Source organism: Streptomyces sp. BPTC-684, assembly GCF_030028635.1.
Taxonomy (GTDB): domain Bacteria; phylum Actinomycetota; class Actinomycetes; order Streptomycetales; family Streptomycetaceae; genus Streptomyces; species Streptomyces noboritoensis.
This window is the reverse complement of sequence record NZ_CP124863.1, coordinates 4,136,274-4,193,944: the sequence shown is the minus strand read 5'-3', so window position 1 is coordinate 4,193,944 and position 57,671 is coordinate 4,136,274. Positions and strand designations below refer to the sequence as shown.

At 73.2% G+C, this 57,671-nt stretch carries 42 protein-coding genes and 1 tRNA gene (2 of these 43 cut by a window edge); 25 read left to right on the top strand and 18 right to left on the bottom strand.

The features are described 5' to 3' along the window. Positions 1-866: the final stretch of a beta-N-acetylglucosaminidase domain-containing protein gene (locus QIY60_RS18480; protein WP_283143449.1), read on the top strand. The gene continues 2,206 nt to the left of window position 1, outside the view; the window shows 866 of its 3,072 coding nt (coding positions 2,207-3,072); the start codon falls outside the window, past its left edge; its stop codon occupies positions 864-866. A 67-nt stretch (positions 867-933) separates the two neighbouring features. On the opposite strand, the gene QIY60_RS18475 is transcribed toward QIY60_RS18480, so the two are convergent. Next, positions 934-1,470, bottom strand: coding sequence for an HNH endonuclease (locus tag QIY60_RS18475; protein WP_283143448.1), 537 nt, complete (start codon positions 1,468-1,470; stop codon positions 934-936). 272 nt (positions 1,471-1,742) lie between these two features. Here QIY60_RS18475 and QIY60_RS18470 point away from each other — a divergent pair, with 272 nt between their 5' ends. The 14 genes from QIY60_RS18470 (at position 1,743) to QIY60_RS18405 (ending at position 20,601) form a co-directional block, all read left to right on the top strand. Next, entirely contained in the window at positions 1,743-2,804 is a 1,062-nt protein-coding gene (locus tag QIY60_RS18470; protein WP_283145997.1) for a mechanosensitive ion channel family protein, read from the top strand. 221 nt (positions 2,805-3,025) lie between these two features. After that, positions 3,026-4,369 carry an ROK family transcriptional regulator gene (locus tag QIY60_RS18465; protein ID WP_283143447.1) on the top strand — a complete coding sequence of 448 codons (1,344 nt, stop codon included), beginning with the start codon at positions 3,026-3,028 and terminating at the stop codon, positions 4,367-4,369. 62 nt (positions 4,370-4,431) lie between these two features. Continuing rightward, the gene (locus tag QIY60_RS18460) at positions 4,432-5,778 is read left to right on the top strand and encodes an ABC transporter substrate-binding protein (RefSeq protein WP_283143446.1); all 1,347 of its coding nucleotides are present in this window, start codon (positions 4,432-4,434) and stop codon (positions 5,776-5,778) included. Positions 5,779-5,785: 7 nt separating this feature from the next. Continuing rightward, positions 5,786-6,727, top strand: a complete 942-nt coding sequence (locus QIY60_RS18455) for a sugar ABC transporter permease (protein WP_283143445.1) — start codon at positions 5,786-5,788, stop codon at positions 6,725-6,727. A gap of 13 nt (positions 6,728-6,740) precedes the next feature. Next, positions 6,741-7,619 carry a carbohydrate ABC transporter permease gene (locus tag QIY60_RS18450; protein WP_283145996.1) on the top strand — a complete coding sequence of 293 codons (879 nt, stop codon included), beginning with the start codon at positions 6,741-6,743 and terminating at the stop codon, positions 7,617-7,619. A 3-nt stretch (positions 7,620-7,622) separates the two neighbouring features. Next, the gene (locus tag QIY60_RS18445; RefSeq protein ID WP_283143444.1) at positions 7,623-8,888 is read left to right on the top strand and encodes a 6-phospho-beta-glucosidase; all 1,266 of its coding nucleotides are present in this window, start codon (positions 7,623-7,625) and stop codon (positions 8,886-8,888) included. Next, complete coding sequence (locus QIY60_RS18440; protein ID WP_283143443.1) at positions 8,885-9,859, top strand: BadF/BadG/BcrA/BcrD ATPase family protein; 975 nt, start codon at positions 8,885-8,887, stop codon at positions 9,857-9,859. Before QIY60_RS18445 ends, QIY60_RS18440 begins: the two co-directional genes overlap by 4 nt. A gap of 277 nt (positions 9,860-10,136) precedes the next feature. Further along, on the top strand, positions 10,137-11,498 hold the full coding sequence (locus tag QIY60_RS18435) for a hypothetical protein (RefSeq protein ID WP_283143442.1): 1,362 nt from the start codon (positions 10,137-10,139) through the stop codon (positions 11,496-11,498). A 61-nt stretch (positions 11,499-11,559) separates the two neighbouring features. After that, positions 11,560-12,537 carry a glutamate ABC transporter substrate-binding protein gene (locus tag QIY60_RS18430; protein WP_283143441.1) on the top strand — a complete coding sequence of 326 codons (978 nt, stop codon included), beginning with the start codon at positions 11,560-11,562 and terminating at the stop codon, positions 12,535-12,537. A 59-nt stretch (positions 12,538-12,596) separates the two neighbouring features. Continuing rightward, entirely contained in the window at positions 12,597-13,925 is a 1,329-nt protein-coding gene (locus QIY60_RS18425) for a hypothetical protein (RefSeq protein WP_283143440.1), read from the top strand. 50 nt (positions 13,926-13,975) lie between these two features. After that, positions 13,976-16,621: a serine/threonine-protein kinase gene (locus QIY60_RS18420; protein WP_283145995.1), complete on the top strand. Its 2,646-nt coding sequence runs from the start codon at positions 13,976-13,978 to the stop codon at positions 16,619-16,621. 3 nt (positions 16,622-16,624) lie between these two features. Next, positions 16,625-17,932, top strand: a complete 1,308-nt coding sequence (locus QIY60_RS18415; protein ID WP_283143439.1) for a PP2C family serine/threonine-protein phosphatase — start codon at positions 16,625-16,627, stop codon at positions 17,930-17,932. 67 nt (positions 17,933-17,999) lie between these two features. After that, the gene (locus tag QIY60_RS18410) at positions 18,000-19,358 is read left to right on the top strand and encodes a VWA domain-containing protein (RefSeq protein ID WP_283143438.1); all 1,359 of its coding nucleotides are present in this window, start codon (positions 18,000-18,002) and stop codon (positions 19,356-19,358) included. A gap of 106 nt (positions 19,359-19,464) precedes the next feature. Then, positions 19,465-20,601, top strand: a complete 1,137-nt coding sequence (locus QIY60_RS18405; protein WP_283143437.1) for an FHA domain-containing protein — start codon at positions 19,465-19,467, stop codon at positions 20,599-20,601. Between the two features lie 54 nt (positions 20,602-20,655). On the opposite strand, the gene QIY60_RS18400 is transcribed toward QIY60_RS18405, so the two are convergent. Then, positions 20,656-21,627, bottom strand: coding sequence for a methyltransferase domain-containing protein (locus QIY60_RS18400; protein WP_283143436.1), 972 nt, complete (start codon positions 21,625-21,627; stop codon positions 20,656-20,658). 85 nt (positions 21,628-21,712) lie between these two features. On the opposite strand from QIY60_RS18400, the gene QIY60_RS18395 reads away from it, so the two are divergent. From QIY60_RS18395 to QIY60_RS18380, 4 genes are all read left to right on the top strand, one after another. Continuing rightward, positions 21,713-22,117 carry a globin gene (locus QIY60_RS18395; RefSeq protein WP_266979656.1) on the top strand — a complete coding sequence of 135 codons (405 nt, stop codon included), beginning with the start codon at positions 21,713-21,715 and terminating at the stop codon, positions 22,115-22,117. Positions 22,118-22,277: 160 nt separating this feature from the next. Then, on the top strand, positions 22,278-25,589 hold the full coding sequence (locus tag QIY60_RS18390; RefSeq protein WP_283143435.1) for an FtsX-like permease family protein: 3,312 nt from the start codon (positions 22,278-22,280) through the stop codon (positions 25,587-25,589). A 1-nt stretch (position 25,590) separates the two neighbouring features. After that, the gene (locus QIY60_RS18385) at positions 25,591-28,314 is read left to right on the top strand and encodes an FtsX-like permease family protein (RefSeq protein WP_283143434.1); all 2,724 of its coding nucleotides are present in this window, start codon (positions 25,591-25,593) and stop codon (positions 28,312-28,314) included. Continuing rightward, the gene (locus QIY60_RS18380) at positions 28,311-29,300 is read left to right on the top strand and encodes an ATP-binding cassette domain-containing protein (protein ID WP_283143433.1); all 990 of its coding nucleotides are present in this window, start codon (positions 28,311-28,313) and stop codon (positions 29,298-29,300) included. The genes QIY60_RS18385 and QIY60_RS18380 overlap by 4 nt, the downstream gene beginning before the upstream one ends. A gap of 281 nt (positions 29,301-29,581) precedes the next feature. Here QIY60_RS18380 and QIY60_RS18375 read toward each other — a convergent pair whose 3' ends face one another. The 7 genes from QIY60_RS18375 to QIY60_RS18345 form a co-directional block, all read right to left on the bottom strand. After that, positions 29,582-30,247 (bottom strand): hypothetical protein, encoded by a 666-nt coding sequence (locus tag QIY60_RS18375; RefSeq protein WP_283143432.1) that lies wholly within the window; start codon positions 30,245-30,247, stop codon positions 29,582-29,584. Then, on the bottom strand, positions 30,244-30,720 hold the full coding sequence (locus QIY60_RS18370; protein WP_283143431.1) for a thioesterase family protein: 477 nt from the start codon (positions 30,718-30,720) through the stop codon (positions 30,244-30,246). The genes QIY60_RS18375 and QIY60_RS18370 overlap by 4 nt, the downstream gene beginning before the upstream one ends. A 5-nt stretch (positions 30,721-30,725) precedes the next feature. Continuing rightward, positions 30,726-32,390, bottom strand: a complete 1,665-nt coding sequence (gene ettA / locus QIY60_RS18365) for an energy-dependent translational throttle protein EttA (RefSeq protein ID WP_283143430.1) — start codon at positions 32,388-32,390, stop codon at positions 30,726-30,728. Positions 32,391-32,601: 211 nt separating this feature from the next. Continuing rightward, positions 32,602-34,038, bottom strand: coding sequence for an LAETG motif-containing sortase-dependent surface protein (locus QIY60_RS18360; protein ID WP_283143429.1), 1,437 nt, complete (start codon positions 34,036-34,038; stop codon positions 32,602-32,604). Between the two features lie 219 nt (positions 34,039-34,257). After that, positions 34,258-34,869 carry a single-stranded DNA-binding protein gene (locus tag QIY60_RS18355; RefSeq protein WP_283143428.1) on the bottom strand — a complete coding sequence of 204 codons (612 nt, stop codon included), beginning with the start codon at positions 34,867-34,869 and terminating at the stop codon, positions 34,258-34,260. A gap of 283 nt (positions 34,870-35,152) precedes the next feature. Continuing rightward, the gene (locus tag QIY60_RS18350) at positions 35,153-36,844 is read right to left on the bottom strand and encodes a GTPase (protein ID WP_283145994.1); all 1,692 of its coding nucleotides are present in this window, start codon (positions 36,842-36,844) and stop codon (positions 35,153-35,155) included. Between the two features lie 764 nt (positions 36,845-37,608). Further along, positions 37,609-39,207, bottom strand: a complete 1,599-nt coding sequence (locus QIY60_RS18345; RefSeq protein ID WP_283145993.1) for a dynamin family protein — start codon at positions 39,205-39,207, stop codon at positions 37,609-37,611. A gap of 342 nt (positions 39,208-39,549) precedes the next feature. Between QIY60_RS18345 and QIY60_RS18340 the strand changes: the two genes are divergently transcribed. Next, a tRNA-Arg gene (locus QIY60_RS18340) sits at positions 39,550-39,625 on the top strand. Between the two features lie 454 nt (positions 39,626-40,079). On the opposite strand, the gene QIY60_RS18335 is transcribed toward QIY60_RS18340, so the two are convergent. The 9 genes from QIY60_RS18335 to iolC all read right to left on the bottom strand — a co-directional run bounded on the left by QIY60_RS18335 (position 40,080) and on the right by iolC (position 52,481). Next, positions 40,080-40,967, bottom strand: coding sequence for an ABC transporter permease (locus QIY60_RS18335; protein WP_283143427.1), 888 nt, complete (start codon positions 40,965-40,967; stop codon positions 40,080-40,082). Then, positions 40,964-43,585 (bottom strand): alpha/beta fold hydrolase, encoded by a 2,622-nt coding sequence (locus QIY60_RS18330; protein WP_283143426.1) that lies wholly within the window; start codon positions 43,583-43,585, stop codon positions 40,964-40,966. Before QIY60_RS18330 ends, QIY60_RS18335 begins: the two co-directional genes overlap by 4 nt. Positions 43,586-43,697: 112 nt before the next feature. After that, positions 43,698-44,492: a maleylpyruvate isomerase family mycothiol-dependent enzyme gene (locus tag QIY60_RS18325; protein WP_283143425.1), complete on the bottom strand. Its 795-nt coding sequence runs from the start codon at positions 44,490-44,492 to the stop codon at positions 43,698-43,700. A gap of 84 nt (positions 44,493-44,576) precedes the next feature. After that, complete coding sequence (locus QIY60_RS18320) at positions 44,577-45,974, bottom strand: APC family permease (RefSeq protein ID WP_283143424.1); 1,398 nt, start codon at positions 45,972-45,974, stop codon at positions 44,577-44,579. 415 nt (positions 45,975-46,389) lie between these two features. Further along, complete coding sequence (gene mmsA / locus QIY60_RS18315; protein WP_283143423.1) at positions 46,390-47,892, bottom strand: CoA-acylating methylmalonate-semialdehyde dehydrogenase; 1,503 nt, start codon at positions 47,890-47,892, stop codon at positions 46,390-46,392. 13 nt (positions 47,893-47,905) lie between these two features. Continuing rightward, complete coding sequence (gene iolD, locus QIY60_RS18310) at positions 47,906-49,786, bottom strand: 3D-(3,5/4)-trihydroxycyclohexane-1,2-dione acylhydrolase (decyclizing) (RefSeq protein ID WP_283143422.1); 1,881 nt, start codon at positions 49,784-49,786, stop codon at positions 47,906-47,908. Further along, positions 49,783-50,604 carry a 5-deoxy-glucuronate isomerase gene (iolB, locus tag QIY60_RS18305; protein ID WP_283143421.1) on the bottom strand — a complete coding sequence of 274 codons (822 nt, stop codon included), beginning with the start codon at positions 50,602-50,604 and terminating at the stop codon, positions 49,783-49,785. Before iolB ends, iolD begins: the two co-directional genes overlap by 4 nt. Positions 50,605-50,613: 9 nt before the next feature. After that, positions 50,614-51,507 carry a deoxyribose-phosphate aldolase gene (locus tag QIY60_RS18300; protein ID WP_283145992.1) on the bottom strand — a complete coding sequence of 298 codons (894 nt, stop codon included), beginning with the start codon at positions 51,505-51,507 and terminating at the stop codon, positions 50,614-50,616. Between the two features lie 2 nt (positions 51,508-51,509). Next, complete coding sequence (gene iolC, locus QIY60_RS18295; RefSeq protein ID WP_283143420.1) at positions 51,510-52,481, bottom strand: 5-dehydro-2-deoxygluconokinase; 972 nt, start codon at positions 52,479-52,481, stop codon at positions 51,510-51,512. A 137-nt stretch (positions 52,482-52,618) separates the two neighbouring features. Here iolC and QIY60_RS18290 point away from each other — a divergent pair, with 137 nt between their 5' ends. From QIY60_RS18290 to QIY60_RS18270, 5 genes are all read left to right on the top strand, one after another. Next, positions 52,619-53,521, top strand: a complete 903-nt coding sequence (locus QIY60_RS18290; protein ID WP_283143419.1) for a sugar phosphate isomerase/epimerase — start codon at positions 52,619-52,621, stop codon at positions 53,519-53,521. Positions 53,522-53,525: 4 nt separating this feature from the next. After that, positions 53,526-54,545, top strand: a complete 1,020-nt coding sequence (locus tag QIY60_RS18285; RefSeq protein ID WP_283143418.1) for a Gfo/Idh/MocA family oxidoreductase — start codon at positions 53,526-53,528, stop codon at positions 54,543-54,545. A gap of 288 nt (positions 54,546-54,833) precedes the next feature. Next, positions 54,834-55,037, top strand: a complete 204-nt coding sequence (locus tag QIY60_RS18280) for a MerR family transcriptional regulator (protein WP_283143417.1) — start codon at positions 54,834-54,836, stop codon at positions 55,035-55,037. A 130-nt stretch (positions 55,038-55,167) separates the two neighbouring features. Then, positions 55,168-55,479 carry a heavy-metal-associated domain-containing protein gene (locus tag QIY60_RS18275; RefSeq protein WP_283143416.1) on the top strand — a complete coding sequence of 104 codons (312 nt, stop codon included), beginning with the start codon at positions 55,168-55,170 and terminating at the stop codon, positions 55,477-55,479. A gap of 77 nt (positions 55,480-55,556) precedes the next feature. Next, positions 55,557-57,671, top strand: partial view of a heavy metal translocating P-type ATPase gene (locus QIY60_RS18270; RefSeq protein ID WP_283143415.1) — the 5' portion only. It continues 186 nt past the right edge of the window; the window shows 2,115 of its 2,301 coding nt (coding positions 1-2,115); it begins with the start codon at positions 55,557-55,559; its stop codon lies off the right edge, out of view.

Sequence of the window (57,671 nt, the reverse complement as noted above, 5' to 3'; positions counted from 1 at the left end):
AGGTGCATCTGCCCGGGGTGGGCTGGCGCAGCCTCGGGCCGCTCTCGCCCAGCGGCTGGACGCAGAGCGCCGCCCGCGGTGTGCGCGCCGACGCCGTCCGGGTGACCGGCCCGGCCGCCTCCGTACGGTCCGTACGGCATCTGGTCCCGTGGTTCGCGGACGAGCCGCGGGCCCGTCTGGAGCTGGCCCGGGACGAGGCGGACGCGGAGATCGGCGGGAAGCCGCAGCGGGTGGCGGCCCTGCTAACGTCCACCCGGCCGGCGGACGTGAAGGGCACGCTCAGCGCCAAGGCGCCCCGGGGCATCACCGTGAAGGCGCCCGGCGCGCTCACGGTCCCGCGCGGCGCGGCGGCGAGCGTCCCGGTGGAGGTGGCGGTGGCGGCGGGCACCCCGGCGGGCGAGTACCGGGTGCCGGTCGTCTTCAACGGGCAGGAGCGCGTCCTGACCGTACGGGCGTATCCGCGCACCGCCGGTCCCGACCTGATCGCGGGGGCCGCGGCCTCCTCGTCGGGCGACGAGACCCCCGCGTTCCCGGCGCGCGCGGCGTCCGACGGCGACCCGTCGACCCGCTGGTCCTCCCCGGCGCAGGACAACGCCTGGTGGCAGGCCGAGCTGCCCGCCCCGAGCCGGGTCGGCCTGGTGGTGCTGACCTGGCAGGACGCGTACGCCAGCGCCTACACCGTGCAGGTCTCCGCGGACGGTCGCACCTGGCGCACGGCGGCGACCGTGCGCGACGGAAAGGGCGGCCGGGAAGCGGTCCGCATGGACGCGCGCGACATCCGCTTCATCCGGGTGCAGGGCGTGACGCGGGCGACCCCGTACGGGTACTCGCTGTGGTCGGTGGAGGCGTACGGCGTGGCCCCGTGACCGGGCACGCACGAGCTGGGGACCGGCGGACCGGTCCCCAGGGCTCGGGGACGACGAAGGCCCGGTCTCAGGCGGAAATGCCGTCGATCCGGGCCAGGGCGTCGTCGGCGCCGAACGGTTGGAGGTACGGGAGCCAGCGTGGGTCCCGGTGCCCCGTGCCGATGATGCGCCAGGCCAGACCGCTGGGCGGGGCGGGCTGGTGGCGCAGGCGCCAGCCGAGCTCCAGCAGGTGCCGGTCGGCCTTGACGTGGTTGCAGCGGCGGCAGGCCGCCACCACGTTGTCCCAGACGTGCTGACCGCCGCGGCTGCGCGGAATCACGTGGTCGACGCTGGTTGCGACGCCACCGCAGTACATACAGCGCCCGCCGTCGCGCGCGAAGAGCGCACGACGGGTCAGTGGAACGGGCCCCCGATAGGGGACCCGTACGAATCTTTTGAGCCGGACCACGCTGGGAGCGGGCACGACCCGGGTCGCGCTATGCATGAAGGCGCCGGATTCCTCTAGGCAGACTGCCTTGTTTTCGAGCACGAGGACGAGCGCGCGGCGGAGCGGTACGACGCCGAGCGGCTCGTACGACGCGTTGAGGACCAGGACGTGCGGCACGGTGGATGCCTCCTTGTACGCCGGCGGCGCGTGGCTCGCGCCGGGACGATCTGCCTTCAGTCTCTCCTCATGGCTGGTCGAAACGCCACCACGTCCGGGTAACGGCCTTGAAGTGTTTTCGACCACACCCCACTACATCCCCAGCTCGGGGCACCCTCTCCCCCGAACACGGCAACGAAGCACACACGTTGCCCCGTTAGTGTGGTGGGACTGCCGTCGCACTGTCGGCAGCGCAATGCCTGGAGGTTCCCCCCGTGCACTGGCCCGCCGTACTGGCCGCCGGATCCCCGTCCGATCCCACCGCCCCGCCGACCACGCCGGTCACCCTCGACGACGCCCAGAAGTCGGCCACGGAGGCCGCGGGCTGGGTCGAGGAGAACTGGTCGACGTGGCTCGCCATCGGCCTGCGCATCCTCCTGATCGTGATCATCGCGTCGGTGCTGCGGGTGCTGGTGCGCCGGGCGCTGACCAAGCTCATAGACCGGATGAACCGCAGCGCCCAGGCGGTGGAGGGCACCGCGCTCGGCGGCCTCCTGGTCAACGCGGAGCGCCGCCGCCAGCGCTCGGAGGCCATCGGCTCGGTCCTGCGCTCGGTGGCATCCTTCCTGATCATGGGCACCGCGGCCCTGATGGTCCTGGGCGTCCTCAACATCGACCTGGCGCCGCTGCTCGCCTCGGCGGGTGTCGCCGGTGTGGCGATCGGCTTCGGCGCGCGCAACCTCGTCACGGACTTCCTCTCCGGCGTCTTCATGATTCTGGAGGACCAGTACGGGGTCGGCGACTCGATCGACGCGGGCGTGGCCTCCGGCGAGGTGGTCGAGGTCGGTCTGCGCGTGACGAAGCTGCGCGGCGACAACGGCGAGATCTGGTACGTGCGCAACGGCGAGATCAAGCGCATCGGCAACCTCAGCCAGGGCTGGGCCACGGCGGCCGTCGACGTCCAGGTCCGCCCGACGGAGGACCTGGACCGCGTCCGCGCGGCGATCACGGAGGCCGCGGAGTCCATGGCCAAGGACGAGCCGTGGAACGAGCGCCTGTGGGGCCCGGTCGAGGTCCTCGGCCTCAACGAGGTGCTGCTCGACTCGATGGTGATCCGCGTCTCGGCGAAGACGATGCCGGGCAAGGCGCTGGGCGTGGAGCGCGAGCTGCGCTGGCGCATCAAGCGGTCGCTGGATGCGGCGGGGATACGGATCGTGGGCGGCGCGCCGCTCCCGGCCGAGGACCCGGCCCCGGACCCGTCGGCCGCTGTGGCCGCCCCTTCGGCCCTGAACAACCCGACTTCTCCGCAGTCGCTGGCTACGGCGCCCATACCGCCGGGGAGCCTGGCGAAGTAGTAGCTGCGAACGCGCGTGAAGGGCGCCCCCGCCGGATGGTCGGCGGGGGCGCCCTTCGTCGTACACCGGATCCCCGCCCTCACGAGGTAACGCTTTGATAGCCCCCCGAGCTCCCCATTGACGCCACCTGAACCGCGGCCTACCTTCCTCGCAACCGGATAGGAAACTTTCCTAACAGTGGGGTTGGGGAAGTCGAGACGTGAAGGGCAGGTGCTGCCGTCGTGGCCGGTACTACCCCGGGAACGCCGCGCGTACTCCGCGCCATGAACGACCGCGCCGCCCTCGATCTGCTCCTGGAGCACGGGCCCCTGTCCCGTACCCGGATCGGGAAGCTCACCGGGCTGTCCAAGCCGACCGCGTCGCAGCTGCTCGCGCGGCTGGAGGCGGCGGGGCTGGTCGTGGCGACCGGGACCACCGAGGGGCGGCCCGGGCCCAACGCCCAGCTGTACGCGGTCAACGCGCGCGCCGCGCACGTCGCCGGGCTCGATGTGACGCCCGAGCGGATCCGGGCCGCCGTCGCGGACGTCGCCGGGGACGTGGTCGGGGAGTTCGAGGTGCGCACCCCGGGCCGCCGGGCCGGCGAGTCCGTGGTGCGGCAGGTCACCGACGCGCTCGACGGGGCCGTGAAGGCCGCCGACCTCGTCCGGGGCGATCTGCACCGCGTCGTCATCGGCACGCCCGGCGCCTTCGACCCCGGCACCGGGCGGCTGCGGTACGCCTCCCACCTCCCCGGCTGGCACTCCCCCGCTCTCCTCGACGAACTCGCGGCCGCGCTGCCGATGCCGGTCGAGTACGAGAACGACGTCAACCTCGCGGCCATCGCCGAGCAGCGGCTCGGCGCCGCGCGCGGCCACGACGACTTCGTGCTGCTGTGGAACGAGGGCGGGCTCGGTGCCGCGCTCGTCATCGGCGGACGGCTGCACCGCGGGTTCACCGGCGGCGCCGGCGAGGTCGGCTTCCTGCCGGTGCCGGGCGCCCCGCTCGTCCGGCACGTCACCAAGGCGAACTCCGGCGGCTTCCAGGAGCTGGCGGGCGGGCAGGTACTGCCCCGGCTCGCAAGGGAGTTCGGCGTCGCGGACATCCCCGGCGGCACGCCCATCGAGGTCGCCACCGCGCTCGTCGCGCGGGCGGCGGAGGCCGTACGGCGGCGGGACGAGGGGGACGACATCCCCGGCGCCCGGAACGAGCAGGACGGCCCCGGCTCTCCCGACTCCCTCACCGGCCCCGACGCCCCGAGCGAGCAGAACGGCCCCGGCCCCCAGAGCGAGCACGCCGACCCCGACGCCCCCTCCCGCCGCCTCCTCGAAACCTTCGCCACCGGCCTCGCCACCGGCCTCGCCTCCATGGTCGCCGTGCTCGACCCCGAGCTCGTCGTGCTGTCCGGCGCGCTGATCTCCGCCGGTGGCGAGCCGCTGCGCGCGCTCGTGCAGCACGAGCTGGGCGAGCTCGCCGCCTCCCGGCCGCGGCTCGTCATCGGCGAGGTGCGCCACCACCCTGTGCTGCGCGGCGCGTTGGAGAGCGCCCTCGCCGCCACCCGCGACGAGGTCTTCGACACCTCCCGCTGAACCCCCGCCACCCGTAAGAACCCCATCCCCGTTCCTCCGCCCCCGCCCCGGGAGACTTCGCCATGTCCGGAAACAGCCGAAACCACCGGAAGTCGGCCGCCGCGCTCGCCGTGACCGCCTCCATCGCCCTGTTCGCCTCCGCCTGTACGGGCCAGAGCGACTCCGCCGCGAAGGACGACGCCTCCAAGGAGACGACGATCACCTTCTGGCACGGGTGGAGCGCCCCGGAGGAGGTCAAGGCGATCCAGGCCAACGTGGACGCCTTCCAGAAGGCGCACCCCACCATCCACGTGAAGGTCGTCGGCAACATCAACGACGACAAGATCAACCAGGCGCTGCGCGCGGGCGGTTCGAACGCGCCGGACGTGGTCTCCTCCTTCACCACCAACAACGTCGGCAAGTTCTGCTCGTCCAAGGCCTTCGTCGACCTCGCCCCCTTCCTGAAGAAGGACGGGATCGACCCCGCGAAGACCTTCCCGAAGGCGATGAACGAGTACACGCAGTTCGACGGCAGGCGCTGCACGCTCCCGCTGCTCGGCGACGCCTACGCGCTCTACTACAACAAGGAAGCCTTCAAGGCCGCCGGGATCGCGAACCCGCCCAGGACGTGGAGCGAGTTCGCCGCCGACGCCAAGAAGCTGACCAAGGCGAAGGGCGACTCGTACGAGCAGCTCGGGTTCATGCCGACCTACCACGGCTACGAGTCGACGACCGAGCACTACATCGCGCAGTGGTCGCCCACGTACTTCGACTCCAGCGGCAAGTCGAACATCGCCAAGGACCCGGCCTTCGCCAAGGGGCTCGGCTTCCAGAAGCAGCTGGTGGACGACCTGGGCGGGTTCCAGAAGCTGGAGAAGTTCCGGTCCGGCTTCGGTGACGAGTTCGGCGCCAAGCATCCCTTCCACCTGGGCCAGGTCGCCATGCAGCTGGACGGCGAGTGGCGCCTCGGCATGGCCGAGGACACCAAGCCGAAGTTCGAGATCGGGGTTGCCCCGCTGCCCGTGCCGGACGACCAGGCCGCGACCTACGGCAAGGGGTACATCACCGGGACCATCGCGGGCATCGCCGCCACCTCGACCAAGCAGAACGCCGCCTGGGAGCTGGTGAAGTACATGACGACCAACACGGAAGCGGTCGTGAACTTCGCCAACGCCATCCACAACGTGCCCTCCACCCTCGATGCGCTGAAGTCCCCGAACCTCAAGTACGACCCGCGCTTCAAGACGTTCCTGGACATCGCGCAGAACCCGGGCTCGACCACCAGCCCGGCCTCCGTCAACGGCGGCCAGTACCTGGTGTCGATCCAGAACCTCGGCTACGACGTCGAGAAGGGCAAGCAGGGCGACGTCAAGGCCGGTCTGGAGAAGACCGCCAAGGAGATCGACACCGCGATCGACCAGGCCAAGTAGCCCCGGAATGACCACGTACACACTGCGCGCCAAGCGCCGCCGGGCGGCGCTGCGGACCGCCGCCTTCATGTCCCCCTGGCTGATCGGCTTCGGCGTCTTCTTCGCCTACCCGCTGATCTCCACGGTCTACTTCTCCTTCACGCACTACGACGGGTTCGCCGACCCCGCCTTCAACGGGCTCAAGAACTGGTCGTACGTCTTCAACGACTACCCGCTGTTCTGGCCCGCGCTGCGCAACACGCTGTGGCTGGTGGTGGTCATGGTGGTCTGCCGGGTCGCCTTCGGGCTCGGCATCGGGCTGCTCATCACCAAGATCAAGACGGGTGCCGGGGTCTTCCGGACCCTGTTCTACCTGCCCTACCTCGCGCCGCCGGTCGCCGCCACGCTCGCCTTCGTCTTCCTGCTCAACCCCGGTACGGGGCCGGTCAACTCGGTCCTGTCCGACCTCGGGATACCGGCGCCGGACTGGTTCACCGACCCCACCTGGTCCAAGCCCGCGCTGACCATGCTCGCGGTGTGGGGCGTCGGGGACCTGATGGTGATCTTCATGGCCGCGCTGCTCGACGTGCCGAAGGAGCAGTACGAGGCGGCCGAGCTGGACGGGGCCTCGTCCTGGCAGCGGTTCCGGTTCGTGACGCTGCCGAACATCTCGCCCATCGTGATGTTCGCGGTGGTCACCGGGATCATCCAGACCATGCAGTACTACACCCAGCCGCTGGTGGCCGGAAAGGTCGCCTCGGGGATCATCGGCAGCTCCGGGCAGCCGTTCGAGCCCGGCTACCCGGACAAGTCGACGCTGACCCTGCCGCAGCTGGTGTACAACCTCGGCTTCCAGCGCTTCGACTACGGCTCCGCCTGTGTGGTCGCCCTGGTCCTCTTCGCCCTCTCCATGGCCTTCACCGCACTCCTGATGCGGCGCCGTGGCGGACTGATCCAAGCAGGTGACTAGGCAGATGGCCGACATGACGTACGCACTGGACGCCCCGGTGGCGACCCCGGCGGCCCGCGTCGCCCGCCGCAAGGCGCTCCTCCACTGGATCGGCGTGCACGCCCTGGGCGTCGCGGCGGCGCTCTTCTTCGTGCTGCCGTTCGTGTTCATCGTGCTCACCTCGCTGATGGACAACCAGCAGACGCTGACCCGCGACCTGATCCCGGACCACTGGCAGTGGTCCAACTACAAGAAGGTGCTCGACACCCCCGGCTTCCTCACCTGGTGGAAGAACACCCTGCTGTACGCCGGGCTCGGCACCGTCCTGACCGTGGTGTCCTCCGTCCCGGTGGCCTACGCGCTCGCCAAGTTCCGCTTCCGCGGCCGCAATCTGTCGATGATGCTGGTCATCTCGATGATGATGCTGCCGCCGCAGGTGATCATCATCCCGATGTACCTGTTCTGGGCGAAGCAGCTGGACCTGTCCGGCACGCTCTGGCCGCTGATCGTCCCGATGGCGTTCGGCGACGCGTTCTCCATCTTCCTGCTGCGGCAGTTCCTGATGACCATCCCCAACGAGTACCTGGACGCGGCCAAGGTCGACGGCTGCGGGGAGCTGCGCACCCTGCTGCGGGTCGTGCTGCCGATGGCCAAGCCGGGGATCGCCGCGGTCGCGCTCTTCCAGTTCTTCTACGCCTGGAACGACTACTTCGGGCCGCAGATCTACGCCTCGGAGAACCCGGGAGCCTGGACGCTGTCGTACGGCCTGGAGTCCTTCAAGGGCGCGCACCACACCGACTGGAACCTGACCATGGCCGCGACCGTCCTGGTCATGGCCCCCGTGATCCTCGTGTTCTTCTTCGCGCAGAAGGCGTTCGTCGAGGGCGTCACGCTCACCGGAGTGAAGGGTTAGACATTGAAGCTCACCGTGGTCGGCGGAGGGTCGACCTACACCCCCGAACTCATCGACGGATTCGCCCGGTTGCGGGACACGCTGCCCATCGAGGAGCTGGTCCTGGTCGACCCGGCGGCCGACCGCCTCGACCTCGTCGGCGGGCTCGCCCGGCGCATCTTCGCCAAGCAGGGCCACCCGGGCAGGATCACCACCACCTCCGACCTGGACGCGGGCGTCGAGGGCGCCGACGCCGTGCTGCTCCAGCTGCGCGTCGGCGGCCAGGCCGCCCGCGAGCGCGACGAGACGTGGCCGCTGGAGTGCGGCTGCGTCGGCCAGGAGACGACCGGCGCCGGCGGCCTGGCCAAGGCGCTGCGGACCGTCCCGGTGGTCCTGGACATCGCGGAGCGGGTGCGGCGCACCAACCCGGACGCCTGGATCATCGACTTCACCAACCCGGTGGGCATCGTCACGCGCGCGCTGCTCCAGGCCGGCCACAAGGCGGTCGGGCTCTGCAACGTCGCCATCGGCTTCCAGCGCAAGTTCGCGAAGCTGCTCGGCGTCGCACCCGGCGAGGTGCACCTGGACCACGTGGGCCTCAACCACCTCACCTGGGAGCTCGGGGTGCGCCTGGGCAGCCCCGCCGGGGAGAACGTGCTGCCGAAGCTGCTCGCCGAGCACGGCGACACGGTCGCGGACGACCTGCACCTGCCCCGGCAGGTCCTCGACCGGCTCGGCGTCGTCCCTTCGTACTATCTGCGCTACTACTACGCGCACGACGAGGTCGTACGGGAACTGGGCACCAAGCCGTCCCGCGCGGCGGAAGTCGCGGAGATGGAGCGGCAGTTGCTGAGGATGTACGGGGACCCGGCGCTGGACGAGAAGCCGGAGCTGCTCGCCAAGCGGGGCGGCGCCTTCTACTCGGAGGCGGCCGTGGACCTGGCCGCCTCGCTGCTCGGCAACGGCGGCAGCCCGGTGCAGGTCGTCAACACGTACAACAACGGTACCCTGCCGTTCCTCGCCGACGACGCGGTGATCGAGGTGCAGGCGCGGGTGGACGCGAGCGGCCCGGTGCCGCTGGCCGTGCCCGACCTGGATCCGCTGTACGCGGGGCTGATCGCGCACGTCACCGCCTACGAGGACCTGGCCCTGGAGGCCGCGCTGCGCGGCGGCCGCGACCGGGTGTTCCGGGCACTCCTTGCGCATCCGCTGGTCGGCCAGTACGAGTACGCCGAGGGCCTCACCGACCGGCTGATCGCGCACAACCGGGAGCACCTCGCGTGGGCATGAGCGTGCTGGCGATCGACGCGGGCAACAGCAAGACCGACGCCGCCCTGATCGGCCCGGACGGGACGGTCCTGGGCACGGCCAGGGGCGGCGGCTTCCGGCCGCCCGCCGTGGGCGTCGAGACGGCGGTGGACGCGCTGGCGGACGCGGTCGTACGGGCGTGGGCGGCGGCCGGGAACACCGGCCCTGTGGCGGTCGACCACGTCTCGGCATGTCTGGCCAACGCCGATCTGCCCGTCGAGGAGCGCCAGTTGGCCGAGGCGCTGACGGCCCGCGGCTGGGGCGGCACGGTCAAGGTGTACAACGACACCTTCGCGATCCTGCGGGCCGGGCTGCCGAGCGGCGCCGAGCCGCGCGGGGTCGCGGTGGTGTGCGGGGCGGGGATCAACTGCGTCGGCATGACGCCGGACGGCCGCACCGCCCGCTTCCCGGCGCTCGGCAAGATCTCCGGGGACTGGGGCGGGGGCGGCGGACTCGCCGAGGAGGCCCTGTGGTTCGCCGCGCGGGCCGAGGACGGGCGGGGCGGGCCGACGGCTCTCGCCCGGGCGCTGCCGGAGCACTTCGGACTGCCGTCCGTGTACGCGCTGATCGAGGCGCTCCACCTGGAGCACGTGGCGCCCGCCCGCCGCCACGAACTGGCGCCGGTGCTCTTCGCGGTCGCGGCGGCCGGGGACCCGGTGGCCCGGGCCCTGGTGGACCGCCAGGCCGAGGAGATCGTGGCACTGGCCGTGGTCGCCCTGGAGCGCCTGGACCTGCTGGACGAGGAGACGCCGGTCCTGCTGGGCGGCAGCGTCCTCGCCGCCCGCCATCCCCAACTGGACGACGGGGTCCGTACGTTGCTGGCCGCGAGGGCACCCAAGGCGGTGCCGCTGGTGGTGGCGGCCTCGCCGGTGCTGGGGGCGGGACTGCTCGGGCTGGACGCGGTGGGGGCGTCGCCGGAGGTGTTCGCGCGGCTGCGCGGGCAGTACGTGTAGACGTCCGGGGGCGGTGCGCGCGTAGGAGCGGGGGGTGGTGCGCGTAGACACACGGGCGCCCGGGGCATCCGTTCGCGCCGAGTGGAACCGATCCGATCCCAGCGGCGTATACATGGTGGGGAGGCAGCGGGGGCAGGGGTGGAGCAAGCGGGTAACAAGATCAGGTCAACCCTTGTGTGGTGGCTGGTCCCTGCGTCCATACTGCTGGCCAGGCACTCGTGACCCAGGGGGAGGTCAAGTGGCACACCCGCCGAGCACACGCGCACCGCGGGCGCCGGTGACGGCACCGGCTCCGGCACCACCGGCCCCGGGGCACCCGCCCGCCCCCGCTCCGCGCCGGGGCGGCTGGGCCGAGTCCCGGGACCGGCTGCGCGCCGCCGCGACGACCGAGCCGGGACGGCTGTGGATCATCGGCACGGTGGTCGCGCTGCTCGTCGTGGCGTTCGGCGCGGTGACCGCCTGGGAGGTCTCCGACCGGGCGGCCGCCGCCGACGACGTGGTGAGCCGCAGCCAGCCGCTGAGCGCCGACGCGGCCTCCATCTACCGCTCGCTGGCGGACGCGGACACCGCCGCCGCCAGCGGCTTCCTCGCGGGCGCCCAGGAGCCCCACGACGTCCGACTGCGGTACGAGTCGGACATCGCGACCGCCTCCCGCCTGCTGGTGAAGGCCGCGGCCAACACGACGGGCGCCTCCGACTCCGGCCGCTCGATAGCCGCGCTCAACGAGCAACTGCCGGTCTACAACGGCCTGATAGAGCAGGCCCGCGCCAACAACCGCCAGGGCTTCCCGGTCGGCGGCGCCTATCTGCGGTACGCGAACGAGCGCATGACCGAGCAGCTGCTGCCCGCCGCCCAGAAGCTCTACGAGGCGGAGACCGGCAGGCTCTACGACGACTACGACCAGGCGGAGACCTGGCCGTACGCGGCGCTCGCGGTCGGCGCCGTGGCGCTCGGCGCGCTCTTCTGGGCCCAGCGGCGCACCTACCTGCGCACCAACCGGGTCCTCAACCACGGGCTGCTCGCCGCCAGCGCCGCCTCGGTGGTCGTGCTGCTGTGGCTGGTCGCGGGGCACGCGGTGGCCGCCGCCGACCTGTCGACCTCGCGCTCGCACGGCCAGGAGTCGCTGAAGGTGCTCAACGACGCCCGCATCAACTCGCTGAAGGCCCGCGCCAACGAGAACCTGACACTGGTGGCGCGCGGGGCGGTCCTGGACAAGGACAACCACGACCAGTACGACACGGACTACACGGCGGAGATGAAGGACCTCGTGGGCAAGCTCGGTTCGGCCGCGGAACTCGCCGACGACAGCTCCGGGCGTACGCCGGTCAAGGACGCGCAGGACAGCGTCAGCCAGTGGCAGAAGCAGCACGCGAGCGCCCGGGACACGGACAACGCCGGCGACTACGAAGGCGCCCTGAAGCAGGTCATCGGCGCGTCCGGCTCCACCGGCCAGTCCTTCGACCGGGTCGACGCGGCCCTGGAGAAGGCGATCGGCCACGAGCAGCGGGAGTTCACCCGGGCCGCCTCCGACGGCAAGGGCGCGCTGACCGGGCTCCCGCTGGGCGCCGCGGTGCTCGCGGTGCTGGGCGCGGCGGCCGCGGGCGTCGGCGTCAGCCGCAGGCTCGCGGAGTACAGGTGAGCACCGTGGGGTACAGGGGAACACCGGCCCGAGGGGCACAGCGGTCCTGGGAGGAGGCGCGATGAACGGGAAGGGCAGGCTCCGCGGGTGGGGCGGCGTCGGCGGGATGGCGCTCGCCCTGGCCGCCGCCGCGTCGCTGCTCGTTCCGCTGTCGCGGCACGAGGCGGGCGAAGACGGTCGGGTCGGTGGGTCCGGGGTCGGGCAGGGCGTCCAGGCGAAGGCCGACACCTGCAAGGACCCGGAGGCCAGCCTGACGCCCTCGGCCGATGCCGAGGGGCCGGCGATCGACAGGATCAAGCAGCGCGGCAAGCTCGTCGCGGGCGTCGACCAGAACAGCTACCGCTGGGGGTACCGCAACCCGGCGACCGGGAAGCTCGAAGGGTTCGACATCGAGCTGGTGCGGGCGATCGCCAAGAACATCCTGGGCGACCCGGACGCGGTCATCTACCGCGCCATCCCCACCAGCCAGCGCATCCCGGCACTCCAGAAGGACCAGGTCGACATCGTCGTGCGGACGATGACCATCAACTGCAAGCGGATCGGCCAGGTCGCCTTCTCCTCCGCGTACTTCGAGGCCGGGCAGCAGGTGCTCGCGCCCAAGGAGTCGGAGATCACGGGGTACAACGACACGCTCAAGGGCAAGAAGGTCTGCACGGCGGCCGGCTCGACCGCGTTCGACGAGCTGGAGAAGAAGTCGTACGGCGCCGTCTACAAGAACCTGACCGTGCCCAGCCAGCTGGACTGCCTGGTGCGCCTCCAGCTCGGCCAGGTCGACGCGGTGGTCACGGACAACGCGCTGGCGGCGGGCCAGGCCGCGCAGGACCCGGCCGCCCAGCTCAAGGGCACGCGGTTCACCACGGAGTACTACGGAGTCGCCACCAAGCTCGGCAACGACGACCTGGTGCGGCGGATCAACCAGGTCCTGGTGGACTACCGCAGCGGCGGCGCGGACAGCCCGTGGATGAAGGCCTACCGCGACTGGCTCGCCGCCGACCTGCCCGGGATATCCGGCCCGCCCGAGCCCAAGTACCGTTCATAGCACCCGGCTTGACCCCGGTTCGCACGACCGCAGAGAAACGCAGAGCAGAGAGGTGATCGATGGGCGCGGGATCCTTCCCCGGCTCCTCCTCGGGGAGGCCCGTCCGGCCGGTGCTCGACCGGGACGAGGTGGACCGTGCGCTGACCCGGCTCGACGCCGAGCACGAGGCGATCGAGACCTCGCTGCTCGCGCTCCAGGACCACGCGGGCCGGCGCCTCCTGGAGGGCGCGGAGCTGACCGGGGTCACCCGGGACCGCTGGGCCGCCACCGAGCAGTCGATCACCTTGCTGTGGGCGTACTTCGACGCGTACAAGGCGGCCCTGGACGGCGCCCGGGAGCTGCGCGAGCGGCGCCGCTGGCCCTCCCGCGAGGACCTGGTGGAGCTGACCGAGCGGCTGCGCGGCGAGTCGGTGACGGTCGCCGGTTCGGCCTCCCAGGCCGCCACGCTGACGGGACCCGCCCGGCTGACCGAGCGGTTCACCCTGGAGCAGCTGGTGAGCCGGATGAACGAGCTGTACGCGCGCTCGCTCGACCTGGTCGTCGCCGCCGACGCGGTGTGGTCGGCGCTGCCCGCCCGGATAGACCTGCTGGCGGCCGAGCTGCACCGCACCCGTGGCCTGGCGCACTCGGTGGGCGTGCGCCCCGGGGAGCACCCGGCGGGCGACGACCTGGAGTCGATCACCGAGGAGCTGACGTCGCTGCGGGCCCAGGTGGTGTCGGACCCGCTGGCGTTCTGGGTGCCCGCACCGGGCAGCTCCGCGCCGGGCGGCGGCCGCCCGGACACCGAGCGCTACGACCGGGCGGCCCGCGCCCTGGAGGACGTACGGCGGGAGATCGACGCGGTGCTGACAGTCCGCCAGGATGCTGAGCAGCGGCTCGTGCGGCTGCGGGACGTGCTCGTACGCGCGGACCGCACCCTGACCGAGGCGCGGGCGGCGCGCGGCGAGGTGCTGGCGAAGATCGCCGCGTCCGAGGTGCCCGCGGTGAGCGGCCCGCCGACCGCGCTCCAGGAGCGCCTGGTGGCCGCCGCCGAGTACCGCAGGCACGCCCAGTGGCACCGGCTCTCGCCGCTGCTGGAATCCCTGGAGCGGGAGGCCGAGGACGAACTGCTGCGCGCCCGCGAGTCGCTGACGGCCGTCACCGCGCCGCTGGCGGTCCGCGCGGAGCTGCGCGGCAGGCTGGACGCGTACAAGGCGAAGGTCGCCCGGCACGGCATGGCCGAGGACCCGCTGCTCATCGAACGGTACGACGCGGCGCGCCGGATGCTGTGGTCCGCGCCCTGCGATCTGCGCGTCGCCGAGGAGGCGGTGCTGCGGTACCAGCGGGCGGCGGCGGAGGTGCTGGTTCCCAGGCAGCCCGGGCCCGTTGACCAGAGGGGGGAATCGTGAGCGACCAGAAGAAGTGCCAGCGCCCCGGTTGCGAGGGCTCCTACGAGGACATGGGCGGCGGCGAGCTGTACTGCGACACCTGCGGCCTGGCGCCGGTGGTGTCGGTCAACGGCTCACTCTCCTCGCCCGCCACGGGGATCACCGGGGGCGGTCACAAGGGCAGCGGCTCGTCGTCCGCGCGGTCCGCGCGCTCCTCGACCTCGTCCCGCTCCTCACGCTCCTCGACTTCCCGGCGCTCGGTGTCGGGACGGCTCTCGCGCTCCCTGACGGGGACAGGCAGCGCGCGGTCGGTGTCGGTGCGCAGCTCGGGCTCCGCGACCGGCAGTTCAGGGCGCAGCAGACTCGGGGCCGGGCTCGTCACCGTGCCGGGAGTGCCCCGCCCCAACCCGGCCACGGCCGTGATGGAGCACCCGGAGGTCCCCGAGCGGAAGCGTTTCTGCTCGCGCTCCGACTGCGGGGCGCCGGTGGGCCGCTCGCGCGGGGAGCGGGCCGGGCGCACCGAGGGGTTCTGCACCAAGTGCGGCCACCCGTACTCGTTCGTGCCCAAGCTGCACCAGGGCGACATCGTGCACGGCCAGTACGAGGTGGTGGGCTGTCTGGCGCACGGCGGCCTCGGCTGGGTCTACCTCGCCGTGGACCGCGCGGTCTCGGACCGCTGGGTGGTCCTCAAGGGCCTGCTCGACACCGGCGACCAGGACGCGATGGCGGCGGCGATCTCCGAACGCCGCTTCCTGGCCGAGATCGAGCACTCCAACATCGTGCGCATCTACAACTTCGTGGAGCACCTCGACCAGCGCACCGGCTCCATGGACGGCTACATCGTCATGGAGTACGTGGGCGGCAAGTCGCTCAAGGAGATCGCCAACGAGCGGCGCGGCCCGGACGGCAAGCGCGACCCGCTCCCGGTCGAGCAGGCCTGCGCGTACGGCATCGAGGCCCTGGAGGCCCTCGGCCATCTGCACAGCCGCAACCTGCTCTACTGCGACTTCAAGGTCGACAACGCGATCCAGACCGAGGACCAGCTGAAGCTGATCGACATGGGCGCGGTGCGCCGGATGGACGACGACGAGTCGGCCATCTACGGCACGGTGGGCTACCAGGCCCCCGAGGTCGCCGAGGCGGGCCCCTCGGTCGCCTCCGACCTGTACACGGTCGCGCGCACGCTTGCCGTGCTCACCTTCGACTTCCAGGGCTACACGAACGTCTTCGCGGACAGCCTGCCGGACCCGGACAACATCGAGGTCTTCCGGACGTACGAGTCGTTCTACCGGCTGCTCGTGCGCGCCACCGACCCCGACCCGGCGCGCCGGTTCGCCTCCGCGCAGGAGATGGCCGAGCAGCTGACCGGGGTGCTGCGGGAGGTCGTGGCACTCCAGACCGGCCGCCCGCGCCCGGCCCTGTCGACCCTGTTCGGGGCCGAACTGCGCGTCACGGACACATCGTTGTTCGCGGAGCTCACCGGGGACGTGTCGGCGCTCGGGGCGCGGGCGGTGCCCGAGAGCCGGTGGGCGCGCAGGCGCGCAGGCGCGAACGGCTCCCCGGTGCCGACGGTCGGCGCCTTGGTGTACTCGGGCGCGGGCGCCGTGCCCGCCGCCGTGGCGGGGCCGACCGTCACCGCCGCGCCGCATCCCGGCACCGGCCTCGCGGTCCCGGGCACCCCGACGCCGACCGCCGTCGTCCCCGCGCCCCGCGTCGGCGGCGCCCCGGGCGCGTACGGCCGGGAAGGGGACGGCGACGGCTATCTGCGGCCCCTCGACGCGCCCGCCACCGCGCTGGCGCTGCCGGTGCCGCACGTGGACCCGGGCGACCCCAACGCCGGTTTCCTGGCGGGCCTGATGGCCGCCGCGCCCAGCGAGCTCATCGCCGCGCTGCGCACCGCGCCCGCCGACTCCGTGGAGAAGCGGCTGCGCGAGCTGCGGGCCCGCCTCGACCTGGGCGAACTGGGCTCGGCGGCCCGGGGCCTGGAGTCCCTGGAGGCCGACCACCCCGACGACTGGCGGGTCGTCTGGTACCGCGGCGTGGCCTCGCTCGTCTCCGGCGACCACGAGAACGCCGCGCTGTCCTTCGACGCCGTCTACGACGCGTTCCCGGGCGAGCCGACGCCCAAGCTGGCGCTCGGGGTGTGCGCGGAGGTCCTGGGGCAGCTGGACAACGCCGCCGAGTACTACCGCCTGGTGTGGACGACCGACCCGAGTTACGTCAGCGCCGCGTTCGGCCTGGCCCGGGTGCAGCTGGCCGCGGGCGACCGCACGGCGGCCGTGACGACCCTGGAGTCGGTCCCGGAGGCCTCGATCCACTACACGGCGGCCCGGGTCGCCGCCGTGCGGGCCAGGCTGCGCAGGCGCGCCCCGGGCGACGCGCTCCTGGGCGACCTGCGGGCCGCCGCGGGCCAGGTGGACGCGCTCCAGCAGCTGGGCCTGGACGCGGTGCGCCGGGAGCGGCTGGCCACCGAGGTCCTCGGCACCGCGCTCGACTGGGTACTCTCCGGTAGCCAGGGCGGGCCCGGCAACGGCGAGCAGAGCCGGGGCGGCCCGTCCGGCGAGGCCATACTGCTGGGCAGCGAGCTGGACGAGCGGGGCCTGCGGTTCGGCCTGGAGCGTTCGTACCGGGTGCTCGCCCGGCTCGCCGGCAGCGGCGAGGAGCGGATCGAACTGGTGGAGCGGGCAAACCGTTTCCGCCCCCGGACGTGGGTGTGATTGATGGCGCAGATGCACCAGCCGGCAACGGGGTCGACGTGCCCCGGCTGCGCGGAGCCGCTGGAGTCGGGCGACCTGTACTGCGGGGCCTGCGGGTACGACCTGTCAGCCGTGCCCGCGGCTCCGGTGGACACTCCGACGGTGGTCATGGGCAGTCCCGTGGCGGGCGAGGCGTGGCCCGCCGCGCACGCCGCCGACGGCTCCGGCGCACCGGTGCACCTGCCCACCGATCTGCCCGGCACCGACTCGGGCGGCTCCCCGCTGCCCTCGCACGCACGGTTCGACGGGCCGGAAGCCCGGTCCGAGCCCGATGAGTACCCCCTGCCCGCGCCCGACCCGCGCGCGGCCGACCTCGGGGAGCAGGCCACCCACGTCAGCGCGCCCGTGAAGGTCTGTGTGGCCTGCCGGGCCGGGCGGGTCGACGAGGACGGGTACTGCGAGAACTGCGGGCACGCCCAGCCGCGCGAGCGCGACCACATGGAGCAGGAGCTCGGCCCGGTGGCGGCGGTCAGCGACCGGGGCCTGCGCCACCACCGCAACGAGGACGCGTTCGCCGTGTCCACCACCGCGCTGCCCGACGGCTCGCCCGCCGTGGTGGCGATCGTCTGCGACGGCGTCTCCTCCGCGACCCGCCCCGACGACGCGTCGGCGGCGGCCGCGGCCCGCGCCAACGAGTCGCTGCTCCAGGCGCTGCCCCAGGGCACGCACCCGCAGCAGGCGATGCACGAGGCGATCGTGGCCGCCGCCGAGGCGGTCAACTCCCTCGCCGCCGAGCCCGCCCTCGCCATGGAGCACGACCCGCACCGCCACCAGAACGCCCCGGCCTGCACCCTGGTCGGCGCGATCGCGGCGGGCGGGCTGCTCGTGGTCGGCTGGGTCGGCGACAGCCGGGCGTACTGGGTGCCCGACGACCGTACGACCCCGCCCGCCCGGCTCACCGAGGACGACTCGTGGGCGGCGCAGATGGTGGCGGCGGGCCTGATGAGCGAGGCCGACGCGTACGCGGACGAGCGGGCGCACGCGATCACGGGGTGGCTGGGCGCCGACGCGTACGAACTCGACCCGCACACCGCCTCGTTCAAGCCGGACCGCTCCGGTGTGGTCGTGGTCTGCACGGACGGGCTGTGGAACTACGCGGAGGGCGCCGCGGAGATGGCCGGGGCCGTGCCGGCGGACGCCGCCGAACGGCCGCTGCACAGCGCCCAGGTGCTGGTCGGGCACGCCCTGGACGGCGGCGGGCACGACAACGTAACAGTGGCCGTGGTGCCGTTCGCGGTGCCCGTGCCGGGGGCAGGATCCGCCTACAACTAGGCCCTTGGCACCGGTTTCCCCCACATTCTTGTCTCTTCAGGCCCAGAAGCCTCAAGGAGCCCTTCAGATGGCCAACTTCTCCAAGTCCAACGCGCCGCAGTTCTCCGTCGAGGTCTACCAGAACGAGTACCTGCCGGAGGGCGGCCGCGAGGTCAACGCGATCGTCACCGTGACGTCGACGGGCGGGGGCACGGTCGGCGGGGCGGCGCTGACGGGAGCCGCGCCGACGCCCTCGGCCATACCGGGGCAGGCGCCCGGCGCCGCCGTGGTGATCATGGTCGACTGCTCGGGGTCGATGGACTACCCGCCGACGAAGATGCGCAACGCGCGCGACGCCACGGCGGCCGCGATCGACACCCTGCGCGACGGCGTCACGTTCGCCGTGGTCGCGGGCACCCACCAGGCCAAGGAGGTCTACCCGGGCAACGGGCGCCTGGCCACCGCCGACGCGCAGACCCGGGCCCAGGCCAAGGAGGCGCTGCGCAAGCTGAGCGCGGGCGGCGGCACCGCCATCGGCACCTGGCTGCGGCTCACCGACCGGCTGCTGAGCTCGGCCGACGTACCGATCCGGCACGGCATCCTGCTCACCGACGGCCGCAACGAGCACGAGTCGGCGGCGGACCTGAAGGCCGCGCTCGACGCCTGCGCGGGCCGGTTCACCTGCGACGCGCGCGGCGTCGGCACCGACTGGGAGGTCAAGGAGGTCACCCAGATCGCGTCCGCGCTGCTCGGCACCGCCGACATCGTGGCCGACCCCTCGGGCCTGGCCGCGGACTTCACGCGGATGATGGAGGACGCGATGGGCAAGGAGGTCGCGGACGTCGCGCTGCGGCTGTGGACCCCGGTCGGCGTGGAGATCAAGTTCGTGAAGCAGGTCGCGCCCACCGTCGAGGAGCTGACGGGCCGCCGGACCGAGGCGGGGCCGCGCGCCGGGGACTACCCGACGGGCTCGTGGGGCGACGAGTCGCGCGACTACCACGTGTGCGTCCAGGTCCCGGAGGCCGGGATCGGCCAGGAGATGCTCGCCGCCCGGGTCTCGCTGATCCTGCCCGACCCGGCGGGCGGCACCCCGCAGACACTGTCGCAGGGGCTGGTCCGCGCGGTGTGGACCGAGGACATGGCCGCCTCCACCGCGATCAACCCCCAGGTCGCCCACTACACGGGTCAGGCCGAACTGGCGCAAGTCATCCAACAGGGACTGGATGCCCGCAAGTCGGGCGATATCGATGGCGCCACCGCCAAGCTCGGCCGCGCCGTCCAGCTCGCCGCGGCCTCCGGGAACGCGGATACGGCGAAGCTGCTCGCGAAGGTGGTGGACGTCGTCGACGAGGCGACGGGTACTGTGCGACTGAAGGCGAAGGTCGCGGAGGCGGACGAGATGACTCTCGAAACCCGCTCGACCAAGACCGTACGCGTGAAGAAGTAGCCCGAGAAACGCCCAGCAGCAACGCCGCGCACAGCGGTACGCAGTAGCGAAACCACTTGAGTGCCTCGGCCCGAGGGGCCGGACGAGGAGAGGGGGAAGCGACTCCATGCCGACCTGCCCGAACGGACACCAGTCGGGTTCCGACGACTGGTGCGAGGTCTGCGGCCATCGCATGGGCGCCGTGCCGCCGCCTCCCCCGCCCCCGCCGGCCTTCCCGGGGCCGCCCCCGCAGGGCGGCTACGGCTACCCCGCCCCCGAGGCCCCCGCCGCCCCGGCGGAGCTCTGCCCGCAGTGCCGCACGCCCCGGGAGGGCAACACGCCCTTCTGCGAGGAGTGCCGCTGGAACTACCTCACCCAGACGGCGACCTCGTACACGCCGCTGGCGCCCAACCCGGCCCCCGGGCGGGGCGAGGGCCTCAATCTGCCGCCCGGCTTCCAGTCGCCGCCGCGCCCGCAGCCGCAGCGCGACCCGTACGAGTACCAGAGCTCGCGGCCCTCGCAGGTCAACCGGCCCGCGGAGCCGCTCACCGGCGACCCCTCGCAGCAGGGCCCGCCGTCGTTCCGCCAGGGGCCGCCGCCGCCCCCGCCGAACGGCGACCCGTCGCTGCGGCAGGGTCCGCCGCCGCACTTCCAGCAGGGGCCGCCGCCCCCGCCGGTCTTCCAGCAGGCGGGGCCGCCCGCGCCTCCGGCGTTCCCGCAGATGCAGGCGCCGGCCCGGGCCGAGAACGACGACTGGATGATCCAGCCGCCCTCCCAGCCGCAGCCGCCGCAGCACACGCAGGTGCCCCAGGCGCCCCAGCCTCCGCAGCAGCAGTTCCAGGCGCCGCCGCAGCAGCCGCTCGGCTGGACGGTGACCATCGGGCCGGACCGCGACTACTTCATGGCGATGATGCAGCGCAGCGGGCCGGAGGCGTCCGGGCTCAACCTGCCCGCGTACTCGCCCGAGCAGCAGCGCCCGCTCACCGGCAACCAGCTCACCATCGGCCGCCGCCGCCACTCCACCGGCGAGGCGCCCGACATCGACCTGGCCGTGCCGCCGGAGGACCCGGGCGTCTCGCACCAGCACGCGGTCCTGGTCCAGCAGCCGGACGGCAGCTGGGCGGTGGTCGACCAGAACTCCACGAACGGGACCACGATCAATGGGGCGGAGGAGCCTATTCAGCCGTACGTGCCGGTGCCGCTTCAGGATGGTGACCGGGTGCACGTTGGTGCCTGGACGACGCTCACGGTACGGAGGGGCTGAGCCCGTTATGCGTCTGCGGGCCGTCGCTGGCTGGTCGCACAGTTCCCCGCGCCCCTAAAGGGGCGCCACCTCCCGCAGGGGCCATGTATGTGGCCCCTGCGGGTCGTCCAGCCACGCCCACTGGCCCTCCTCCGTGACCGTCACTCCGAAGCGCTCGCGTACCGGTCGTCCCTCGCGGCGCCACAGCTCGTACGCCTCGTACGGGTCCAGGGTGTCCGCCGTGAGCGCCAGCAGGAAGCGGAAGAGTTCGTTCTCCAGGCTCGGGCGGGGCAGGCCGCCGGTGTACGGGGTGCCGGGCGCGGGGGCCACGCCCCGTAGCGGCACGAAGTAGGCCGGGGTGTGCAGGAAGCGGCCCTGGGCGTGCCCGGCGTCGCGGACCTTCAGCAGGATCAGCCCGGTGGCCAGCGGGGCCTCGATCAGCGCCCCCGGCGTGCACTGCGCCAGCCACCCGGCCGGCACCGACGGCAGGGTGCAGGTGGCGATGATCCGGTCGAAGGGCGCCCGGGACGGGCAGCCGCGCGCCCCGTCGCCGGTCACCACCGCCGGGCGGAAGCCCGCCGCCGTCAGATGCGTCCGGGCCGACTCGGTGATCTCCGGGTCCAGGTCGACCGTGGTGACCAGCCCGTCGCCGAGCCGGTGGCTGAGCAGCGCCGCGTTGTAGCCGGTCCCGGCGCCGATCTCCAGGACCGCGTGCCCGTCCCGTACGTCCAGGACCTCCAGCATCCGGGCCATCAGCGACGGCTGGCTGCTGGAGGAGAGCAGCTCCCCGTCGCGCACCCGGGTGGCCAGCGGCATGTCCGTGTAGACCCCCTCCAGCCAGCGCGCCCGCCGGGCCGGGTCCGGGTCCTGGCCCCACAGCCGCTCGTAGCCGCCGGAGCGCCCCACGAAGTAGTACGGCACGAAGAGGTCGCGGGGCACCTCCTCGAAGGCGGCCCGCCAGGCCGGGTCGGCGAGCGCGCCCCCGGCCACGATCTCCGCGACGAGGGCGGCCCGCGCCCCGGCGGCCGGATCCCGGTGTGCGCCCATATGTCCACTGTGCTGCGCCCGGGCCCGGGAGGCGAGTGGTCCTACGTCCCCGGTCCTCGGTCGCCGCGTCTGAGACCATGGACACGTGAATGAGATTCCGCGCGGCACGCTTCAGGAGCAGACCTTCTACGAGCAGGTCGGCGGCGAGGAGACCTTCCGGCGCCTGGTCCACCGGTTCTACCAGGGCGTCGCCGAGGACCCGCTGCTGCGGCCGATGTACCCGGAGGGCGATCTGGGCCCGGCCGAGGAGCGGCTCGTCCTCTTCCTGATCCAGTACTGGGGCGGCCCGCGCACCTACAGCGACCACCGCGGCCACCCCCGGCTGCGGATGCGCCACGCGCCGTTCACCGTCGACCGGGCCGCGCACGACGCCTGGCTGACCCATATGCGTACGGCCGTCGACGAGCTGGGGCTCTCGCAGGAGCACGAGACGACGCTCTGGAACTATCTGACGTACGCCGCCGCCTCGATGGTCAACACGGCGGAGTAGACCGGAAGTTCACGTTCCACCCCTCCCGACCCCGGAATGCGGGAATCCGTCATCGCATTCCGGTCACGATCGGGCAAGATCGGACCGCAAGCGGTTTCCACCGACCCGTGCCCTCTGAAAGCATCCGGACAGACTTTCGGGGGCAAGATCAGGGGGCCGGGTGACGGGGTTCGTGTTTCTGCGGGTGCGGGCGCACCGGCTGCTGCTCGCCGCCGCGCTGCTCGCCGTCCTGCTCACCACCTCGGTCCTGGCCGCCCTGACCGCCTTCTCGGGTTCCATCGGCGACGCGGCCCTGCGCCACACCCTGGCGACGAGGTCCGCCGCGCCCGCCTCGCTGATCGTCAAGGCGACCGTCCCCGAGGCGAAGCGGCAGGCCGCCGACGCCGCCGTGCGCGAGGGCGCGCGCCGCACCTTCGACGGACTCCCGGTCACCACAAGGACGTTGACCCAGTCCGGCCCGTACGCGCTGCCCCGCACCCTCCAGTCACCGGACGCCCGCAAGGGCACCGAGCCCGACCTCACGCTCTTCGCCGCCGTCGACCGCACCCGCGTCCGCCTCACCGGCGGCAGCTGGCCCGCCCCGCCGGGCACCGGCCGCGAGATCCAGGCCGCCCTCCCCGAGAACGCCGCCGCCCAACTGGGCCTGCGCCACTGGCCCGTCTCGCTGACCCTCGCCGACCGGCTGAACGGCCCGGCCGTGCGGGTCCGCGTCACCGGGGTCTACCGTCCCGTCGACGCCACCGAGGCGTACTGGCAGCTGGACGACCTCGGCGGCCGGGGCACGCGCCGGGTCAACTTCACCACGTACGGGCCGCTCCTCACCGATCCCACGGCGCTCACCGGCGGCCGGCTGAGCGCGGGCCAGACGTCCTGGCTGGCCTCCGCCGACTTCTCCGCCCTGACCACCCACCGGATCGGCGCCCTGCGCGCGGCCGCGACCCGGGGCCCCAAGTCCCTGGTGGAGGGCGGGGCGTTCGCGGGCGACGCGACCGCCACCACCGCGCTGCCCGACGTGCTCGACCGGGCCGAGCGCTCGCTGCTCGTCTCGCGCTCGACGCTGCTGATCGTGGCCCTGCAACTGGTGCTGCTCGCCGGGTACGCGCTGCTGCTCGTGGCCCGGCTGCTGAGCAGCGAGCGGACCGGCGAGACCGAGCTGCTGCGGGCGCGCGGCGGCTCCCGCGCCCGCCTCCTGGGCCTGTCCGCGACCGAGGCGCTGCTGCTCGCCGCCCCGGCGGCGGTGTGCGCGCCGCTGCTCTCCGACCCGCTGACCCGGCTCCTCGCGGGCCACGGCCCGCTCGCCCGGATCGGCGTCCGCCTCGACACCGGCCCGACCGGCACGGTATGGCTGGTGGCGGCGCTGGTCGCGCTGGGCTGCGCGGCGGCCGTGGTGGCCCCGGCCCTGTCGGCCGGGCGGACCTCGCGGGCCCGGGCGGCGGCGCTGCCCGCCGCCGTGCGCGCCGGGGCCGACATCGGGCTCCTGGTGATCGCCGGGGTCGCCTACTGGCAGCTGGACCGGCAGACCTCCGGCTCCGGGGCGCTCAGCGGCGACCGCGCGGGCTCCCTCGGCATCGACCCGCTCCTGGTGGCCGCGCCCGCCCTTGCGCTGCTCGCCGGGACCGTACTGACCCTGCGGCTGCTGCCGCCCGCCGCCAAGCTCGCCGAACGGCGGGCGGCGGGCGGGCGCGGGCTCCCGGCGGCGCTCGCGGGCTGGCAGTTCAGCCGCCGCCCGCTGCGCGGCGCGGGCCCGGTGCTGCTCCTGGTGCTCGCGGTCGCCATGGGCATGCTGGCGATCGGGCAGTCCGCCTCCTGGGACCGCTCGCAGGAGGACCAGGCGGACTTCCGCGCGGGCACCTCGGTGCGGGTCTTCGGGTCCAGCCTGAGCGGCTTCGGGCAGGCCGGTTCGTACGACAAGGTCCCGGGCGTACGGGCGGTGGCCCCGGCCGCGCGCTCCTCGGTGCAGCTCTCCGGCGACCGCTCCGGGACGGTGCTCGCCCTGGACACCGCCCACGCGGACGGGCTGCTGCTCCGCCACGACCTCGGCGGCAAGTCCGCCCGCGCGCTCCTGTCCGAGATCGGCCCGCCCCGGGCGGCCCGGCCCGGTGTGCCGCTCCCGGCCGACGCCGCCGAGCTCGGCCTCAGCCTGCGGCTCGACGCCGAGGGCGCCCGGGGCGGGGCCTCCCCGAGCGGGGTCGCCGTGAATCTGACGGCGGTGGTCGAGGACCGCTTCGGCATCCAGTACCGCCTCCCGGCCGGGAACCTGGAGGCCGACGGGCGCCCGGCCGAGCGCCGGATCTCCCTCGACCTGGCGGCGGGCGCGCCGGTGGGCCGCCCGGCCGCACCGCTCGCGCTCACCGGCTTCGAGCTGGACTTCAACGTGCCGTACGAGACGCCCGAGCAGCACCGCCTCACCGTGCGGGAGCTGCGGACCGTGGCGCGGGACGGGCGCAGCGCCCCCGTCGCGCTGCCCGCCGCCGACCGCTGGCGGGCCACCTCGCTGCAGTCCGACGACGGCCCGGGCGGCCTGATGAACCTGACCTTGCAGACCGACGGGCGGACGCTGTCGCTGCCGTACACCACCGGGTCGACCATGACCACCGCCAACTCCATGGCGGGAATACCGAGCCGGACCGTCAGGCTCTCCGCCGTCCGGCCCGCGCCGCCCGCGCTGACGGCGATCGCCACCGACCGGTTCCTGGCCTCCAGCGGAACCCGCGTCGGGCAGACCGTCACGGCCGTCCTGGCCGGGCAGACCCTGCGCGCGAAGGTCGTCGACCGGATGGCCGAGGTCCCGACGACCGGGCCCGGCGCCGAGACCACCGCCGGCGGCCGCGACGGCGGCACGCTCCTGCTCGACCTGAGCGCGGTCAACCAGCGGCTCGCCGTCGACACGGGCACCAGCCTCGCCCCGACCGAATGGTGGCTCGCCACCGGCGCCGGCGACGCGGCCCGCGCGGCGGCGGTGCTGCGGGCCCGGCCGGACATCGACCCGCAGCAGGTGGTGGTGCGCGCGGAGGTCGCCGAGCAGCTGCGGGACGACCCGCTGGGCGCGGGCCCGCAGGCCGCTCTCGTCGCCGCAGCGATCGTGGCGGCGGCCCTGGCGGCGGTCGGCTTCGCGGTGGCCGCGGCGGGCTCGCTGCGCGAACGCGGGGCGGAGTTCGCCGTGCTGCGGGCCCTGGGCGCCCCGCGCCGCCAGCTGGCCCGGCTGATCGCGGCCGAGCAGGGGGTGCTGATCGGACTGGCGCTGCTCGTGGGCCTCGCCCTGGGCGAGGTGCTGACGCGCGCGGTGGTGCCGCTGATCGTGCTGACCGGGCAGGCCACCCAGCCGGTGCCGAAGGTGCTGGTGGAGCTGCCCGCCGGGCGGCTCGCCGTACTGCTCGCGGGGGTCGCCGCCGTACCGCTGCTGATCGTCGCGACGCTGGCGCTGCGGCGGACCGACCCGGCGGTCTCGCTGCGCCACCAGGGGGACAACTGACATGACTGCCAAGGCCGTTGCCCCCTGGGTGCGCACCCGGCTGCGGACCGCGCCGGGCGCCGCGGGCGCGCTCGCCCTGCTGGTGCTGCTCACCGCGTTCCTGGCCGCGGCACTGCCGCGCGGGGTCGACGGGTACGAGGACCGGGGGCTGCGCCACGCGGTGGCGTCGGCGGCGCCGGAGAACTCGGTGATCCGGCTGTCCGGCCCGATGCCCCTGGGCAGCGACCCGAGCGCCCCGTCGCTCGGCCCGCAGGCCATGCAGCGGGCCTACCAGGAGCAGCTCAAGGCGATCCCGGCACCGCTGCGGGCGGACGACGGGCAGTCCGCGTACGGGGTGCGCACCACGGAGAAGATCCCCGCCACCAACCCGCTGGACGCCTGGCTGCCCAGGCCCGAGGGCATGCCGCCGCGCCTGCTGGTCGCCTCCCGGTCGTCGCTCTCCGACCACGCCCGGCTGGTGAGCGGGCGGCTGCCCACCGCGAAGGCGGACGCGACCTCGCACACGGCCGAGGCGGCGGTGACGGCGGCGACCGCCAAGGCGCTCCACATCACCCCCGGTTCGGTCGTCCACGTGCCGGGCGCGGAGGGCGAGCCGCTGGCGATCCGCATCACCGGCGTCGTACAGCCGCTGCTCCCGGACGGCAGCTACTGGGCCACCGAACCGGCGCTGCGCGGCCCCCAGCTCATCCCCGCCTCCCCCAAGCCGGACGAGCCGCACTACTGGTACGCGGGCCTGATCCTCGGCCCCGACTCGGCGCCCGCGCTCCTCGGCACGGCGGGCAGTCCCGAGCTGTACGCGGACATCGCCCCCGCCGCGCACGCCATGAACGCCCGCCAACTGCACGGCCTCACCACCTCCGTGGCCTCCCTGGAGGGCGGCCCGGCGCTCGCCGCCCTGCGCCTGCTGGTCGGCCCCGGCACCATGGTCTCCACCGAACTCGACGCGATCCTGGCGGAGTACACCTCGGTACGCGACTCGATCACCCCGGTGGTCGCGGTCGCCACCTTCGGCACGGCGACGGTCGCGGCCGTGGTCCTCCTGATGGCGGGCGGCCTGGCGGCGGCCCGCCGCGGCACCGAACTCGCCCTGCTGCGCGCCCGGGGCGGCTCGCTGCCCGGCATCGGCGGCCGTCTGGCCGCCGAGACCGCGGTGGTGACGGTCCCGGCGGCGGCGCTCGGCCTGGGCCTGGCGGTCCTGGTCGTACCCGGCGGCCGGATCGGCCCCGCGCTGCTCGCCGCGGCCACGGTCGCGCTGGTGTCCTGTCTGGCCCTCCCCGTACGGGCGATGGTCAGCCACCGCACGGTCCGCACCGCGGCCGACCGCGACGACCTCGTACGCGTCAGACCCTCCCGGCGCCGTACCGTGGCCGAACTGACCCTGCTGGTCCTGGCGGTGGGCGCGGTCGTGGCGCTGCGCCGGCGCAGCACGGCGGCGGGCTCCGACTCGCTGGTCAGCTCGGCGCCGGTGCTGATCGGCGTGATCGCGGCGCTGGTCCTCGTACGGCTGTATCCGCTGCCCCTGCGCTGGGCGGCCCGCCCGGCCGCGCGGCTGCGCAGCCCGGTCGGCTTCCTCTCGCTGGCCCGCGCGGGCCGCGCCCCCGGCGGCGGAGTGCTCCCGCTGCTCGCCCTGCTCACGGCGCTGACCACGGCCGCGTTCGGCGGCTCGGTGCTCGCCGGGGTGGCGGACGCGCGGGACCGGGCGGCGCTGTACGCGACGGGCGCGGACGCCAGGGTCGACAGCGTGACGCCGCTGCCGCCGGGCCTGGCGGACCGGGTCGCCAAGGTGGATGGGGTGTCGCAGGTGACGGCCGCCCATGTCGAGTACGGCGTGGAGATGCCGTACGGCGACAGGGTCGCGGTGATCGGCGCGGACCCGTCCCCGTACGCCCGCCTCACGGACCGGACCGGCCTGGGCACGATCGGGGCCGACGAGCTGAAGGCCCGCCCCGGCGGCAAGGCCCTGGCGGCGATCGCGTCGCCGAGGGTGGCGGCGGGCCTGGGCCGGGGCCCCCGGGAGGTACGGGTGGCGGGCTACCGGCTGACGGTCCAGGTGGTGGGGGTACGGGAGCGCACGCCCGCCGTCCCGCGCAGCGACTTCCTGCTGGTGGACACGGCCGGTCTCGGCGCACGGGAGCCGACGACGCTGCTGGTGGCGGGGACGGGACTGGATGCGGGCGCCCTGCGCCGAACGGTGACGACTCCCCGTACCGCGGGGGACCCTCCCACGGTCCAACTGCGCACGGAGACGCGCCGCAAGCTCGTCGACTCGCCGCTCCAGTCGGGCGCGGAACGGGTGTACGGGGCCGCGGTGGCGGCGGGCGCGGGGTACGCGGTGCTGGCGCTGCTGCTCTCGCTGCTGCGGGGCGCGCCGGAGCGTTCGGCGCTGCTCGCGCGGCTGCGGACGATGGGTCTGACCCGCCGTCAGGGCCGCCGCCTGCTGATCCTGGAGGCGCTGCCACAGGCGGTGCTTGCCGCGCTGGGCGGCGCTCTGACGGGCTGGGCGGCGACGGAACTGCTGTCCCCCGGCGTGGACTTGACGGGTCTGGCGCTCGCGGCGTCTCCGTCGACGGCAGCGGCGGGTGGCGGCCTCCGGCCGGACCCGATGTCCCTGCTGATACCGGCGGTGTGCGTGGTGGCGCTGGCGGCGGGGGTCGCGGCGACCCAGGCGTGGTGGACGAGCCGGCGCGGCTCGGTGACGGAACTGAGGGCAGGAGACACGAGATGACGGGGACGAGGGCGGGGGCGTCGTCGGGAGCGGATACGGAAGTCCGGACGCTGTCCGAACTGGAGGAACGGGCGGCGGCGCGGCGCGACCGCCCGGCGTACGGCCATGACGCCCTGATCGCCTGCGACCGCCTGGTCCGGATCTTCACGACGGACGGCGTGGAGGTCCAGGCCTTGCAGGGGCTGGACCTCCTGGTGACCGAGGGCGAGTTGATGGCCCTGGTGGGAGCGTCCGGCAGCGGAAAGTCGACGCTGATGAACATCCTGGCGGGCCTGGACGTGCCGACGGCGGGCCAGGCGAAGGTCGCGGGCCGGGACCTGCTGTCGATGGACGCGAAGGCGAGGCTGGACTACCGGAGGGAGGTGGTCGGCTTCGTCTGGCAGCAGACGGCGAGAAACCTCCTCCCGTACCTGACGGCGGCCCAGAACGTCTCGCTCCCGCTCCAACTCCGAGGCCGCCGCCGCGGCGCGAAGGGCAAGCCGCCCCGAGCGGACGAACTCCTCACGCTGCTGGGGGTGGCCCACTGCCGTGACCGCCGCCCCCACCAGATGTCCGGCGGCGAACAGCAGCGCGTGGCGATAGCGGTGGCCCTGGCCAACAACCCCTCGGTCCTCCTGGCCGACGAACCGACGGGCGAACTCGACTCCGCCACGGCGGAACAGATCTTCGCGGCGTTCCGCACGGCGAACGAGGAGCTCGGCACGACGATCGTCATCGTCACCCACGACCAGACGGTGGCGAACGAGGTCCGCCGCACGGTGGCCATCCGGGACGGCCGCACCTCCACGGAGGTCCTGCGCCGCACCCACCTCAACGAACAGACGGGCGAGGAGTCCGTGACCTCCCGCGAATACGCCATGCTCGACCGAGCGGGCCGCCTCCAACTCCCTGCGGAGTACACGGAGGCGCTGGGGATGGAACGACGGGTGCTGCTGGAGCTGGAGCAGGACCATATTCAGGTGTGGCCGGATGGGGGTGGGGCGTAGGTCTTGGCCCGGGGTTCGTCTGCGGGTGGGTGGGGGCTGGTCGCGCAGTTCCCCGCGCCCCTTAAATGCCGCTGCGCGGCATCCGCCTTTAGGGGCGCGGGGAACTGCGCGAGCAACCCAGCACGGTCCGCAGACGAAAAGGGGCCGGGGCGGAGCCCTGAAAAGCGGGGCGCAGGGGCCGCAGGCCCCGCAACGGGGTCCGGGGGCGGAGCCCCCGGGAAACCCACCTCATCCCCCACCCACCCCCGGAGGGTTAAGGGAAGGGGCGGGGAGGGGACCCCTCAAACCGGAGACAGCGGCAGCGCCCCCGCCCCCACCCTCCGAACCGCAACCGACCCATACGGCGTACGCAGCCGCAACCACGGCCCCGCCCCCAACAAAGCCAACTCCGCCCCAGCGTCAGGCGCGCCCCGCAAAAACCCCAGCGACTGCGCCGCATGCACCACCCGCAGCGGCACCTCCGTAGCCCCCAGCGTCCGCGACCAGATCTCACGCCCGATCCGGTCCCGCTCAGCCCGCGTACGCGACTGCTCCGGCAACGCCTCGTCCCGCGCCCGGAACTCCGCGACCGCGGCCGCGACCGCGCCGCGTATCTCGGAGGCCGAGGGCAGCCCCGGCAGCTGCCGCCAGCCACCGCGCGGCGGCAGCACACCGGCCCACGGCGGACCGGTCACGGCAGAAGGAACGACCACCGCGGACGCGGCCTCGTCGAGCGCCTCCAGGAGCTCACCCGCCGAGACGGTGACGTCGAGCTCCACCACCGCGTCCAGCCGTACCGTACGAATCACCAGCACCTCGAACGCCGGCGGACGCCCGAACACCGCCAGCGCACCGCCCCCGGCCTGCAGCCGGACGGCCGCCGACCGGTCGTAGTGGATCAGCCGGGCCAGGAAGGCGGCGAGATCCGCCACCTCCCCGGCATCGGCGAAGCCCAGCTTCACGGTCATGCAGCGGCCCGCTCCACGCGGTCACCACGGTCACCGTGATCACCACGGCCCCCGCGACCGCCCTCGGGCTCCTCCACGTACTCCTGCAGGAACGCCTTCTCCTCCGCGGAGATCCGCCGAGGACGCCCCGCCGCGAGGTCGAACGGCACCACGACCGTCGACGCCCGCACATACACCTGCTCGGGGTCCTTGATCTCGTACGCGATCGTCAGCGACGCCGCGCCGATCCTGGTGACCCACGACTCGACGGTCACCGGTGCGTGCCGGTGCACCAGCGGCCGCACGTAGTCGATCTCGTGCCGGGCCACCACGGACCCTCCCGAGAACGACGGCGAGCCGTCCCCCGGCGCCAGCCGGAACATGAAGTCGATGCGGGCCTCCTCCAGATAGCGGAGGAAGACCACGTTGTTGACGTGCCCGAAGGCGTCCATGTCCGACCAGCGGAGCGGGCAGCTGTAGATGTGGCGAGCCAAGAAGATCAGCCCCGGGTGAGCTTCTTGTAGGTGGCGCGGTGCGGACGCGCCGCGTCGGCCCCGAGCCGCTCGATCTTGTTCTTCTCGTACGACTCGAAGTTGCCCTCGAACCAGTACCACTTCGAGTCGCCCTCGTACGCCAGGATGTGCGTGGCCACCCGGTCCAGGAACCAGCGGTCGTGGGAGATCACGACAGCGGCGCCCGGGAACTCAAGGAGCGCGTTCTCCAGCGAAGACAGAGTCTCCACATCCAGGTCGTTGGTGGGCTCGTCGAGGAGCAGCAGGTTGCCGCCCTCCTTGAGCGTCAGCGCCAGGTTGAGGCGGTTGCGCTCACCACCGGAGAGCACACCGGCCGGCTTCTGCTGGTCCGGGCCCTTGAAGCCGAACGCGCTGACGTACGCGCGCGACGGCATCTCGACCTGGCCGACGTTGATGTAGTCGAGCTCGTCCGACACCACGGCCCAAAGGGTCTTCTTCGGGTCGATGTTGGCGCGGCTCTGGTCGACGTACGAGATCTTGACGGTCTCGCCGACCCGGATGGAGCCCGAGTCGGGGGTCTCCAGGCCCTGGATCATCTTGAACAGCGTGGTCTTGCCCGCGCCGTTCGGACCGATGACGCCGACGATGCCGTTGCGCGGCAGCGTGAACGACAGGTCGTCGATGAGGACCTTGTCGCCGAAGGCCTTGGAGAGGTTCTCCACCTCGACGACGATCGAGCCCAGACGCGGGCCCGGCGGGATCTGGATCTCCTCGAAGTCCAGCTTCCGCATCTTGTCGGCCTCGGCCGCCATCTCCTCGTAACGGGCGAGGCGCGCCTTGGACTTGGTCTGCCGGCCCTTGGCGTTGGAGCGGACCCACTCCAGCTCTTCCTTGAGCCGCTTGGCGCGCTTCTCGTCCTTGCGGCCCTCGACCTTGAGGCGGGAGGCCTTCTTGTCCAGGTACGTGGAGTAGTTGCCCTCGTACGGGATCGCGCGGCCGCGGTCGAGCTCGAGGATCCACTCGGCGACATTGTTCAGGAAGTACCGGTCGTGGGTGACGGCGACCACGGCGCCCGCGTACTTCGAGAGGTGCTGCTCCAGCCAGTTCACCGACTCGGCGTCGAGGTGGTTGGTGGGCTCGTCGAGGAGGAGCAGGTCGGGCGCCTCGATCAGCAGCTTGCAGAGCGCCACACGGCGCTTCTCGCCACCGGAGAGGTTGACCACGGGCCAGTCGCCGGGCGGGCAGCCCAGCGCGTCCATGGCCTGCTCCAGCTGGGCGTCGAGGTCCCAGGCGTTGGCGTGGTCGAGGTCCTCCTGGAGCTTGCCCATCTCCTCGAGGAGCGCGTCCGAGTAGTCCGTCGCCATGAGCTCGGCGACCTCGTTGAAGCGCTTGAGCTTGCCCATGATCTCGGCGGCGCCGTCCTGCACGTTCTCCAGGACCGTCTTGGCCTCGTCCAGCTGCGGCTCCTGCATGAGGATGCCGACGGTGAAGCCCGGCGACAGGAAGGCGTCACCGTTGGAGGGCTGCTCAAGGCCCGCCATGATCTTGAGAACGGTGGACTTGCCGGCACCGTTGGGACCGACCACACCGATCTTCGCGCCGGGCAGGAAGCTCAGCGTGACGTCGTCAAGGATCACCTTGTCGCCGTGCGCCTTGCGCGTCTTGCGCATGGTGTAGATGTACTCAGCCAAGAGAAACCGTCCGGCAGTGTGAATCGGGCTGTGGGCAGATACACCCCATCTTGCCGTACCGCCACCCCCTGGCGGAAACGGGTACTTCCACGGAACGCCGACCGGCGCCGTCGGGGAACGCCAGTGGCCCCGGTGTGCCTGCGCTCACCGGGGCCACTGTCACAGGGTGGTCACTCTGAGTCCGCGGTGGGGTGTCTCAGAGCCGCGGGGGTCAGTGCCCGGCGGTCCCGGCCTTCTTGCGGCGGAGGAAGAACACCGCGCCGCCGCCTATGGCGACCAGGGCGACAGCGATGCCCGCGATCATCGGCGTGGAGCTGGAGGAGCCGGTCTCGGCGAGGTCACCACCGGTGGTGGAGCCGGACGAGGTGCCGCCCGCCGAGGCGGGGCTGGGCTGCGACGACGGCTTGGTGGTGGGGGTGCCGGCGGTCTTGCAGTCCAGGACGCCCTTGAACTCCTGCTTGAAGCCGTTCGGCCCGGTGATCACGAAGTCGTAGGCCTGGTCCTCGGCGACCGGCACGGTGACGGTCTTCGACTTGCCGGCGCCGATCGTGTACGAGAAACCGGCCAGCTTGAAGGTGAAGGCCTCGTCGCCCTTGTTGGTCGCCGTGACGTCCACGCCGCCCTTGGCGCAGTTCTTCGCGGCCGTCAGGGCCGGGATGGCGCCCTGCTTGGCCCAGGTCGCCTTGGCCGCGGCGGTCACCGTGGAGTCGCTGGACCCGGCGAGGATCTGCGTCTGGCTCTTGGACTCACTGGCGAACGCACGGCCGACCGGCACCTGGGTGGTGGCCTGGACGGTCAGCGAGCCGGAGCCCGGCTGGGCGCCCGCGGGCACGTCGAAGAAGAGCTGCGAGCCGTTCTTGGCGGTCGTGGCCGCCTTGCCCGCCTTGTCGACGACCTTGACGCCGGCCGCCTTGAGCTCCTCGGACGGGGTCACCGAGACCTTGTCGGCGTTGGTGCGGACGGTCACCGGGCCGAGCTTGGAGCCCGCCTTGCCGGAGACGGCCGGGTTGTCGAGGGTCAGCGACGCCTTGGGCTCGTCCACGTTCTTCGCGGACTTGGTCAGCCAGTCCGCCAGGTCCTTGGCCTGCGCGTCCACCGCGTCGACCTGGGCGTGGTCCGAGTAGCGCCAGATGGCGACCTGGGTGGCGGCGGCGGCCGTGCCGTTGGTCAGCTGGCCCTTGAGGCCGGCCGACTTGGCGAGCGCCGTCAGGTCGTTCACCTGCGGGTACGAGTGCTCGAGGATCCAGCGGATCTTGCCCGCGTCGGGGTTGCCGCTCAGCGAGGTGCCGCTCCAGGGGGTCTCCTGGTACTTCGCGGCGGGCTGGGTCGGGTTGTGGATGTCGATGCAGTACGTACGCAGGGTGCCGCCGCCGTCGACGACCATCTGGAACAGACCGGCCGAGACCGGCCGGTCGCCGCCCTGCTGGTGGATGACGGCCTTGCCCGAGGCGTCCGGGTCCAGGCCCTTGATGGTGGCGACCGCGCCGCCCTGGTGCTGCTGACCGGGCGTGTCGGCGACCGCCGTGCCCGCACCGGCTATGGCGCCGCCGGCGACCAGACCCGAGACGGCGACAGCGGCAGCGAGGCGTGCGGCGCCGCGCTTGCGTACAGACTTGGGTACAGAAAACCCGTGAACGACTGAAAACACAGAATTCCCCTTCGGGCGAGGAGCTTTCGCGTACGTGCGCGTGGGGGAAGCGCCTCGCCTGCTGACTCAAGTGCCCCGTGAGTACCGGGAATCCTATGGAGGCCGAGCCTCCTGATCCCCCGTCATGCGATCAGATAACCATTCCGAATCGCAATCGTTATCGCCGGTACCCACTCCCACCTGGGGTTATCGACAAATCTCCAGTACGGAACGGGGCGTTCAGGGCGCTGCGGCGGCCACCGCGGGCGGCTTCGCGGACGCTACCCCGCGCCCCCCACCAGGGCTTTCTCCGGCCCCGGTCACGCTCACCCCTTCTGTCCCATCACCCCCCGCTACCGCACCCGCACCGCCCGTTTCGGACCACGCCGGAGCGGCCGTCGGAGCCGGGGGCGGGGCCGGTGTCCGCGTTCGCGAAACGGGCGAACCGCCCTCCCACGCCGGGTCCTTGGGCGGCTCCGTCAGGGACGGGTCCGCCTTCACCACGCGCCGGAACGCCGACGTCCCCCGGGTCAGGTCGTGACCCACCGCGACCGCCTCGACGTCCGCCGAGAATCTGCGCTGTCCGTCCTGGTCCTCGTCACGCACCCGCAACCTGCCGTGCACCACCAGCGGTTCGCCCACGGCGACCGAGCTCGCCAGGTTCAGACCCAGCGTCCGCCAGGCCCGGACCGTGTAGAAACTGGAGTGCCCGTCCACCCAGGCGTCCTTCTGCCGGTCGAACCGGCGCGGAGTCACCGCCAGCCGGAACCGGGCCACTCCGCCCGTCGCCGTCTCCCGGTACTCCACCCGCGTCGCGGCGTTCCCCACCAGCGTCACCAGCGTGTCGTTCATCCCCACCACTCCCCGTCATGCGTGCCGTGCGCGCCCGTCGCGCGCACGGCGTCCCCGTCGCAGCTCCGTCCGGCCCAGGCGGCCGATCGAACCCTTGCGCTGTCGATCTCCATGCTGGACCGGACGGAGGACCTTGCGCCGGGGACTGTGGACCACCCGGCGATTGTGGAAAACCTCGTCACCCGTACGAGGGTTGGCAGGGACGGCGCGCGTCGGTCGGCGGGGGCCGGGATCCGTCACAGAGCCCCCGGCCCCCTCCCGTCACCCCCTCACATCGCCCCTCTCACGACACCCCCGCCCGCACCCCCGCCCCGCCGCCGCGCACCGCCACGTACTGCTCGCGCACCTCGCGGTACCGCATCAGCTCCGCCGCGACCGGATCCAGGACCTTCGCCCGGCCGCACCCGGCCGCCGCCTCCCGCAACCGCCGCTCGGCCTCCTGCCCGTAGCGCCGGCCCGGCCCGCGCGCCGCGACCCCGCAGGCCCACTCGACCAGCGGGCCCCCGACGATCCCCGCCAGCATCACCAGCGCGGGCACCAGCAGCCCGGGCTGGAGCACGCCCACGATCTGGCCGACGAGCCAGAGCCCGCCCACGATCTGCACCAGCGTCATGGCCGCCTGCACCAGCACCGCCGCGGGCCACCAGGCGGGCCTGGGCGAGGCGCCCCGCTCCAGCTCCGCCCGTACCGCCAGCTCGTCCAGGGCCTGCGGCAGGCCCTCGGCGCCGCGCACCGCCGCTTCCCGCACCGCCTGCGCCCAGGGGGCGGGCAGTCCGGTGGCCGCCTCGTCCGCGACCAGGCGTACGGCCTGTTCGACACGTTGGCGGGCCGTCACCTCCTCCTCCGGAGGAGGAGTGGGCAGGGGCGACTCGCGGCCCGGGATGCGGATCCGCTCGTACCAGCGCCAGAGCCGCAGCCACGGAGTGCCGCAGGCGCGGCCGGCGTTGCGGCGCCACTCGCGTTCGGCCGCCTCTCCCGCCGCGGCCGCGCCCACGGCTGCCGCGAGCCGGTCGGTGAACGCCTCCCGGGCCCGCTCGTCCAGCCCCGTACGGCCGTCCGCGACGTACACCGGACGCAGTCCGGCGGCGGCCGCGTCCAGATCGGCGGCCACCCGGCGTTCCGGAGCGCCGCGCTCCTGCACGAACCGGCTGAGGAGGTCGCGCAGTTCGCCGACCCCCTGGCCGGTGAGGGCGGAGAGGGGCACCACGGTGGCGCCGGGTTCACCGTGCTCGCCGAGGGCCATGCCGTCCTCGTCGAGGAGGCGGCGCAGGTCGTCGAGCACCTGGTCGGCGGCGTCGCCGGGCAGCCGGTCCACCTGGTTGAGCACGACGAACGTGACCTCCGCGTGCCCGGCCAGCGGCCGCAGGTACCGCTCGTGGAGCACGGCGTCGGCGTACTTCTCGGGGTCCACGACCCAGACCACCGCGTCGACGAGCGCCAGTACGCGGTCGGCCTGGCGGCGGTGTTCGACGACCGCCGAGTCGAGGTCGGGCAGGTCGACGAGGACAAGCCCCTGCAGGGCTTCGGCGTTCGGGTCGGTGGGCAGCGGTCTGCGCCGCAGCCGCCCCGGCAGTCCGAGCCGGTCCAGGAGGCCCGCCGCGCCGTCCGTCCAGCTGCACGCGATCGGCGCGGCGGTGGTGGGGCGGCGCAGTCCGGTCTCCGAAATGTGCGTACCGGCGAGGGCGTTGAACAGGGTCGACTTGCCGCTGCCGCTGGCTCCGGCGATGGCGACGACGGTGTGCCGCGCGGACAGCCGCTGCCGCGCGGCGGCCTCGTCGAGTACGCGTCCGGCCTCGGCGAGCGTCTTCCCGTCGAGCCGCGTCCGCGACAGCCCGACGAGCTCGCGCAGGGCCTCGAGGCGCCCGCGCAGCTCGCCGCCGTAGGGCCCGCCGATGGGTACGTACTCCTCCACCGGCTCGGTTTCCTCGACGGGAACCTCCACCTCGGCGGGCTCGTTCACCCTTCGAGCGATCAGCCCGTCGTCCCAGGCGGGCGCGGACCGCGCGGAGTCGGCGGCGGGACCGGCACCGGCGGCCGCGCGCGCGTCGGGGGCGCGGCGGGAGGGACTTCGGCTCGGTCGGGGTGGGACTGCCGCCGGTGCGAATGCCGGTGGGGGCGTGGGGGACGATTCGGGGCGCGGGGGTGTTTCGATGCGGGTGGCGGGGGTGTTGGGGGTGGGGCGGGTGCTTTTCGTCGCGCCGGTGGACGGGTTCTTGGCCGAGGCGGCTGCCGCCGACGGGTCGGCCTCTGCCGTCGGGTCGATCTCTGCCGTCGGGTCGGTCGCTGCCGTCGCGGCTCCGGGCGCGTCGGCTTGGGGTGTGCCGGTTTCGGACCCGCCGCTTTCGGACGCGGCAGTTCCGGATGTGCCGGTTCCAGACGTTTCGGCTTCGGGCGTGTCGGCCTCTTCCGGGAGGGATTCCGTCCGTACGGATGCCGCAGGCGCGGCGCTCTCCTCGCCCGAATCCGGTTCCGCCCGCCGGGCAGGGGGCCGTTCGGCCCAGGGGCGGTCGAAGCCGAGCCACCCCGACGTCGGCGCGACGGCTTCCAGTCGGCCGATCGGGGGCCGCCCGGCGGCTCGTACCTCGACCGTCAGCGGTGCGGCCGCCGCCTGCGCGGGCTCGGCCCGACCGTCCATCGGCGGCTCCGGCTCCCCCTCCTCCGGAGGGGGAGGAAACTCGGCCCCGGGCTCCGGCTCGGGCTGGTCGGACCCCGGCCGATCCGTCAGAGCGGTCACCCCGCTCACCTCTCCTTCTGCAGTAGGGACAGCGCGGCGATCAGCCCGGACTGGGGCTCGGGGGTCACCCGGAGCGCGTCCAATGGGGCGAGCCGGCGGTCGCGTTCGGCGTTCAGGACGCGGTCGATGTACGTCGTGACCAGCTCGCCGCCCTGGTCGCGCAGGCGCAGCGCGCGCTGGGCGCCGATGCGTTCGGCGAGCCGCTCCCCGGCCCTGCGGGCACGGCGCCCGCCGAGGAGCGCGGCCGCCAGCAGGGCCGCCACGGCTTCGGCGGAGGGCGCGACGGCCCGGTCCATCTCCCGTACCTCTTCCTCGGCCAGCTCCTCAAGGACCCGGCGCCAGCGCCGTACGTCGAGCTCGATGCGCTCACCGGTCTCCCGGTTGCGTGCGCCCTCGGCGAGCTCGGCCGCCGCTGGTTCGCGGCCCCACGCCTCGCGGACCCGTTCGTCGGCGGCGTCCGCGGCGCACCCGAGCAGCTCTGCGAGGCTCTCGCAGAGCGCGTCGAGGAGCTCGACGGAGGTCGCGTCCCGGGGGTACGCACGCCAGCGGGTGAGCGCGTCCCCGGCGAGCACGCCCCCCGCCTGCAGCCTGCGCCGCACCCGTGCCCCTTCCCGCTCGTACGCCTCCTCGACCGCACTCGTCATCCGTACGGCGGCGGCGTACTGGGCGGCGACGGCGGAGGCGAGCTCGGGCATACGGGCGTTGAGCGAGTCGATGACGCCGGCGGCGGTACGGACGACGGCCTGCTGCCGGGCTGCCGGGTCCTGCGCCCGGTGGGTGAGCCACTGGCCGAGCGGGGCGACCGCGGTGGAAGGCAGCAATCCGCTTCCACCACCGGCAGATTCGGGCAGCTCGGGGATGGTGAAGCGGGGCACGTCACCGAGCCCGGCCTTGGTCAGGAGCGCGGCGTACTGCCGGGACACCTCGCCGATGACCTGGTGCGGCACCCGGTCGAGGACGGTGATCAGCGTGGCGTCGTACTCCTTGGCCGTACGCAGCAGATGCCACGGCACGGCGTCCGCGTACCGGGAGGCGGTCGTCACCATCACCCAGATGTCGGCGGCGCAGATCAGCTGGGCGGCGAGCAGACGGTTGCTGACGACGAGTGAGTCGATGTCGGGCGCGTCGAGCAGGGCGAGCCCGACGGGCAGGTTCCGCGAGGTCTCGACCCGCAGCGAGTTCTCCGCGTCATTGCCCCCGACGCCCTCCTCCACCTCCGTTTCTTCGTTCTGCTGGGGCAGCCATACGCGGGTGAGCTGGGGCAGTACGCGGATCTCGGTGAACCAGTGGTGGTCGTCGGGGTGGCAGACGAGTACGGGGGTGCGGGTCGTCGGCCGCAGCACGCCGGCCTCGCTGACCCGCCGCCCCACAAGGGAGTTGACGAGCGTGGACTTCCCGGCGCCGGTGGACCCTCCGACCACGGCGAGCAGCGGCGCTTCGGGATCTTTGAGCCGGGGCAGCAGATAGTCGTCGAGCTGCGCGAGCAGCTCGACCCGGGTCTGCTGTGCCCGCGCCGCCCCCGGCAGGGGCAGTGGAAGACGCACGGCGGCGACCCGGTCGCGCAGGGCGGAGAGTGCGTCGATCAGCTGAGGCCGTACGTCCAAGGTCGCCACATGCGAAGAATGCCCAATTTTGGCGCCTTTTTGAAGCGTATGGAGGCCTTCGCGCGCCGATCGGACACATGGGACAGACGGGATGAGTGGGACGCAGGCATAACGAGTGCACAACACCCGGCGCCACGAGCGTCAAAAGCGCTGCGTGTTCCGCGCTCGCCTGCGATTATCGGTTCGCTTCACCGAACCTCCACATCGTGCCACGCAGGTGAAGCAACCGGGACGAGGCGAGAGGAGCCCTATCCTTGTCCCCGGCAAGGTCACGGCCCGGAGCCCGCTCCGGACCACACCCTTGCCCGCCCGGGGGCTCCAGGCCACCGCGGCCGCCATCCGGCCCCCGTAGCTCAGTGGATAGAGCAGGCGCCTTCTAAGCGCTTGGCCGCAGGTTCGAGTCCTGCCGGGGGCGCCACTGCCCATGCGGTGTCAGGCCCTCCCTCCGGGAGGGCCTTTTTGCTGGTCGGGGGGACCATAGCGCGATGGGCGTACAGGGCGCGTAAAGCGCCGGATCCGGGCGATGAGGAGAACCGATGAAGCTTCCGCCCGGCCCTTCACGGCGGTCCCGGCGGTCGCCGTCGCCCCTGGAGCTGCCGCTCGGCGCCTGTGTCTCTGCGGGCGCCAGCCGTGTCACCCGTGCCCTCGGGCCGGGAGAAGGGAGCGGGCGCCCCTGAAAGAGCTGTGCACAGCACCTCGTCACAGGGCGGGGACGGGGTCACACATCTGGGTCTCACTCCGCCCAGGAGCTGGCCACGGCCGGCTCGGTGAGCGTCCCGGTGTCCTCCGCCCGAAGCATCCCGAAGCATCAGGTGCGCCGCGCCGACGCCCCGACGCCTACCGGCAGTTGCCGAAAGACGGGTCGGTTGCTCCTACGACACGATGTCCTTCTTCTCGAACCCCCGGAACGCCAGCGCCACCAGCACCAGTGCATACCCCACCGACACCCCCGCGCCCTGGGCCATGCCGCTCCACTCCAGGTGCGGCTGGAGCGCGTCCGCCCAGGCGAACTGCCAGTGTGCGGGGAGGGCTTCGCGCCAGTCGCCCAGGGCCGTGATCGCGTCCAGGACGTTGCCTACGATCGTCAGGCCCACCGCGCCGCCGACCGCGCCGAGCGGCGCGTCCGTCTTGGTGGACAGCCAGAACGCGAGGCCGGCGGTGACCAGTTGGGAGACGAAGACGAACGCCACGGCGATGGCCAAGCGCGGTATCGCCTCCCCGGCGCCGAGCGAGCCGCCGGTCGGGATCTCCAGCGGGCCCCAGCCGTACGCCGCCGTGCCCACCGCGAGCGCCACCAGCGGCAGCAGGACGATCGCCGCGGCGCTCAGGCCGAGCGCCACCGCCAGCTTGCTCCACAGCAGCCGTGCCCGGGGCACGGGCGCGGCCAGCAGATAGCGCAGGGACGACCAGCCGGCCTCCGAGGCGACCGTGTCGCCGCAGAACAGGGCGACGGGCACCACAAGGAGGAAGCCCGCCGAGACGAACAGGGCGGTCGCCGCGAAGTTCGCCCCGGACGCCGTCGCCGTGTCGATCAGGGTGATCCGGCCGTCCCGCCCGGACGGCGTGCCGCCGATCGCGAAGGCCGTGACCAGGATGAACGGCAGGGCGGCGAGGACGCCTCCCATCACCAGAGTGCGGCGGCGGCGCAGCTGGCGCGCCGCCTCCACCCGCAGGGGCAGGGTGCGGCGCGGGCGGTAGCCGGGGGCGGTAGCCCGCAGGTCCGGCGCGGGCTCGGCCCCGGTGTGCGTCGGCGCACTCATGCCGATCCTCCGATCAGGGTCAGGAACGCGTCCTCCAGGCGGCGGTGCGGGCCCACGCCCGTCAACAGCACGTCGAGGCGGACCAGTTCGGTGATCAGCTCCGTGGCCGTGGCGCCCTCCAGGCGCACCAGCATGCCCTCGTCGGTGCGGGTCGCCGCGCCGATGCCGGGCAGCGCGGCCACCTTGTCGGCGAGCACCTCGGTGACCGGGCCTTCGACGGTGACCAGGAGCGTGTCGCTCTCGCCGGTGATCTCGGCGACCGGGCCCGCCTGGATCAGCCGGCCCCGGTCCATGACCACCAGGTGTGTGCAGGACTGCTCCACCTCGGAGAGGAGGTGGCTGGAGACGATGACCGTGCGGCCGCCCTGGGCGTAACGGATCATCACGTCCCGCATCTCGCGGATCTGCGGCGGGTCGAGGCCGTTGGTCGGCTCGTCGAGGATCAGCAGGTCCGGCAGGCCGAGCATGGCCTGGGCGATGGCGAGGCGCTGACGCATGCCCTGCGAGTACGTCCGCACCGCGCGCGAGAGCGCGTCGCCCAGGCCCGCGATCTCCAGGGCCTCGTCCATGTGGGAGTCCTCGGCGGGGCGGCCGGTGGCCTGCCAGTACAGCTCCAGGTTGGCGCGGCCCGACAGGTGCGGCAGGAAGCCCGCGCCCTCGACGAAGGCGCCGACCCGGGAGAGGACCGGCGCTCCCGGCCGGATGGCGTGGCCGAAGACGCGGATCTCGCCGCTGTCGGGGCGGATGAGGCCCATCAGCATCCGCAGGGTGGTGGTCTTGCCCGCCCCGTTGGGCCCGAGCAGGCCCAGGACCTGGCCCTTCTCTACGCGGAAGGAGAGGTCGCGGACCGCGTACCGGTCGGTCGACTTGGCGTACTTCTTGGTCAGATCGGTGATCTGGAGCGGGACTTCGGCCAGCTCCGGATCGGGGGCGGGGGCCGTGGCGCGCCGGGTGGCCAGCAGGCCGAGCGCGATTCCCCCGCCCGCGAGCGGCATGCCCCAGGCCCACCAGGGCACCCCGGCGGGCTCGGTCTTCACGCCGGGCGCGGTCGGCACGGTCAGCGAGCCGTCCACGAGCGAGACCTTGTACGTGCCGGGCTCGGCCGGGGAGGCGTAGCCGAGGTCGGTCGCGGCGACCACCAGGCGCAGCCGGTGGCCCGCCTCCACGTTGTGGTCGACGGCGGGCAGGGTGACCTCGACCTCCTTGCCCTCCTTGGCGCCGGCCACCCGGACGGGCGCGACCAGCTGGGCGGGGAGCACCTGCTGCTTGCCGTCGGGGCCGACGTCGTACACCTTGCCGAAGAGCACCGCGTCGTCGCCGCTGGAGGTGACCTTCAGCCGGACGGTGGGCGAGCCGGTGATGCGCAGGCCGGGCCGCAGCGGTTCGGAGTCGAAGCGCGCGTACTGCCCGGGGAAGTCGATGGAGAGGCCGCCCACGCCGAGCGAGGACAGGCCCGCGAGGCCGCCGCCGACGCCGGGCACGGCGGAGATGGCGGGCGGGGCGGCGCCCGCCGGGTTCTCGAACGTCTGCTCGCGGCCGGTGAGCTTCACCGTGCGCGTGCCGTCCGCCAGGCCCGGGTAGCTGCCGCTGGTGGCGCCGCGCAGTTGGGCGGCGCCGTCGGTGGAGCTGATGCCGCCGGTCCTGGTGACCCGGAAGGCGGGGCCGGCGGAGGCGCCCTCGTCGCCCTTCAGATAGTGGTCGAACCAGGAGGCGATCCGGGCGTTGACCCGCCCCGACTCGCGGTCGCCGCCGTCGTGGCCGCCGGTGATCCAGTCGACCGCGACCGGGGCGCCGTTGGCGCGGATCCTCCGCGCCATGGCGTCGGCCTGGCCGAGCGGGAAGAGGGAGTCGCTCTGGCCCTGGACGATCAGCGCGGGCACCTTGATGCGGTCGCCCACGGCGGACGGGGAGCGGGCCGCGAGCAGGTCGCGCGCCTGCGCGTCCGGCTTTCCGCTGACCGCGACCCTCTCGTACATGTCGCAGAGCTGCTTCTCGAAGGTCTTGCAGCCGCCGCCGGTGGAGAAGAAGATCCCGGCCCAGAGCTTCTTGAACACCCCGTCGGGGAAGAGCGCGTCCGCCAGGTTCCAGTAGGTGATCTGCGGCGCGATCGCGTCGATCCGCTTGTCGTACCCGGCGGCCAGGAGCGAGATCGCGCCCCCGTAGGACGCGCCGGTGACGCCCACGCGCGGGTCGCCCGCCGCGTCGAGCTTCACCTCGGGGCGCTTAGCCAGCCAGTCGACGAGCCGCGAGACGTCCTTCACCTCGTACGCCGGGTCGTTGAGGCCGATCTCGCCCGTGGAGTCGCCGAAGCCGCGCGCGGACCAGGTCAGCACCGCGAAGCCCTCGCGCGCGAGGCTCTGCGCCTGGCCCCGGACGTCGCTCTTGCTGCCGCCGAAGCCGTGGCCGAGGAGGACGGCGGGGCGCTTCTTCTTGGCGTCGCCCGCCGTGAAGTACGACGTGTCGATCTTCGCCCCGGGCATCTCCATCACCCGGTCCTCCTGGTGCACCGCGGGCGTGCCGCCGGCGCCGGAGGCCGTCCAGACACCGGCACCGGCGAGCACCGCGAGGGCGGCGGCCACCCCGGCCGCCGCCCTCCCACGAGGTCTGCGCAATCTCATGGCTCCACCGTAAGCGCCGGGTCCGACAACCGAGCCTGCCGCCAGGTGGAGGTCGCGGGTGTACTCGCGGCGTACGGCGCCTGCTCGCCGTACCGCACCGGGAGTACGCCCGTCAGCCGAACGACGCCCGCTGGAGCCAGAAGTCCAGGAGCTCGGCGTCGCCGAGGACCTCGACCCTGGGGCTGTCGGCGGGCAGGCGGCGGTAGAAGACGCTCAGGACGTCGGTGAGCGGGCCGCGCAGCGCCACCGTGGCCTTCTCGTGGCCGCGCCGCCAGCTCACCCCGTCCTCGCCGAGCTCGATGAGCCACTCGGCGCCGGGCACGTCGGTGGCGTGCAGATGGATGCTGCGGCCGGGGCCGCGCAGTTCGGCGGCGGCCGGGGCCAGCTTGGCTGCCTGGACGTACGTGACGATCTCCAGCCACTCGTCGATGGTGTCCGCGGCCACCTCGGGCGCGAGCCGGTACTCCGCGCCCACGGTGAGGGCCGCGTCCGCGCGGTGGACCACCGTCTCGTGGGTCATCCGGCGCGCCCAGAACCCGGCGGTCGCCTCGCCCGCCCAGGTCCAGGCCGCCTGGTCGGCCCCGGCGTCGCGCAGGGTGTCAGCGCAGAGCGCGGCGCCCTGCGCCAACCATTCGTCCAGCGCCTCCGGTTCGTCCTTCTCGGGGCCGCTGAAGGCGGGCACGCGCTCCTGGGGGACGACGGCGGTGGCCTTCGTACGGACGATCTCGGCGACCCAGCGGTGAGCGCCGCCGACGTGGACGGCGAGCTGCCGAAGCGTCCAGTCGGGGCAGGTCGGCACGGTCACGGAGAGGTCCGCACCGGTCAGGTGGGACCTCAGCTCGTCGGTCTGTCGCAGGATTTCGGAACAGTAGAAGTCGTGGTCGAGAGGCGTGTGCGCGACTGTCATACCCCAAACCCTAGGCGGGGCCCGCCCGTTGCGTCCCGCGGAACGACCGCCGGATCCGGACAGACCCCGTAACGGGCCGAAGCGTCAGACCTGCTCGTCCTCGGGGATGCTCACCAGCCACCGCGTCTCGCGGCGCGGGCGCAGGTAGAAGGCCCAGTAGAGGGTGGCGACGGCGGTGATGCCGCCGGTCCACAGCAGGTACCGCGTCTCCTGCTGGGTGAGGATGTACGCGAGGACGGCGATCAGGACCACCGGGACCGCGGGCCACAGCGGCATCCGCCAGGCGGCGGTCTCGCGGTGCGAGCCGCGGCGGCCGAGCAGCGCGGCGACCGCGACCAGCAGGTACATCCCGGTGACCGAGACGCCGGTGACGCCGTACAGGGTGTCGAGGTCGACGAAGCAGAGGGCCGCGCCGGGGACGCCGACCAGGAGGGTGGCGACCCACGGGGAGCCGAACCGGCCCAGGCGCGACAGGCCGCGGTTGACCGGCTCGGGCCAGGCCTTGTCGCGGGCCGAGGCGAACAGGACGCGGGAGTTCTGGATGACCATCACGATGCCCGCGTTGACGATGGCGAGGGCCACGCAGAGGCTGACGAAGGTGCCGACGGCCGAGTTGGACCAGGCGGTGACCATGCCGCTGATGTCGCCGGAGGCGAGCGCCGAGAGGTCGGAGGCGCCCAGGGTGATGGCGATGACGGGGACGAGGATGACGGCGGTCGAGATGGCGAGGGTGGCGAGCACGGTCCGGGCCACGTTGCGGCGCGGGTGCTCCAGTTCCTCGGAGAGGTAGACGGCGGTCGAGAAGCCCTGGGTGATGAAGAGGGCGATGGCGAGTCCGGAGACCACCATCATCGCGGTGACCGTGGAGTGCGTACCGCCGTCCCCGGCGACCGCGCCGTGGACGAGGGAGGAGGCGCCGCGGTGGCTGTGGGAGAAGCCGAGTACGGCGACGACGGCGGCTGCGACGACTTCGAGTACCAGGAAGATGCCGGTGATCCAGGCGTTGGCCCGCAGGTCGAGCAGTCCGGCGAGGGTGGCGAGCAGCATCACGCCGCCGCCGGCGACAGGCGCCGGGATGTGCACGAGCGGGGCCAGGTAGTCGGCGGTGCCCATGGCGATGACCGGAGGGACGATCATCACCACGAGCAGCGAGAGGACGAAGACCAGCCAGCCCGCGAGCCGTCCGGCGAGCGTCGAGACCATCGCGTACTCGCCGCCCGCGCTGGGGATGAGGGTGCCCAGCTCCGAGTAGCAGAACGCGACGCCGATACAGAGCAGCGAGCCGATGGCGATGGTCAGCGCGGTGTACGTGCCGAGGCTGGAGAAGAGGTCGGGCACGACCACGAAGAGGGTCGACGCGGGCGTCACGCAGGAGAGCGTGAGCAGGGTCCCGCCCACGACGCCGATGGAACGCTTGAGCTTCTTGGGGGCTTCGCCCGTAGCCGGGGAGAGGACGTGGGGCGGGCTGAGCGTTTCGGTCATCGATGTGCGTCCGATCGGCGGGTGGGGGTGTGAGCGGGGAGCGCTATCGACCTCCGGGTGGTGCTCCGGGGCCCGTCCGGGCCCCGGTGGTGAGTAGTGGGTCGCTCCCGGGCCGCCATTTCAATCTCCACGCGATCCGCAGGTCAATAGCCGTTCACCTACGGAATTCGTCGCCCCGATACCCTTCCAGCACCGATATAGCGTTAAGAGCGCAATAAAAGCGCATGATCGAGCGGTACGGGAACCGCAGCCTCCACGCTGAAAAAGTTTGCGGAATTCCGAATACCGGAACACCTTGGCACCCCGTGCCGGGGCCTCTGGTTACCCCCGGTCACCGACCGGAGGCTGTACGGGCACGCAGAACGGCCGCGAAGCCCCCTCGTCCGGGGCTCCGCGGCCGTCTGTCAGGCGTACGTCAGTGGTTGCGCGGGAAGCCCAGGTCGACGCCCGTGGGGCCCTCGGAGGGGTCCGGCCAGCGGGTGGTGACGACCTTGCCTCGGGTGTAGAAGTGCGTGCCGTCGTTGCCGTAGATGTGGTGGTCGCCGAAGAGCGAGTCCTTCCAGCCGCCGAAGGAGTGGTAGCCCACCGGGACCGGGATCGGCACGTTGACGCCGACCATGCCGGCCTCGACCTCCAGCTGGAAGCGGCGGGCCGCGCCGCCGTCGCGGGTGAAGATCGCGGTGCCGTTGCCGAACGGCGAGGCGTTGATGAGCGCCAGGCCCTCGTCGTACGACTCCACGCGCAGCACGCACAGCACCGGGCCGAAGATCTCGTCCTTGTACGCGTCGGCCGACGTCGGCACCTTGTCGAGCAGCGAGAGGCCGATCCAGTGGCCGTTCTCGTAGCCCTCGACGGTGTATCCGGTGCCGTCCAGGACGACTTCGGAGCCCTGCGCGGCCGCGCCCGTCACGTACGAGGCGACCTTGTCGCGGTGGGCGGCCGTGATCAGCGGGCCCATCTCGGAGGCCGGGTCGTCGCCGGGGCCGATCTTGATCTTCTCGGCGCGCTCGCGGATCTTCGCCACCAGCTCGTCGCCGATGGCGCCCACCGCGACGACCGCCGAGATGGCCATGCAGCGCTCGCCCGCCGAGCCGTACGCGGCCGAGACGGCGGCGTCGGCGGCCGCGTCCAGGTCGGCGTCCGGCAGGACCAGCATGTGGTTCTTGGCGCCGCCCAGCGCCTGGACGCGCTTGCCGTTGGCGGAGGCCGTGGTGTGGATGTGGCGGGCGATCGGGGTGGAGCCGACGAAGGAGACGGCGGCCACGTCCGGGTGCTCCAGGAGGCGGTCGACGGCCACCTTGTCGCCGTGCACGACGTTGAAGACGCCGTCGGGCAGCCCGGCCTCGCTCAGCAGCTCCGCGATCTTCATCGACGCCGACGGGTCCTTCTCCGACGGCTTGAGGACGAAGGTGTTGCCGCAGGCGATGGCGAGCGGGAACATCCACATCGGCACCATCGCCGGGAAGTTGAACGGCGTGATGCCCACGACGACGCCGAGCGGCTGGCGCAGCGAGGCGACGTCCACCCGGCTGGCGACCTGCGTCGACAGCTCGCCCTTGAGCTGTACGTTGATGCCGCACGCCAGGTCCACGATCTCCAGGCCGCGCGCGACCTCGCCGAGCGCGTCCGAGTGCACCTTGCCGTGCTCGGCGGTGATCAGCTCCGCGATCGCGTCGCGGTTGGCGTCGAGCAGCGCGCGGAACTTGAACAGCACCGTCGTACGTTGAGCCAGCGAGGACTGGCCCCAGGTCGCGTACGCCTCACGGGCCGCGGCGACCGCCGCGTCCACCTCCTCCACGTTCGCGAAGGCGACCTGCGTGGTCACGGCCCCGGTGGCGGGATCGGTGACCGGGCCGTACGTACCGGACGCGCCCTCGACGGTCTTGCCACCGATCCAGTGGTTGACGGTCTTCGTCATGCGAATAGCTCCTTCAGAGATGGCGGCGTCGGGCTGCGACTTGCCGGTCGTACTCCTCACGCGCCTCGACCGCCGACGAGCGGGTCGCGGTCTCGGCCACAGGAACATCCCACCACGCCTGTGCCGGGGGCGGGCCCGACACAGTGTCTGCCGTTTCGGTCTCGACGTAGACACATGTAGGACGGTCCGCCGCGCGGGCGGCCGCGAGGGCTTCGCGCAGGTCACGAACGGTCTTGGGACGCAGCACGGCCATCCCGAGCGAGGCCGCGTTGGCCGCCAGGTCCACCGGCAGCGGCTCGCCCGTATAGGTCCCGTCGGGTGCCTTGAAGCGGTACGCGGTGCCGTAGCGCTCGCCGCCCACCGAGGCCGAGAGGCCGCCGATCGAGGCGTACCCGTGGTTCTGCAGGATCACCACCTTGATGGGGAGGTTCTCCTGCACCGCCGTGACGATCTCGGTGGGATTCATCAGATACGTGCCGTCGCCGACCAGCGCCCACACCGGGCGGCCGGGCGCGGCCAGCGCCACCCCGATCGCCGCCGGGATCTCGTATCCCATGCAGGAGTAGCCGTACTCGACGTGGTACTGGTCGCGCGAGCGGGTCCGCCAGAGCTTGTGCAGATCGCCGGGGAGCGAGCCCGCCGCGTTGATCAGGATGTCGTCCCCGGTGACCAACGTGTCGAGTGCGCCCAGGACTTGGGCCTGGGTGGGGCGGACGTCCTCGTCCCCGGGCGTGTACGCGGCGGTGACCCGGTCCTCCCAGGCGGCCTTCGCCTCGCCGTAGGCGGTCGCGTACGCGGGGGCGGCGCGGTGCTCGCCGAGGGCCCGCTCCAGCGCTTCGAGGCCCGCGCGGGCGTCCGCGACGAGCTGGAGCGCGCCCAGCTTGTGGGCGTCGGCGCCGTTGACGTTCAGCCCGATGAAGCGGACGGACGGGTTCTGGAAGAGCGTCGAGGAGGCGGTGGTGAAGTCGGTCCAGCGGGTGCCGACGCCGAGGACGACGTCGGCCTCGCGGGCGAGCGCGTCGGCCGTGGCGGTGCCGGTGTGGCCGATGCCGCCGACGTCGCAGGGGTGGTCGTACGGCAGTGAGCCCTTGCCCGCCTGGGTGGACGCGACCGGGATGCCGGTCCGCCCGGCGAAGCGGCGCAGGGCGTCCTCGGCGCGGGCGTGGTGCACCCCGCCGCCCGCGACGACCAGCGGACGGCGGGCGGCGCGCAGCAGTTCGGCCGCCTCGTCGAGCTCCACCGCGTCCGGCTCCTGGGCGCGCACGTGCCACACCCGCCGCCGGAAGAACTCCTCCGGCCAGTCGTACGCCTCCGCCTGCACGTCCTGCGGCAGCGCCAGCGTGACCGCGCCGGTCCTGGCCGGGTCCGCGAGCACGCTCATCGCGGCGAGCGCGGCCGGGATCAGGGCCTCGGGCCGGGTGATCCGGTCGAAGTAGCGCGAGACCGGCCGCAGGCAGTCGTTGACCGACACGTCGCCCGCGTACGGGACTTCGAGCTGCTGGAGGACCGGGTCGGCCGGGCGGGAGGCGAAGACGTCACCGGGCAGCAGCAGGACCGGCAGGTGGTTGACCGTGGCCAGGGCCGCGCCCGTGACCAGGTTGGTGGCGCCCGGCCCGATCGAGGTGGTCACCGCGTGCGCCGAAAGACGCCCCGACTGGCGGGCGTAGCCGACGGCCGCGTGCACCATGGCCTGTTCGTTGCGGCCCTGGTGGTACGGCATGTCGCTGCCGGGTTCCAGGAGCGCCTGGCCGATCCCGGCGACGTTGCCGTGGCCGAAGATGCCCCAGGTCGCGGTGATCAGGCGCTGTTCGGTGCCGGAGCGGGCCGTGTACTGGCGGGAGAGGAAGGCGAGCAGCGCCTGCGCGGTGGTCAGGCGCCTGGTCGTACCGCTCATCGGTAGCCCTCCGCGTGGTCGGGGTGGAAACGGATCTGCCAGACGCGTTCCTCGCCCGGGCCCGCCATCACGTTCAGGTAGTACATGGGGTGCCCGGGCGCGGCGATGGAGGGGCCGTGCCAGCCGTCGGGGACGAGGACGGCGTCGCCGGTGCGGACCTCGGCGAGGACCTCGGCGCCGCCGGGGCGCGAGGGCGAGACGCGCTGGTAGCCGAAGCCCCGCTCGGTCGCGAACTCGAAGTAGTAGATCTCCTCCAGCTCCGACTCCTGCCCGGGGACGTGCTCGTCGTGCTTGTGGGGCGGGTAGGAGGACCAGTTGCCGCCCGGGGTGATCACCTCGACGGCGATCAGGCGGTCGCAGTCGAAGGCGTCGGCGGCAGCGAAGTTGCGGACCTCGCGGGCGCTGACGCCCGAGCCGCGCCGTTCGACGGGCACCTCCGGCGCGGGGCCGTGACGAGCGGGGAGTCGGCGCTCGCATCTCGCTCCTGCCAGGGCGAAGCGGCCTCCCGCGCCGGAGGCGATCTGTGCGTGGGCGTCGCGCGGGAGGTACGCGAAGTCGGTGACTCCGGCGAACACGCTCTCCCTGCCCAGCAGTTCCATGGTCCGGTCTTCTACATGTACCGTACAGCCACCTTGGAGGGGTAGCAGGATCCACTCGCTGCCGCCGGTGGCGAAGGCGTGCGTACCGCCCGGCGCCAGCTCCAGCACGCGCAGCCCCGAGTAGCCCCAGCCCGCCCGCTCGGGGCCGATGTCGAGGGCGTACGCCTCGCGGGAGGTGGTTCCGGCCCGTACGAACAGCTCGTCCTTGTGCTCGTCCATGCCTCCTCCCTACCCCCTCAGCAGCCCGGCGGCGGTGTCGACCGCGCCCGCCACGTCGCCGTCGGCCGGATAGAGCAGGGTGCGCCCGGCCACCAGGCCCTGCACGGTGGGCAGTCGCAGCGCGCCGCGCCACTTCTCGTACGCCGCCTCCTGTTCCCCCGGCGTCTTGCCGATGTCCCCGCCGAGCAGCACGGCGGGCAGCGTGGTGGTCGCCATCACCCGGGCCATGTCGTCCGGGTCCTCGGTGACGGGCACCTTCAGCCAGGTGTACGCCGAGGTCCCGGCCAGTCCGGAGGCGATCGCGAGCGAGCGCGTGACCGCGTCCGCGCTGAGATCGTTGCGCAGCCGTCCGTCGCGCCGGTGACAGATGAACGGCTCCACGAAGACGGGGAGCTGACGCTCCGCCATCTCGTCGATGGCGCGGGCCGCCGAGTGCAGCGTGTCGAGCGAGCCGGGGTCGTCGTAGTCGAGCCGCAGCAGCAGCTTGCCCGCGTCGAAGCCGAGCCGGGCGAGGTCCTGGGCGCGGTGACCGGTGAAGCGGTCGTCCAGTTCGAAAGCGGACCCGGCGAGCCCTCCCCGGTTCATCGACCCCATGACGACCTTGTCCTCCAGGGCCCCGAGCAGCAGCAGGTCCTCCAGGATGTCCGCGCTGGCCAGCACCCCGTCGACGCCGGGCCGGGACAGCGCGAGGCAGAGCCGTTCGAGGAGTACGGAACGGTCGGCCATGGCGAAGGCGTCGTCGCCGACGCCCAGCGCGCCCCGGGCCGGGTGGTCGGCCGCGATGATCAGGAGCCGCCCGGCGCCCCGCACGAGCGGGCGCCGACCGCGCCGGGCGGCGGCTTCGGCGACGGCCTCGGGGTTGCGGGTGCGCACCCGGGCGAGGTCGCCGGGGCTGATGCGGATGCTCACGCCTCTCCCCCCGCCAGTACGCGCTCGACCTCGGCCGGGTACGGCATGGCGGAGGAGCAGGCGAGCCGGGACGCGACGATCGCGCCGGCGGCGTTGGCGTACCGCATCAGCCGCTCGGTGTCCCAGCCGGCCAGCAGCCCGTGGCAGAGCGCCCCGCCGAACGCGTCCCCGGCGCCGAGCCCGTTGACCACCTCGACGGGGACGGGCGGCACCTCGGCGACGCTCCCGTCCCGGTGGACGGCGAGCACCCCCTCGGGCCCCTGTTTGACCACGGCGAGCCGCACCCCGAGCGCGAGCAGCGCCCGGGCGGCGGCGTGCGGTTCGCGCTCCCCGGTGGCCACTTCGCACTCGTCGAGGTTGCCGACGGCGACGGTGGCGTGGCGCAGGGCCTCGCGGTAGTACGACCGCGCCTCGGTCGCGTCTCCCCAGGCTGTGCCCTTCCAGAACGCCGGCCGCCAGTCGAGGTCGAAGACCGTGGTGCCGGTGCGGGCGCGGGCGGCCAGCGCCGCCAGCGTGGTGGACCGGCTCGGCTCGACGCTCAGCCCCGTGCCCGTGACCCAGAAGATCCGCGCCGCGCGGATCGCGTCCAGGTCGAGGTCCGCCTCGTACAGCTCCAGGTCGGGGGCCTTGGGCTCGCGGTAGAAGTAGAGCGGGAAGTCGTCCGGCGGGAAGATCTCGCAGAAGGTGATCGGGGTCGCCAGGCCCGGCACGCTCTTCACCCAGCGCGCGTCGACCCCGAACTCGCCCAGCTCCGCGCGCAGATACTCCCCGAAGGGGTCCTCGCCGGTGCCGGTGATCACGGCCGTGCGGCGCCCGAGCCGGGCCGCCGCGACCGCCACGTTGGAGGGCGAGCCGCCGAGGAACTTGCCGAACGACGTCACCCGGGAGAGCGGCACGCCGGTCTGGAGCGGGTAGAGGTCCACCCCGATCCGCCCCATGGTGATCACGTCGTACGGAACCGCCTCCATGCACGCCCCCTTCATCGGCGACCCCAGAGCCTGGCGGTCCCAGGTCTAGCCGCCCCGCCCCGGCCCTGTCAATCTTTTGTCCTTACATTCGGACGTAGCCTTGACACCGTTCCGGCGCCCCCGGAAGGCTGGCTCCCATGACGACGGCCAAGACTCGCATCCGGATCGGCTCGGCCCCCGACTCCTGGGGCGTCTGGTTTCCCGACGACCCCCGCCAGGTCCCCTGGTCCCGCTTCCTCGACGAGGTCGCCGGGGCCGGATACCGCTGGATCGAACTCGGACCGTACGGCTATCTCCCCACCGACCCGGCGCGCCTCGCCGACGAGACCGCGCGCCGGAACCTGCGCGTCTCGGCCGGGACCGTCTTCACCGGCCTGCACCACGGCCCGGCGGTGTGGGACACGACCTGGGAGCACGTCGCGGACGTGGCCGAGCTGACCCGGGCGACCGGCGCCGGGCACCTCGTCGTCATCCCGGCGTTCTGGCGCGACGACAAGACCGGCGAGGTGCTGGAGAGTGCGACGCTCACCGCCGCGCAGTGGCGCGATCTCGCCGGTCAGACCGAGCGGCTCGCCCGCGAGGTGCGCGAGCGGTACGGGCTGCGGATCGTCGTGCACCCGCACGCCGACACCCACATCGACAGCGAGGAGAACGTCGCCCGCTTCCTCGACGCCACCGACCCCGACCTGGTGAGCCTCTGCCTGGACACCGGGCACTACGCCTACTGCGGCGGCGACAGCGTCAAGCTGATCGAGACGTACGGGGAGCGGATCGGCTACCTCCACCTCAAGCAGGTGGACCCGGAGATCCTGGCCCAAGTACACGCCGAGGAGCTGCCGTTCGGGCCCGCCGTGGCCCGGGGGGTGATGTGCGAGCCGCCCGCCGGGGTGCCCGCGCTCGAACCGGTGCTCGCCGCCGCCCAGGCGCTCGACGTCGACCTGTTCGCGATCGTGGAGCAGGACATGTACCCGTGCGACCCGGACCGCCCGCTGCCCATCGCCACGCGCACGCGCGCGTTCCTGCGCTCCTGCGGGGCGTGACCCGATGACCTCCGCACCGCTCGGGATCGCCGTCGTCGGCACCGGAAAGATGGGCGCCGACCACGTCCGCCGCCTCACCACCGTGATCGGCGGGGCCCGGGTCGCGGCCGTCGCCGACATCGACGCGGAGCGCGCCAAGGCCGTCGCGGGCCCGATCGACGGCTGCACCGCCCACACCGACCCGGCGGCCGCGATGGCCGCGCCCGGCGTCGACGCGGTCCTGATCGCCGCCTCCGGCCCGGCCCACGAGCCCGCGCTCCTGGAGGCGTTCCGGCGCGGGCTGCCGGTCCTGTGCGAGAAGCCGCTCACCCCGGACCCGGGCGGGGCCCTGCGGGTCCTGGAGGCCGAGACCCGGCTCGGACGCCGCCTGGTGCAGGTGGGCTTCATGCGGCGGTACGACGCGGAGTACGTACGTCTCAAGGCCCTGCTCGACGAGGGCGGCCTCGGGCGCCCGCTGTTCCTGCACTGCCGTCACCGCAACGCCTCATCGCCCTCCTTCTTCACCACCGAGATGCTGATCCGCGACTCCGTGGTCCACGAGGTCGACGCGGCCCGCTGGCTGCTCGGCCAGGAGCTCACCGCCGTCCAGGTGCTCCGCCCGCGCCCGTCCTCGTACGCCCCGGAGGGCCTGGGCGACCCGCAGCTCGTGCTGTTCGAGACGGCCGGCGGCGCGGTCGTCGACGTCGAGATCTTCGTCAACTGCGGCTTCGGGTACGAGGTGCGCTGCGAGGCGGTCTGCGAGCGCGGCGCCGCCTCGACCGGCGCCGGGAGCGGCCCGGTGGTCCGCTCCGGCGGGCGCTGGGGCGGCGAGATCCCGCAGGACTTCACGGTCCGCTTCGCCGACGCGTACGACCGCGAGGTGCAGGCGTGGGTGGACGCCACCCGGCGGGGCCGCGCCGAGGGCCCGAGCACCTGGGACGGCTATATGGCGGCCGTGGTCTGCGAGGCGGGGGTACGGGCCCAGCGCTCGGGCGAGCGGGTGGCCGTGGAGCCCGCGCTGGAACGGCCTGGGCTGTACGTGTAGCCGGACGCGTCGCCGCAGCCGTACGCGTGCAGGGAGCGCGCGGCTGAGCCTTCGTGCGCCCGGGGGGCGCCCCCTCGCCCCATTCATCACCCCTGTCACAACCATCCCCTTCCCGTCACACATGTCTCCATTACGCGAGTCTTGCGTCACAGAGAGTCGACAGCCGCACCCCCGCCTTCACTCTCCGTCGTTCAACGGGCACAGGCTGAGTGATCGTCAAGTGCCCGCGCCCAGCTCCCCCGACGGCCGCCAGACCGCCGCTGCGGCGCACGCAGGGAGGTGCCCACCATGACCGACCGACGACTCTGGTCGTACAAGGAGATCGCCGCGCACATCCGCGTACAGCCGGACACGGTCCGCTCGTACCGCAAGCACGGGCTGCTGCCCCCGCCCGACACCGTCGAGAACGGCAAGCCCTTCTGGTACGCCGACACCATCCGCACCTGGGTCGCGAGCCGCCCGGGGAACCGGAGCCGCAGGACGAACGACTGACTGAGGAGGTGGAGCGGGTACTGGATTAATACCCCCTAGGGGTATAACGTGGAACCTGTCAGTGGGTCTCGGCTTCCCCGTGACCCCCTGGTGCACCATGGATCCGTACCGCCCCACAGAGGAGAACTCCATGACCTCCGAGACCGAAGCCGCCGTCGCCACGACCGGCTCCTGCTGCTCGCCCGCCGGTTCCTGCCACAGCGACGGCCCGGCCGACGTCCAGGTCGGCTCCGTCACCACCGTGTACAAGGTCTCCGGCATGACCTGCGGGCACTGCGAGGGCGCCGTGTCGGGCGAGATCGGCGAGATCGCCGGCGTCGGTTCGGTGAAGGCCGTCGCCGCGACCGGTGAGGTGACCGTCGTCTCGGCCGCGCCGCTGGACGACGAGGCCGTCCGCGCGGCGGTCGACGAGGCCGGCTTCGAGCTGGTCGGCCGGGCCTGAAGCCCGATCTTCCGCTTCCGGGCCGTACGACGAGCGCATCCGCGCCGTACGGCCCGGTCTCTTTTTCAGGAGCTCACGTGGAGACCAACGTGGAAAGCAACCTGGTCGAGCTGACCATCGGCGGCATGACGTGCGCCTCGTGCGCGGCCCGCATCGAGAAGAAGCTGAACCGGATGGACGGGGTCGAGGCGACGGTCAACTACGCGACCGAGAAGGCGAAGGTCGCCTTCGGCGACGGCGTCGAGGTGGCGGGCCTGGTCGCGACGGTCGTGAAGATGGGGTACACGGCGGAGTCGCTGGCGCCGCCCGAGCCGCCGCCTCCCCCGATGGCCGTCGCCGCCCCTGAGGCGGACCGGCGGGAGCCGAGCGCGCCCCCCGTCGACACGCGCCCGGACGCGGCGGCCGCCGCCGAGAGCCGTGCGGCCCAGGCGCTTGCCGCGCTGCGGCAGCGGCTCCAGGTCTCGGCGCTGCTCGCCGCGCCCGTCGTGCTGCTCGCCATGGTCCCCTCGCTGCAGTTCGACAACTGGCAGTGGCTGAGCCTGACGCTCGCCGCGCCGGTCGTCGTCTGGGGCGGGCTGCCCTTCCACAAGGCCGCCTGGACCAATCTGAAGCACAGCGCGGCCACCATGGACACCCTCGTCTCGGTGGGCACCCTCGCCGCCTTCCTCTGGTCGCTGTGGGCGCTGTTCTTCGGCGACGCGGGCAAGCCCGCGATGCGCCACGGCTTCGACGCCATGGCCAACAGCACGCACGGCGCGTCCACCATCTACCTCGAAGTCGCCGCCGGGGTCGTCACCTTCATCCTGCTCGGCCGCTATCTGGAGGCCCGCTCCAAGCGGAAGGCGGGCGCGGCCCTGCGGGCGCTGCTCGAACTCGGAGCCAAGGACGTGGCCGTCCTGCGCGGCGGCGGTGAAGTGCGCATACCCATCGGGGAGTTGCGGGTCGGGGACCGGTTCCTGGTGCGGCCCGGCGAGACGGTCGCGACCGACGGCACGGTCGTGGAGGGCGCGTCCGCCGTGGACACGTCCATGCTGACCGGCGAGTCCGTCCCGGTCGACGTGAGCGCGGGCGACGGTGTCACCGGCGCCACCGTCAACGTGGGCGGCCGGCTGGTCGTCGAGGCGACCCGGGTCGGCGCCGACACCCAGCTGGCCCGGATGGCCCGTCTGGTGGAGGACGCGCAGAACGGCAAGGCCGAGGTCCAGCGCCTCGCCGACCGCATCTCCGGCGTCTTCGTCCCCGTCGTCCTGCTCATCTCGCTCGGCACGCTCGTCGGCTGGCTGCTCGCCACCGACGACATCACCGCGTCCTTCACGGCCGCCGTCGCGGTCCTGATCATCGCCTGCCCGTGCGCCCTGGGGCTCGCGACCCCGACCGCGCTCATGGTCGGCACCGGGCGCGGCGCCCAGCTCGGCATCCTCATCAAGGGCCCCGAGGTCCTGGAGACCACCCGCCGCGTCGACACCGTCGTCCTCGACAAGACGGGCACGGTCACCACGGGGCAGATGACCCTGTACGACGTGTACGCGGCGGACGACACCGACGAGAAGGAAGTCCTGCGGTACGCGGGCGCCCTGGAGCACTCCTCCGAGCACCCCATCGCCCGCGCCGTCGCCCGGGGCGCCGCCGAGCGGACCGGGGAGCTGCCCGTGCCCGAGTCCTTCCTGGCCCTGCCCGGGCGCGGGGTGGAGGGCGTGGTGGAGGGGCACAAGGTCTTCGTGGGGCGGGGCGTCGAACTGCCCACCGCGCTGGCGGCCGCCAAGGAGGCCGCCGAGGCCGAGGGGCGCACCGCCGTCGTGGTGGCCTGGGACGGGGCCGCCCGGGGCGTGCTGACCGTCGCCGACGCGGTGAAGGAGACCAGCGCCGAGGCGGTGTCCCTGCTGCGCGGCCTCGGGCTGCGGCCGGTCCTGCTGACCGGGGACAACCGGGCGGTGGCCGAGTCGGTGGCGGCCCGGGTCGGGATCGCCGCCGAGGACGTCCACGCCGAGGTGCTGCCCGAGGACAAGGTCGACGTGGTCAAGCGGCTCCAGGCCGAGGGCCGTTCGGTGGCGATGGTGGGCGACGGCGTCAACGACGCGGCCGCGCTGGCCACCGCCGATCTGGGGCTGGCGATGGGCACCGGCACGGACGCGGCGATAGAGGCGTCCGACCTGACCCTCGTACGGGGGGACTTGCGGGTCGCGGCCGACGCG

Bases quoted from the DNA above. Each gene is read 5' to 3' on its own strand.
- QIY60_RS18430 (WP_283143441.1), top strand. From the start codon at position 11,560: ATGAACGGGAAGGGCAGGCTCCGCGGGTGGGGCGGCGTCGGCGGGATG.
- QIY60_RS18455 (WP_283143445.1), top strand. From the start codon at position 5,786: ATGACCACGTACACACTGCGCGCCAAGCGCCGCCGGGCGGCGCTGCGG.
- mmsA (WP_283143423.1), bottom strand. From the start codon at position 47,892: ATGACGAAGACCGTCAACCACTGGATCGGTGGCAAGACCGTCGAGGGC.
- QIY60_RS18410 (WP_283143438.1), top strand. From the start codon at position 18,000: ATGGCCAACTTCTCCAAGTCCAACGCGCCGCAGTTCTCCGTCGAGGTC.
- QIY60_RS18380 (WP_283143433.1), top strand. From the start codon at position 28,311: ATGACGGGGACGAGGGCGGGGGCGTCGTCGGGAGCGGATACGGAAGTC.
- QIY60_RS18440 (WP_283143443.1), top strand. From the start codon at position 8,885: ATGAGCGTGCTGGCGATCGACGCGGGCAACAGCAAGACCGACGCCGCC.
- QIY60_RS18325 (WP_283143425.1), bottom strand. From the start codon at position 44,492: ATGACAGTCGCGCACACGCCTCTCGACCACGACTTCTACTGTTCCGAA.
- QIY60_RS18320 (WP_283143424.1), bottom strand. From the start codon at position 45,974: ATGACCGAAACGCTCAGCCCGCCCCACGTCCTCTCCCCGGCTACGGGC.
- QIY60_RS18405 (WP_283143437.1), top strand. From the start codon at position 19,465: ATGCCGACCTGCCCGAACGGACACCAGTCGGGTTCCGACGACTGGTGC.
- iolC (WP_283143420.1), bottom strand. From the start codon at position 52,481: ATGGAGGCGGTTCCGTACGACGTGATCACCATGGGGCGGATCGGGGTG.
- QIY60_RS18420 (WP_283145995.1), top strand. From the start codon at position 13,976: ATGGGCGGCGGCGAGCTGTACTGCGACACCTGCGGCCTGGCGCCGGTG.
- QIY60_RS18460 (WP_283143446.1), top strand. From the start codon at position 4,432: ATGTCCGGAAACAGCCGAAACCACCGGAAGTCGGCCGCCGCGCTCGCC.
- QIY60_RS18415 (WP_283143439.1), top strand. From the start codon at position 16,625: ATGGCGCAGATGCACCAGCCGGCAACGGGGTCGACGTGCCCCGGCTGC.
- iolB (WP_283143421.1), bottom strand. From the start codon at position 50,604: ATGGACGAGCACAAGGACGAGCTGTTCGTACGGGCCGGAACCACCTCC.
- QIY60_RS18355 (WP_283143428.1), bottom strand. From the start codon at position 34,869: ATGAACGACACGCTGGTGACGCTGGTGGGGAACGCCGCGACGCGGGTG.
- QIY60_RS18335 (WP_283143427.1), bottom strand. From the start codon at position 40,967: ATGAGTGCGCCGACGCACACCGGGGCCGAGCCCGCGCCGGACCTGCGG.
- QIY60_RS18385 (WP_283143434.1), top strand. From the start codon at position 25,591: ATGACTGCCAAGGCCGTTGCCCCCTGGGTGCGCACCCGGCTGCGGACC.
- QIY60_RS18280 (WP_283143417.1), top strand. From the start codon at position 54,834: ATGACCGACCGACGACTCTGGTCGTACAAGGAGATCGCCGCGCACATC.
- QIY60_RS18425 (WP_283143440.1), top strand. From the start codon at position 12,597: ATGGGCGCGGGATCCTTCCCCGGCTCCTCCTCGGGGAGGCCCGTCCGG.
- QIY60_RS18450 (WP_283145996.1), top strand. From the start codon at position 6,741: ATGACGTACGCACTGGACGCCCCGGTGGCGACCCCGGCGGCCCGCGTC.
- QIY60_RS18330 (WP_283143426.1), bottom strand. From the start codon at position 43,585: ATGAGATTGCGCAGACCTCGTGGGAGGGCGGCGGCCGGGGTGGCCGCC.
- QIY60_RS18275 (WP_283143416.1), top strand. From the start codon at position 55,168: ATGACCTCCGAGACCGAAGCCGCCGTCGCCACGACCGGCTCCTGCTGC.
- QIY60_RS18285 (WP_283143418.1), top strand. From the start codon at position 53,526: ATGACCTCCGCACCGCTCGGGATCGCCGTCGTCGGCACCGGAAAGATG.
- QIY60_RS18375 (WP_283143432.1), bottom strand. From the start codon at position 30,247: ATGACCGTGAAGCTGGGCTTCGCCGATGCCGGGGAGGTGGCGGATCTC.
- iolD (WP_283143422.1), bottom strand. From the start codon at position 49,786: ATGAGCGGTACGACCAGGCGCCTGACCACCGCGCAGGCGCTGCTCGCC.
- QIY60_RS18400 (WP_283143436.1), bottom strand. From the start codon at position 21,627: ATGGGCGCACACCGGGATCCGGCCGCCGGGGCGCGGGCCGCCCTCGTC.
- QIY60_RS18290 (WP_283143419.1), top strand. From the start codon at position 52,619: ATGACGACGGCCAAGACTCGCATCCGGATCGGCTCGGCCCCCGACTCC.